General features: G+C 62.9%; 33 protein-coding genes and 1 pseudogene. 17 read left to right on the top strand and 17 right to left on the bottom strand.

Annotated features, from left to right (window positions below; all coding sequences use genetic code 11):
* From Q8K05_RS08390 to Q8K05_RS08345, 10 genes and pseudogenes are all read left to right on the top strand, one after another.
* A pseudogene (locus tag Q8K05_RS08390) lies at positions 1–305 on the top strand (hydrogenase formation protein HypD); the annotation flags it as partial.
* Positions 302–1,363: a hydrogenase expression/formation protein HypE gene (gene hypE, locus Q8K05_RS08385; RefSeq protein WP_305246175.1), complete on the top strand. Its 1,062-nt coding sequence runs from the start codon at positions 302–304 to the stop codon at positions 1,361–1,363. The pseudogene Q8K05_RS08390 and the gene hypE, both read left to right, overlap by 4 nt.
* 311 nt (positions 1,364–1,674) lie before the next feature.
* A complete protein-coding gene (glgC, locus tag Q8K05_RS08380; RefSeq protein WP_370868805.1) occupies positions 1,675–2,997 on the top strand; it encodes a glucose-1-phosphate adenylyltransferase in 1,323 nt (440 codons plus the stop codon).
* A complete protein-coding gene (locus tag Q8K05_RS08375; RefSeq protein WP_237763206.1) occupies positions 2,984–4,744 on the top strand; it encodes a glycoside hydrolase family 57 protein in 1,761 nt (586 codons plus the stop codon). Before glgC ends, Q8K05_RS08375 begins: the two co-directional genes overlap by 14 nt.
* A 49-nt stretch (positions 4,745–4,793) precedes the next feature.
* Positions 4,794–6,155, top strand: coding sequence for a 4-alpha-glucanotransferase (gene malQ / locus Q8K05_RS08370; RefSeq protein ID WP_059751797.1), 1,362 nt, complete (start codon positions 4,794–4,796; stop codon positions 6,153–6,155).
* Positions 6,152–8,371 carry a 1,4-alpha-glucan branching protein GlgB gene (glgB, locus tag Q8K05_RS08365; protein ID WP_059751799.1) on the top strand — a complete coding sequence of 740 codons (2,220 nt, stop codon included), beginning with the start codon at positions 6,152–6,154 and terminating at the stop codon, positions 8,369–8,371. Before malQ ends, glgB begins: the two co-directional genes overlap by 4 nt.
* A 32-nt stretch (positions 8,372–8,403) precedes the next feature.
* Positions 8,404–9,861, top strand: coding sequence for a glycogen synthase GlgA (glgA, locus tag Q8K05_RS08360; protein ID WP_059751800.1), 1,458 nt, complete (start codon positions 8,404–8,406; stop codon positions 9,859–9,861).
* Between the two features lie 12 nt (positions 9,862–9,873).
* Positions 9,874–12,366 (top strand): glycogen/starch/alpha-glucan phosphorylase, encoded by a 2,493-nt coding sequence (locus tag Q8K05_RS08355; RefSeq protein WP_305246174.1) that lies wholly within the window; start codon positions 9,874–9,876, stop codon positions 12,364–12,366.
* Between the two features lie 186 nt (positions 12,367–12,552).
* A complete protein-coding gene (locus Q8K05_RS08350) occupies positions 12,553–12,861 on the top strand; it encodes a DUF2934 domain-containing protein (protein WP_059751804.1) in 309 nt (102 codons plus the stop codon).
* Between the two features lie 122 nt (positions 12,862–12,983).
* Positions 12,984–13,709 (top strand): DUF2459 domain-containing protein, encoded by a 726-nt coding sequence (locus Q8K05_RS08345; protein ID WP_157648526.1) that lies wholly within the window; start codon positions 12,984–12,986, stop codon positions 13,707–13,709.
* Between the two features lie 30 nt (positions 13,710–13,739).
* Here Q8K05_RS08345 and Q8K05_RS08340 read toward each other — a convergent pair whose 3' ends face one another.
* The 3 genes from Q8K05_RS08340 to Q8K05_RS08330 form a co-directional block, all read right to left on the bottom strand.
* Positions 13,740–14,396, bottom strand: coding sequence for a hypothetical protein (locus Q8K05_RS08340; RefSeq protein WP_305246173.1), 657 nt, complete (start codon positions 14,394–14,396; stop codon positions 13,740–13,742).
* Positions 14,397–14,555: 159 nt separating this feature from the next.
* Positions 14,556–14,882, bottom strand: coding sequence for a hypothetical protein (locus Q8K05_RS08335; protein ID WP_305246172.1), 327 nt, complete (start codon positions 14,880–14,882; stop codon positions 14,556–14,558).
* 288 nt (positions 14,883–15,170) lie between these two features.
* On the bottom strand, positions 15,171–16,862 hold the full coding sequence (locus Q8K05_RS08330) for an AMP-binding protein (RefSeq protein ID WP_305246171.1): 1,692 nt from the start codon (positions 16,860–16,862) through the stop codon (positions 15,171–15,173).
* A gap of 287 nt (positions 16,863–17,149) precedes the next feature.
* Here Q8K05_RS08330 and Q8K05_RS08325 point away from each other — a divergent pair, with 287 nt between their 5' ends.
* Entirely contained in the window at positions 17,150–20,029 is a 2,880-nt protein-coding gene (locus tag Q8K05_RS08325; protein ID WP_305246170.1) for an AMP-binding protein, read from the top strand.
* 420 nt (positions 20,030–20,449) lie between these two features.
* On the opposite strand, the gene Q8K05_RS08320 is transcribed toward Q8K05_RS08325, so the two are convergent.
* The 10 genes from Q8K05_RS08320 to Q8K05_RS08275 all read right to left on the bottom strand — a co-directional run bounded on the left by Q8K05_RS08320 (position 20,450) and on the right by Q8K05_RS08275 (position 30,081).
* Positions 20,450–21,436 carry a D-glycerate dehydrogenase gene (locus tag Q8K05_RS08320; protein ID WP_305246169.1) on the bottom strand — a complete coding sequence of 329 codons (987 nt, stop codon included), beginning with the start codon at positions 21,434–21,436 and terminating at the stop codon, positions 20,450–20,452.
* 17 nt (positions 21,437–21,453) lie between these two features.
* Positions 21,454–22,866, bottom strand: coding sequence for a sodium:proton antiporter (locus Q8K05_RS08315; RefSeq protein WP_305246168.1), 1,413 nt, complete (start codon positions 22,864–22,866; stop codon positions 21,454–21,456).
* 45 nt (positions 22,867–22,911) lie between these two features.
* Positions 22,912–24,108, bottom strand: coding sequence for a nicotinate phosphoribosyltransferase (gene pncB, locus Q8K05_RS08310; RefSeq protein WP_305246167.1), 1,197 nt, complete (start codon positions 24,106–24,108; stop codon positions 22,912–22,914).
* A gap of 71 nt (positions 24,109–24,179) precedes the next feature.
* Positions 24,180–24,533 carry an FKBP-type peptidyl-prolyl cis-trans isomerase gene (locus Q8K05_RS08305; RefSeq protein WP_305246166.1) on the bottom strand — a complete coding sequence of 118 codons (354 nt, stop codon included), beginning with the start codon at positions 24,531–24,533 and terminating at the stop codon, positions 24,180–24,182.
* Positions 24,534–24,603: 70 nt separating this feature from the next.
* Complete coding sequence (locus tag Q8K05_RS08300; RefSeq protein ID WP_305246165.1) at positions 24,604–25,245, bottom strand: ABC transporter ATP-binding protein; 642 nt, start codon at positions 25,243–25,245, stop codon at positions 24,604–24,606.
* Positions 25,238–25,996 (bottom strand): ABC transporter ATP-binding protein, encoded by a 759-nt coding sequence (locus tag Q8K05_RS08295; RefSeq protein ID WP_305246164.1) that lies wholly within the window; start codon positions 25,994–25,996, stop codon positions 25,238–25,240. Before Q8K05_RS08295 ends, Q8K05_RS08300 begins: the two co-directional genes overlap by 8 nt.
* A complete protein-coding gene (locus tag Q8K05_RS08290) occupies positions 25,996–27,894 on the bottom strand; it encodes an ABC transporter permease (RefSeq protein WP_305246163.1) in 1,899 nt (632 codons plus the stop codon). Before Q8K05_RS08290 ends, Q8K05_RS08295 begins: the two co-directional genes overlap by 1 nt.
* A gap of 24 nt (positions 27,895–27,918) precedes the next feature.
* Complete coding sequence (locus Q8K05_RS08285) at positions 27,919–28,659, bottom strand: nitroreductase (protein WP_305246162.1); 741 nt, start codon at positions 28,657–28,659, stop codon at positions 27,919–27,921.
* On the bottom strand, positions 28,656–29,099 hold the full coding sequence (locus tag Q8K05_RS08280) for a thioesterase family protein (RefSeq protein ID WP_305246161.1): 444 nt from the start codon (positions 29,097–29,099) through the stop codon (positions 28,656–28,658). The genes Q8K05_RS08285 and Q8K05_RS08280 overlap by 4 nt, the downstream gene beginning before the upstream one ends.
* Before the next feature lie 31 nt (positions 29,100–29,130).
* A complete protein-coding gene (locus Q8K05_RS08275) occupies positions 29,131–30,081 on the bottom strand; it encodes a histone deacetylase (RefSeq protein WP_305246160.1) in 951 nt (316 codons plus the stop codon).
* Positions 30,082–30,337: 256 nt separating this feature from the next.
* On the opposite strand from Q8K05_RS08275, the gene Q8K05_RS08270 reads away from it, so the two are divergent.
* On the top strand, positions 30,338–30,883 hold the full coding sequence (locus Q8K05_RS08270) for a phasin family protein (RefSeq protein ID WP_305246178.1): 546 nt from the start codon (positions 30,338–30,340) through the stop codon (positions 30,881–30,883).
* A 277-nt stretch (positions 30,884–31,160) separates the two neighbouring features.
* Here the strand turns inward: Q8K05_RS08270 and Q8K05_RS08265 are convergent, their stop codons facing one another.
* A complete protein-coding gene (locus Q8K05_RS08265) occupies positions 31,161–32,075 on the bottom strand; it encodes a patatin-like phospholipase family protein (RefSeq protein WP_305246159.1) in 915 nt (304 codons plus the stop codon).
* A 132-nt stretch (positions 32,076–32,207) separates the two neighbouring features.
* Here Q8K05_RS08265 and Q8K05_RS08260 point away from each other — a divergent pair, with 132 nt between their 5' ends.
* The 5 genes from Q8K05_RS08260 (at position 32,208) to rpoD (ending at position 41,060) form a co-directional block, all read left to right on the top strand.
* Positions 32,208–33,275: an extracellular solute-binding protein gene (locus Q8K05_RS08260; protein WP_370868804.1), complete on the top strand. Its 1,068-nt coding sequence runs from the start codon at positions 32,208–32,210 to the stop codon at positions 33,273–33,275.
* A 149-nt stretch (positions 33,276–33,424) separates the two neighbouring features.
* Positions 33,425–34,192, top strand: a complete 768-nt coding sequence (locus tag Q8K05_RS08255) for a 3-hydroxyacyl-CoA dehydrogenase (RefSeq protein WP_305246158.1) — start codon at positions 33,425–33,427, stop codon at positions 34,190–34,192.
* Between the two features lie 201 nt (positions 34,193–34,393).
* Complete coding sequence (locus Q8K05_RS08250) at positions 34,394–36,262, top strand: gamma-glutamyltransferase family protein (protein WP_305246157.1); 1,869 nt, start codon at positions 34,394–34,396, stop codon at positions 36,260–36,262.
* Between the two features lie 115 nt (positions 36,263–36,377).
* Positions 36,378–38,405 carry a DNA primase gene (dnaG, locus tag Q8K05_RS08245; RefSeq protein WP_305246156.1) on the top strand — a complete coding sequence of 676 codons (2,028 nt, stop codon included), beginning with the start codon at positions 36,378–36,380 and terminating at the stop codon, positions 38,403–38,405.
* 438 nt (positions 38,406–38,843) lie between these two features.
* Positions 38,844–41,060 carry an RNA polymerase sigma factor RpoD gene (gene rpoD / locus Q8K05_RS08240; RefSeq protein ID WP_370868803.1) on the top strand — a complete coding sequence of 739 codons (2,217 nt, stop codon included), beginning with the start codon at positions 38,844–38,846 and terminating at the stop codon, positions 41,058–41,060.
* 211 nt (positions 41,061–41,271) lie between these two features.
* Here rpoD and Q8K05_RS08235 read toward each other — a convergent pair whose 3' ends face one another.
* The 3 genes from Q8K05_RS08235 to Q8K05_RS08225 form a co-directional block, all read right to left on the bottom strand.
* Complete coding sequence (locus Q8K05_RS08235) at positions 41,272–42,231, bottom strand: tripartite tricarboxylate transporter substrate binding protein (RefSeq protein WP_305246155.1); 960 nt, start codon at positions 42,229–42,231, stop codon at positions 41,272–41,274.
* Positions 42,232–42,272: 41 nt separating this feature from the next.
* Positions 42,273–42,575 carry a hypothetical protein gene (locus tag Q8K05_RS08230; protein ID WP_305246154.1) on the bottom strand — a complete coding sequence of 101 codons (303 nt, stop codon included), beginning with the start codon at positions 42,573–42,575 and terminating at the stop codon, positions 42,273–42,275.
* On the bottom strand, positions 42,576–43,160 hold a 585-nt coding region (locus Q8K05_RS08225), incomplete at its 5' end, for an acyclic terpene utilization AtuA family protein (RefSeq protein ID WP_305246153.1). It lies immediately after the preceding gene.

Here is a 43,160-nt window from a genome sequence, read left to right as displayed (position 1 = left end):
GCGACAGTTTTGAGTGGCGCGGGCTCGGTGAGGTGCCGTCCAGCGCCCTGAAGATTCGCTCCGAATTCTCGGCGTTCGATGCCGAGCAGCGCTTCGATCTGACGTATCGCAGCGTGCCCGACCACAAGCAATGCGAGTGCGGCGCCATCCTGCGCGGCGTCAAGCGGCCGACCGACTGCAAGCTGTTCGGCACGGTCTGCACGCCCGAGCACCCGATGGGGTCCTGCATGGTCTCGAGCGAGGGCGCGTGCGCGGCGCACTACACCTATGGACGCTTTCGCGACATAGCGGTGGTGACGGCATGAGCAGTGTGAAGAAAGACTACCTCCGTCCGCTCGACTGGCGGCACGGCCGCGTCGACATGAACCATGGCGCCGGTGGCCGGGTGTCGGCGCAACTGATCGAGACGTTGTTCCTGCGCGCGTTCGACAACGAAGCGCTGCGCCAGGGCAACGACGGTGCGCTGCTGCCGGCACCGCCACCCGGGCACCGGCTGGTCATGGCCACCGACGCGCATGTGATCTCGCCGCTGTTCTTCCCCGGCGGCGACATCGGCTGCCTGGCGGTGCATGGCACGGTCAACGACGTGGCGATGATGGGCGCCATGCCGCTGTACCTGAGCGCCAGCTTCATTCTGGAAGAAGGCTTCCCGCTGGCGGACCTCCAGCGCATTGTCGAATCGATGGCGGCGGCGGCGCGCGAAGCGGGGGTGGCCATCGTCGCCGGCGACACCAAGGTGGTGGAGCGCGGCAAGGGCGACGGCGTGTTCATCAGCACCACCGGGCTGGGCGCGTTGCCGCCGGAGCGCGTCATCGGTGGCGCCAGGGCGCGAGCGGGCGATGTGCTGCTGCTGTCGGGCAGCATTGGCGAGCATGGCGTGGCGGTGCTGTCGCAACGCGAGTCGCTTGATTTCGACACCACCATCCGCTCCGACAGCGCCGCGCTGCACACCCTGGTGGCCGCCATGCTGGCGGCCGCACCCGAGGGGGCGGTGCGCGTGCTGCGCGACCCGACACGCGGCGGCCTGGCCACCACGCTCAACGAGATCGCGCGCCAGTCCGCGGTGGGCATGCTGCTGCAGGAAGCCGCGATACCGGTGCGGCCCCAGGTCGCCGCCGTCTGCGAGCTGCTCGGGCTGGACCCGCTGTACATCGCCAACGAGGGCAAGCTGGTGGCGGTCGTGGCCCCCGAGTCAGCCGAGGTGGTACTGGCGGCAATGCGCGCGCATCCGCTGGGGCATTCGGCAGCGCGCATCGGCCAGGTCAACGCCGACCCGCATCGCTTCGTGCAGATGGCCACGGCCTTCGGCGGGCGCCGGGTGGTGGACTGGCTGAGCGGCGAGCCGCTGCCGCGCATCTGCTGAGCCCGCACTCCGCGCCAACGCCCCGCCAATCGTCTACGAGTTGACATGGCGCAATAACCCAGTCGCGCCAGCAGCTATGTTGAACGGGTGCATTGATGCGCTCGTGACATGGTCGCTGCACCTCCCCTTTCCCCTTTCAATTACAGGAGATTCGACATGCAGCAGCATGCAATGACCGAGACCGCCTACGCCTGCCTCGAGGTGGGTTGGGGCGAATCCCTCCCGCTCGTTCAGTGCGCCTGTGACGCACCGGGGGCCGGGTTGTCATTTCAATCTGCCGCACGCCATCGGAATTCAGCCAGGAGCGGAATATGACGATTTCGAAAGACCAGCAGACCAAGCTTTATCGTCACTACACCGAACCCAAGATGGTGACCGAATTGACGCGAAAAACGGTGGCGCTGGTTCTGGCCGGCGGACAGGGTTCGCGACTCAAGGACTTGACGGCCTGGCGCGCCAAGCCCGCAGTACCGATCGGCGGCAAGTACCGGATTATCGATTTTGCCTTGTCCAACTGCGTCAATTCCGGGATCCGCCGCATCGGCGTGTTAACCCAATATAAATCCCATTCGCTGATCCGCCATCTGCAGCGCGCCTGGAGTTTCATGCGCACAGAAATCGGGGAGTTTGTGGAAATCCTGCCGGCGCAGCAGCGCACCCACAAAAAAGAATGGTACCAGGGCACGGCGGACGCGCTGTACCAAAATATCGATATCGTCCAGCGCCACCATCCGGAATACGTCATCGTGCTCGGCGGCGACCATGTTTACACCATGGATTACTCCGAAATGCTGTTGTATCACGTGCAAACCGGCGCGGAGTTTACTGTAGGCAGTGTCGAAGTGCCGCTGGCGGAAGCCAGTGCCTTCGGGGTGATGTCGGTGGATGCAGATATGCGCATTACCCGCTTTACCGAAAAACCCGCCAACCCGGAGCCGGTTCCCGGCAAGCCCGGCATGGCGCTGGTGTCGATGGGCATTTACATTTTTTCCAAGGATTTTCTGTACAAAGCCCTGGTGGACGATGCAGGCAAAATGCAGTCCTCGCACGATTTTGGCAAAGACATTATTCCCGAGAACATTGCCGACGCGCGCGCGATGGCGTTTCCTTTCCGCACCGATAAAGGCGAGCCGGGTTACTGGCGCGATGTCGGCACGGTGTATTCCTACTGGCAAACCAATATGGAACTGTGTGCGATTGATCCAGAACTCAATCTGTATAACCACGACTGGCCCATCTGGACCTACCAGCCGCAATATCCGCCAGCCAAGTTCATTTTTGACGATGACGACCGCCGCGGCGAGGCGATCGATTCGCTGATTGCGGGTGGCTGCATCCTGTCGGGCGCGCGGGTCAAACGCTCGGTGCTGTTTTTCGCCACCACGGTGGAAAGCTGCAGCCTGATCAAGGACAGCGTAATCTTGCCCAAGGTGAATATTGGCCGCAACTGCCGGATCACTCGGGCCATTATCGACAAGAGCTGTGTAATCCCGGATGGCACCGTCATCGGCGAAGACCTGGTCGAGGACGCTAAGCGTTTCCATGTGACCCAGGAGGGCATTGTATTGGTGACCATGGCCATGCTCGGGCAGATTTTGTATCCGAGATTGCATAGCAGCCATGACTACAACTGAATCACATCACGCCGATCAACCCAGAGTCAAAAAGCTCAATGTCGTGTTGTGCTGGCACATGCACCAGCCGTATTACCGTGAAGGGCTCGCGGGCGCCTATCACCTGCCGTGGGTTTACTTGCACGGCATCAAGGATTACAGCGACATGGCCGCGCATCTGGAACGCTGCCCGGCAATGCGCGCAGTCGTGAATTTTGCGCCGGTGCTGCTGGAGCAACTCGATGATTACGCTCAGCAGCTCGACGCCATGCTCAAAACCGGGGTGCCAACTCAGGATCACATGTTGAATTTTCTGGCCGGTATCGAGCCGATTCCAACGGATGCCGCCGCGCGGCTGGCGCTGATCCAGGCCTGCCAGCGTTGCCACGCGCCGCGCATGATCCACCCGCATCCTGCTTTTCATCGCTTGTTGCGCATGATAGGCGCGACCGATGAGGCGGGCATCGGCATCCATGGCATGCAATGGCACCTGAGCTATCTGAGCGAGCAGTATTTTCTGGATTTGCTCACCTGGTATCACCTCGCCTGGCTTGGCCATTCCTTGAAACAAACGCCGTTGGCGCAGCGACTGCTGACACAGGAACAGGATTATTCGGCAGTGGATCGGCGCGAACTGCTAAGCCTGATGCAGGGGTGTCTGGCAGGACTGATTCCTCGTTACCGTGTGCTGGCTGATCGTGGACAGATCGAATTGTCGGTGACGCCTTATGGCCATCCCATCGTGCCTTTGCTCAACGATTTCAGGAATATGCGCGATGCGCAGCCGGACGCGCCCGCGCCGACGGCTGACGGTTATCCCGGGGGCGCGGAGCGTTCGCGCTGGCATTTGCAGGAAGGGATCGCCGTATTCGAACACTATTTTGGCCGCAAGCCGCAAGGCGTATGGCTGTCCGAAGGCGGCGTCAGCCGCGATGCGCTGACGCAACTCGATGAATTCGAAATCCGCTGGACCGCGTCGGGCGAAGGCGTATGGCGCCATAGTTTTGCGCAATCCGGCAGCACCGATGCGGAGCTCGCCAGCAAGCACAGTCTGTTTTCTCCAGCACAGGTCGACGGCACTCAGACCCGATTGTTTTTCCGCGACGATGGTCTGTCCGACCTGATCGGTTTCAAATACAGTGACTGGCATTCTGACGATGCCGTGGGCGATTTCATTCAGCATCTGGAAAACATTGCCGCGCTGTGGGGCGACAAGGCGGACAAGAAAGTCGTCTCGGTCATTCTGGATGGCGAAAACGCCTGGGAGTATTACCCGGACAACGGCCATTTCTTTCTCGACGCGCTGTATTGCGCATTGTCAAAGCACACCGCCTTGCGCATGACGACCTTTGCCGAACAAGCCAAGAATGCGCCCGCCATTCCCCTGAAACATCTGTCGGCAGGCAGTTGGGTGTACGGCAGTTTTTCCACCTGGATCGGTTCCGACGACAAGAATCGCGGCTGGGATTACCTGGTCGCGGCCAAGCGGGCCTATGACCGTGTGGTCGCGGCAGGCAGCCTGAATTCCGAGCAACTCGCGCTGGCCACGCGGCAGCTTGGGGTGTGCGAAGGCTCGGACTGGTTCTGGTGGTTTGGCGACTACAACCCGTCCGGCAGCGTCAGCGACTTTGAGCAACTGTTTCGCACCCAGTTACGTATGCTGTATCGCTTGATCGGTGTTGTGCCGCCGCCGCAACTCGAGGTCGAGCTGTCGCACGGGGGTGGCCGGGCCGCGAATGCCGGCACCATGCGCAGGAACGTCGGATGAGCGCGCAACGCTCCGCGTTTATTGGTCGGGTCAATAGGGCGTGCGGCTGATGAGCCTGTTCAACTCCGGTCAGCGCCGTGCGGGCATTTTGCTGCACCCGACTTCGCTGCCGTCTGGCACGCTGACGGACGCGCTGCCATGGCTGGATTTTTTGCAGGCGAGCGGCTGCACGCTGTGGCAGATGCTGCCGCTGGGTGTGCCCATCACCGGCTTGTCGCCCTATCAGTGCGCGTCGGCGTTTGCGGTCAACCCGGCGCTGTTTCCCAAGACGCGTGCCGATATGCGCAGCTTTCCCCGCTGGCGTCGCGCGCAGCAACGCTGGCTGGATGATTACGCGCGTTTCATGGTGATCAAGCGCTTGCAAAATGGCGCGTGCTGGGTCGATTGGCCTGAGTCTTTACGTCAGCGCGAGCCGCAGGCACTGTCGGCATTTGACCGGCTTCATGAAGAAGCGCTGGTCGCAGTGATGACCGAGCAATATCACGCCTATTCGCACTGGCAGGGTATACGGCAGGCGGCGCATGCGCGCGGCATCGCCTTGTTTGGCGACATGCCGATTTTTGTTGCGCACGACAGCGCCGATGTATGGGCGCATCCTCAGCGTTTTTTGCTGGATGACGCGGGCAGGCCGACCGTGGTGGCGGGCGTGCCGCCGGATTATTTTTCAGCAGCCGGGCAGCGCTGGGGCAACCCGCACTACAACTGGGCGGTGATGCGGGACGAGGGCTTTAGCTGGTGGCTTGATCGACTGCGCTACCATTTTAAATGGTTTGATCTGGTGCGCATCGATCATTTCCGCGGCCTCGCCGCAGCATGGACTATCCCGGCAGCAGACGACACGGCGGTCAACGGCAGTTGGCAGCCCGTGCCGGGTGCCGAGTTACTGAAAAAACTCAAAGACGAAATGGGTGAAATCCCCCTGGTCGCAGAAGACCTCGGGGTAATTACCCCGGATGTGACGGCGCTGCGCCGCGATTTTCATTTGCCCGGCATGGCGGTGCTGCAATTTGCGTTTGACGGGCATGCCGACAATCCGCACAAACCTGAAAACGTCGGTGAGGATATCGTGTATTACACCGGCACCCACGACAACGACACGACGCTGGGCTGGTTTGCCAGCCTGCCGGAGGAGGTGCAGCACCCGATTCAGCAGCAATTGAACGCGGCTGACGCCGACCAGGTGCTCGACGCCATGCAGGCAAGCGTTCTGGCGAGCCGCGCAACGCTGGCGATCTTGCCGATGCAGGATGTGCTGCGTCTGGGTAGCGAAGCCCGGATGAATACACCGGGGACGTCTGAGGGCAACTGGCGCTGGCGTTTTCAATGGGACATGCTGGTGCCTGAACTGGCATCCTGTTTGCATGAACAATTAGAGAAAACCGCTCGATGCGAGACAAGAAATCCGTCATGAATGTACCCGAATCCACCCCCGCCAAAAAGCCGGTCAGTCGTTTGCCTGCCATCAGTGCGCCCATCATGCGCGTCCAGACTGGCACGCACCACGATCCGTTCGAAGTGCTGGGCTGGCATGTTGAAACGGATGGGTCAAGCATCCTGCGCGCGTTCTTGCCTATGGCCGAAGCGGTGGAAGCCGAAGGCCTGCGCATGAGTCGCGTCGTCGGCACCGATTGCTTCGAACTCAAGCTGGGCACGGGCGTGGCGCATGATCCACACCCGCTGTTGCGCTGGCAGGACAAGCAGGTGGGCGCGTGGCACAGCACGCTCAGCCCCTACAGCTTTGAGCCGCAATTGGGCGAACTGGATATTTATCTGCTGGGTGAAGGCCGCCATATGCAGGCCTGGCAGGTATTGGGGGCGCGGCTTAAAATCATAGACGGCATCGCAGGCTGCCTGTTTGCAGTATGGGCGCCGGCGGTGCAGCGGGTCAGCGTGATTGGTGATTTCAACGTCTGGGACGGCCGCCGCCACCCGATGCGCTGTCGCGGCGACGGGGGCATCTGGGAGCTATTCATCCCCGGCCTTGCGGCAGGCGAAGCGTACAAATACGAAATCCTCAGCGCGCAGGGTCAACTGGTCAAAAAGACCGATCCTTACGCGCGCCAGATGTTTCCGCGCCCCGAGACCACCAGCGCGATTCCCGCCGAGCTTGGCCGGGTGTGGCAGGACGGCGACTGGATGACGGCCCGCGCCGGATTCGACTGGCAGCACCAACCGATCAGCATTTACGAATTGCACGCCGGGTCGTGGCGGCGTCACGCCGATGGCAGCTTTTATTCCTGGGACGAACTGGCCGCCAAGCTGATTCCCTATGTGCTGGAACTTGGCTACACCCATATCGAGTTGCTGCCGATTACCGAGCATCCGCTGGACGCGTCGTGGGGCTATCAGGTGTCGGGCTATTACGCGCCGACCGCGCGCTACGGCTCGCCGGAAGCGTTCCGCCGTTTTGTCGATTCCTGTCACCAGCACCAGCTCGGCGTGATTCTCGACTGGGTGCCGGCGCATTTCCCCAAAGACGATTTTGCGCTGGCGCGGTTTACCGGCGAGGCGCTATACGAACACGACGACCCGCGTCGCGGCGAGCATCAGGATTGGGGCACGCTGATTTTCAACTATGGCCGCAACGAGGTTAAAAACTTTCTGATTGCCAACGCGCTGTACTGGCTGGAAGAGTTTCACATCGATGGCCTGCGGGTCGATGCGGTGGCGTCGATGCTGTATCTGGATTATTCGCGGCGCGAGGGCGAGTGGCTGCCAAATCAATACGGCGGGCGCGAAAACATTGAAGCGATTGCTTTCCTGCGCGAGCTGAATGTTGAGGTACACGGTCGCCACCCTGGCGTGCTGACCTTTGCCGAAGAGTCCACGGCCTGGCCCGCGGTGTCGCGCGCGGTGGAGTTGGGGGGCTTGGGTTTTTCGATGAAGTGGAATATGGGCTGGATGAACGACAGCCTGGCGTATTTCGAACAAGACGCGGTGTATCGAAAATATCAACACAACCAGTTGACCTTCAGCCAGATGTACGCGTGGAGCGAAAACTTCGTGCTGCCGTTGTCGCACGACGAAGTGGTGCACATGAAAAAAAGCCTGCTCGATAAAATGCCGGGCGACGTGTGGCAGCGCTTCGCCAACCTGCGGCTGTTCTACGCCTGGCAATATGGTCACCCCGGCAAGAAGCTGATGTTCATGGGCAGCGAATTCGGGCAGTGGAACGAATGGTCTGAAAAGGGCGAACTCGACTGGGCGCTGCTGGAATTCCCTGCACACGACAGCCTGCGGCGGCTATTGGGGGACCTCAACCGCTTGTATCGAACCGAGCCCGCATTGCACGATTTTGATTTCGATCCGCGCGGCTTTCGCTGGATCGATTGTCACGACGCCGATCAGTCGGTGCTGAGCTTTGTGCGGCAAGGCAAGTCGCCCGCTGCGCAAATGATCGTACTGCTGAATTTCACCCCGGTGACACGGTTCGGCTATCGCGTCGGCGTGCCTTCCGGACATTTGTGGCACGAGGTGCTGAATACCGATTCCGAGTTTTATGGCGGCAGCAATATCGGTAATAGCGGTGCAGTTCTGCCCCAGGCGATTCCGTGGATGGGATTCGAACATTCGTTTGAAGTGACGCTGCCGCCGCTAGCGGCGGTATTTTTCAAAGTGTCGCCCTGATAAGCAAAAAATCAACAACGAAGCACGAAGCGATGAAAGTTTTATTTGTGGCGAGTGAAGCCTACCCTCTGATTAAAACAGGCGGCCTGGGCGATGTGGTACACAGCCTTCCGCATGCCTTGCACGGGCGGGGGCTGGATATTCGCCTGGTGCTGCCGGGTTATCGTGCGCTGCTGCATCAACTTGATCAGGTGCGCATTCTCGGCTGGCTGGATGTGCGCGGCGCGGAGGGCATCCATAGCGCGCGCATTCTGGAAACGCGGCATCCCGATTTTGCGTTTCCGCTATGGGTGGTGGATTGCCCGCCCTTGTTTGATCGCGTCGGCAATCCGTATGTATGCGCGCCCGGGCAGGACTGGCTGGACAACGCTGAACGCTTTACCGTATTTTCGCGGGTGGCGGCATTGCTGGGGCAGGATGCACTGAACCTTGGCTGGCAGCCCGAAGTAGTGCATCTGCATGACTGGCAAACCGGGCTGACTGCGGCATTTTTACACGAGCAAAGCAATCGCCCGAAAACGGTATTCACCATTCACAACCTGGCCTACGGCGGCTATTTTTCACATGGCGATTTTGTCCGGCTGCAACTGCCCAGCCATTGGTGGACGTCCGAAGGTGTGGAGTTTCATGGCGGCTTTTCCATGTTGAAAGCCGGCATCGTTTATGCCGATGCGGTGACGACCGTCAGCCCGACTTACGCCCGGGAAATCTGCACCCCGGAGTTTGGCCACGGCCTCGAGGGTTTGCTGCAATCGCGCCAGTCCAAGCTGCAGGGCATTTTGAATGGCATCGATACCCGTGTGTGGAATCCGGCTACGGATACGCACTTGCCTGCGCATTATTCTGCAAGCCGAATCAATCCTGGAAAAAAGCACAACAAGCGGGCGCTGCTGGAGCGTTTTCTGGGCACAACCAGCGATAGCCAGCTGACCGCGCCGGTGCTGGGGCTGGTAGGACGGCTGGTCGAACAAAAGGGGGTGGACTGGGTGCTTGCCGCGATGACGATCCTGCTCGTCGAGACCGACGCGCGTTTCGTGCTGCTGGGCAGCGGCCAGGTGGCGTACGAACAGAAGCTGACCCGGCTGGCCAAAAAGCATCCGGATCGCGTGTTCGTCAAGATCGGCTACGACGAGGCGCTGGCGCACCAGATCGAGGCCGGCGCTGACCTGTTCCTGATGCCGTCGCGCTTTGAGCCGTGCGGGCTGAACCAGATGTACAGCCTGCGCTACGGCACGCCGCCCGTGGTTTACAAAACCGGCGGACTCGCCGACACCGTAGTCGATGCGAACGAGACGACGCTCGCCGATGGCAGCGCGACCGGTTTCGTGTTCGATACGCCCGATGTCGCCGCGTTTCTCACCGCCATTCGCCGCGCACTGGAACTCATGCGCCAGCCCGCCCGGTGGCGGTGCTTGCAACAGACGGGGATGCGGCAGACATTTGATTGGAACGAAAGCGCTGCGCATTATCTGGCGCTATACCAGACTTAGGAGGATTGCACCATGTGGGCCAACAAATCGAATGATCCCAACTTGCCACTGAGCCTGAACAGGCTCGATTGCAACGGCGAATCGATAGGTAAAGATTTCCATCATTATCTCTCCTGCCATTTAGGGCGATTTCAGGATGGACCGCCGGTGTATTTTTATCACGCGCTGGCTTACGCGCTGCGCAACCGCATCATGCCGGACTGGAGCAGGACAGCAGCTGGGGTAGGCAGCGTACCGGGCGTGCGCCGCGCGTACTACTTATCGCTGGAATTCCTGATGGGGCGCGCACTCGGCAACACCCTGCTGAACCTGGGGATCACGAACGAGACCGAGCAAGCGATGCTCGACTACAGTTTGAAGCTGGAAGAAATCTGTGAGCATGAGACTGACGCGGGTCTGGGCAATGGCGGTCTGGGGCGGCTGGCTGCGTGTTTCATGGACAGTTGCGCCACGCTGCAATTGCCCGTGATGGGATACGGCATACGTTACGAATACGGCATGTTCCGTCAGCACATTGAAGATGGCCATCAAATAGAAGATCCCGATCACTGGTTGCGCGACGGCAACCCGTGGGAGGTTGAGCGCAGTGAATATACCCAGCGCGTGCACTTCGGTGGCAGGAGCGACGCCTATCATGATGCGCAAGGGGTCTTGAGAATGCATTGGGTGGACACCTGCGATGTGCTGGCAGTGCCTTACGACATGCCGATTGTGGGGTATCGCAATCACACCGTGAATACGCTGCGCTTGTGGAGAGCGACCGCGACGGATGAATTTGACCTGAGCGAATTCAACGCCGGCAGCTACACTGAATCGGTGCGAGACAAGAACAATGCCGAGCACATCACCATGGTGCTGTACCCCAATGACATCAGCGAAAACGGCAAGGAGTTGCGCTTGCGCCAGCAGTATTTCCTGGCCTCGGCCAGCCTCAAGGATGTGTTGCGGCGCTGGCAGTCGCTGGGGCATGTCGAGTTCGCCCAGTTCGCCCAGGACAACGTATTTCAGATGAACGACACGCATCCAACCATCGCCGTGGCGGAGTTGATGCGTATCCTGCTGGACGAAAAAGGCGTGTCCTGGGGGCTGGCCTGGGACATCACCACCCGCTGCATGGCCTACACCAACCATACCTTGTTGCCGGAAGCGCTGGAGAAATGGCCGGTCAGCCTGTTCGAACGCTTGCTGCCGCGTCTGCTGGAGATTATTTACGAAATCAACGCGCATTTCCTGCGCGAGGTGTCGCTGAAATGGCCGGGCGATGTCGACCGCCAGCGCCGCATGTCGATCATCGAGGAGGGTGAGGTGCGCCATGTGCGCATGGCCTGGCTCGCCATCGTCGGCAGTTTTTCGATCAATGGCGTGGCGGCGCTACATTCGCAACTGCTGAAGGAAGGGCTGTTCCGCGACTTTGTCGATCTGTGGCCGGGCAAATTCAACAATAAAACCAACGGTGTCACCCCGCGCCGCTGGCTAGCGCACGCCAACCCCGGCATGAGTGCGCTGATCAGCTCAAGAATCGGCGAGGACTGGGTGGCCGATCTGACGCAACTGGAAAAGCTCAAGCCGCTGGCAGATCTGGGAAACAAGGCATTTCACGCCGACTGGCACGCGACCAAGCACGCCAACAAGGAACGCCTCGCTGCGCTGGTCAGGGCCGAGTGTGGGGTGACGTTCGACCCGGCGGCGCTGTTCGACGTGCAGGTCAAGCGCATCCACGAATACAAGCGGCAACTGCTCAACGTGCTGCACGTGATTCACCTGTACAACCGCATCAAGCACGGGCATCTGGACGGCTGGGCCGACCGCTGCGTGCTGATCGGCGGCAAGGCTGCGCCGGGCTACGCGATGGCCAAACGCATCATCAAACTCGTCAACAGCGTGGCCGACGTGGTGAATAACGACCCCGATGTCGATGGCCGCCTGAAAGTCGCGTTTCTGCCCAACTACCGGGTGTCGAGCATGGAAATTATTGCGCCTGCGACCGACCTCTCCGAGCAGATTTCCACCGCGGGCAAGGAGGCGTCCGGCACCGGAAACATGAAGTTCATGATGAATGGCGCCGCGACGATCGGCACCTACGACGGCGCAAATATCGAAATTCTGGAAGCGGTGGGCGAAGACAATTTCTTTTTGTTCGGCCTGCGTGCGAACGACGTTGAAGCGCTGCGCGGCCACTATCAACCCCAGACCTATATCGACGCCGACAGCGACCTGCGCGAAGTGATTGACCTGCTGGCTGCGGGCCACTTCAATCCCTGTGAACCGGGCATATTCGACATGATTCTGGACGCCGTCCGGAGTCCGCACGACCCGTGGATGACGCTGGCTGATTTTCGGGCTTATGTGGATGCACAACAGCAAGTGGCGCGCGCGTGGCAGGATCAGGCCAGCTGGACGCGCATGAGCATCCTCAATACCGCCTCCAGCGGATTTTTCTCGACTGACCGCACCATGCAGGAATACAACCGCGATATCTGGAAGCTTCAGCCCTTACCGCATTAACTGGCTGAGCGGCGAGCCGCTGCCGCGCATCTGCTGAGCCCGCACGCCGCGCCAACGCCCCGCCAATCGTCTACGAGTTGACGTGGCGCAATGACCCGGCCGCGCCAGCAGCTATGTTGAACGGGTGCATTCATGCGCTCGTGACACGGTCGCTGCACCTCCCCTTTCAATCACAGGAGAGTCGAAATGCAGCAGCAACATGCAATGACCGAGACCGCAAATTGCAGAGCGCAGAGGAGGAACATCCCTCCAAAGCAGGAACCTGATGAGCCCGTCCGCACAGTCCAGCCGGCGCCGGCCGCTGAGCGTGAACAAGCCATTCGCGAGACCGCCTACGCCTGCTACGAGGCGCGCGGCTGTGTCGATGGAGATGAGCTGGATGACTGGCTGAAGGCCGAGGCCGGCTACCCGAGGCTGCATGCGCTGGACGGTATCGTGTCCTACCTGACCCGTCCGGGCGATGCCCGGCGTGATCGGCAAGAGTGCCCGCATTGACCTGTCCTCCCTTCCGACCGCTGGATCAGCCGGCATCACCCCGTGTGGCCATGAGGCCGCACGGCCGCCCGAAGGGCGAATTCCCGCCTGGCGGGACGGCGCGCAGTGCCAAGGGTGCACCCATGAGCACCGGCATGCGCTCCAGCTGCCTTTCGCGACAAACGCTCATGGCTGGCAGCGTCGGCCGCCTCGCCGCCCTTCTGCTGCTGCTCGCCCTCGTCGTGCTGGCGCCGGGCTGCGCGGCGCAGTTGAGTCCCGGCGCAGCGCCGGCGGTCGATGCGCAGGCGACGATGCATCGCGTCCTCGTCGTGCGTCACGGCTGGCACAGCGGCATCGTCGTGCGCGCCGCTGAGGTGCCCGAGCACGCCTGGCCGGCGCGGCGCGAGTTCGTCGGCGCCGAGCATCTCGAGGTGGGCTGGGGCGACCGCGCGTATTACCAGGCAGCCGATCCGTCGGTGTGGCTCGGGCTGCGCGCGCTGCTGTGGCCGACTGCGGGCGTGCTGCACATGGTGGCCTTCAGCGGCCCGGTTGAGCACTACTTCGCGTCCGCCGAGATCGTCGCCCTGCAGATCACGCCGCAGGGTTTCGCGCGGCTGGTCGCCGCCATTTCGGCCAGCCACGAACTGGACGCCACCGGCCGACCGATCCCGCTCGGGCCGGGGCTTTACGGCACGAGTCGCTTCTACGCCTCGCGCGAAGCATTCCATCTGTTCGCAACCTGCAATGTCTGGATCGCCGCCATGCTGCGCGAGGCGGGCGTGCCGGTCAGTCCCACGCTGTCGCAGACCGCGGGCGCGCTGTTCGCGCAACTGCGCCGCCATGGCCAGGTGATCCGGCCGGCGCCGTGAGACACAGGCCCGGTTATCCCTCCCACGCGTTCAGCGCGCCTGTGACGCACCGGGGGCCGGGTTGCGCAAGCGCAGCATGCGAACCGCCCAAGCGGCAGCCACGGCGGCCAGCACATGCTTCACGCTGTGGCCGCTGATCCAGCCGCCGGCCGCGAAGACCTCTTGATCCAGGCGTTCCGCCACCAGCGCGGTGGCGTAGAGGGCCAGCACCACCAACAGGTCGCGGCCGCGCGTGTAGCGCGGCGCAAACAGCCACATCAGCAACGGAATCAGCAGCGCCGGGTAGAAGTGCACCAGGCCGTACAGTCGCAGATCGCCGACGCCGGCGCGCTCGCTCAAGATCCAGTAGACGACGCTGAACGGGCCGGCCGCCGCCAGCCAGGAAAACAGCCGCAGGCCGACGCGCGGGCCCAGACGCTCGACCAGCACGGCGCTGAGCAAAGACATGAAGACCAGGCTCATCGGCAACCTGTCCCAGAACAAGGTGCCGTGGCTGGGCGCGAGGTGGTAGTAAGCCGAGCCGAAATCCACCCCCACGAGGCTCACGAAGAACACCGCATAGGGCCAGCGTTCGCGTGCATCGGCGAACGACGAGCCCGGTCGCGACAACCGACCCAGGCCGACGGCACCGACGATCAGGAACCCCAGGCTGGAAACGACGTTCAGCGCATGCGGCACACCGAGCACGGCGCGCTGGTCGGCGAAGTGGTGATAGTGCTCGGGCTGAGGGGATCGGCGGCAGCGCCGCCACAGCCAGCAGCGCAGCGGTGGTCAGCAGCGCAACGGCAAGCAGCCGTCTGCGGTGAGCGCCCGGCGAAATGGCCCGCATCTCCCTGGCCTCCTGGATCACCGATGCGCCCCTGCCCGAACGCGGCCGGGGCCGTGGGCCGGATCAGTGCAGCGCCGCATCGTGGTCGGCGCTTGCCGCCGCCGCGCGGGGCCGAGGTCTCCGGGGGCTCGCGAGGCGGATCTCAGACGGTTGCCGGTGCGACTGCGCCACATCACGCTCAACGGCCAGACGAAGGCCGCCGCGACGCCCCCGGCACCGATGACCATGGCGGCCAGGTTGAGCCAATCGACCCAGTACCCCATGTCGGCCATCGACGAGCGCGTCCAACCCGGCATGAGCACGAAGGCGAGCGCGGCCACCGCCACGCCGACGATCACCGCCAACTTGAGCGACGCGTGCCAGCCGCGCGGCTCCGGGCGGCCGCGATCATCACCAGCATGGCGGCCAGCAGCCGCGCAAGTACACCCTTCATCGCCTGCCTCCTTGTGGTCAAAATACCCCGGTCCGGGCGGGCCATGCTCATTGGTGCACCCCTGGCACTGCGCGCCGTCCCTCCGAGAGGGAATTCGCCCTTCGGGCGGCCGTGCGGCCTCATGCACGGTCTGTGCTGCGGGTACGCCGCGCCGAGGATACCCCAGGCATGGCGACCGCAGCCCGGCAGCGCTGCGGTTTCACGCCGTCTGCCAGATCACCTTGCGGCCCGAGGACTCCCAGCGCTCGTACTGCACGGCATAGACCTCATCGATGCGCTTGCGCTTGACCTTGAACGTGGGGGTGATGATGTCGTTGTCGACCGTCCACGGCGTGGTCACGACGACCAGGCAGGCCAGTTGCTCGTGCAGGTCCAGCGCCGCGTTGATGCTGCGCAGGTGCTCAGCCAGCGAGCGCTCCAGCTCGGCCCGCGCCGCGGGGTTGCCGGCGCGTGCGGCGGCCTCGGCATTGAGCATCACGATGCCCAGCGGTTGGCCCAGGTTGGCGCCGGTGACGACACAGGCTTCCACCGAGGCGTGCATCCCCAGCCTGTCCTCGATCGGCGCCGGCGCGACGTAGTTGCCCTTGCTGGTCTTGAACAGGTCCTTCAGGCGGCCGGTGATGCGCAGGTTGCCCTGCGCGTCCACCTGGCCCATGTCGCCGGTGCGCAGCCAGCCGTCTGCGGTGAAGGTCTCGCGGCTCAGCTCCGGCTCCTTGTAGTAGCCGAGCATCAGCGCGGCGTTGCGCATCTGGATTTCGCCGGTCTGGGCATCGATGCGCGACTCGACGCCGTCGTAGGTCGGGCCCACCGTGCCCTGCTGGTTGTGGCCCGGCAGCGTGAGGTGCGAGATGGCCAGGTTTTCGGTCATGCCGTAGCCTTCGTTGATCGGCAGGCCGAGCTTGCGGTACCAGTCCAGCAGGGCCACCGGCATCGGCGCCGCACCGCCCACCGCGATGCTGCACTGGTCCAGGCCCAGCGCCTTGAGTACCTTGCGCCGCACCAGGCCGCCGATGATCGGGATCGACAGCAGGCGTTCGAGCTTGGCCGGCGGCAGCTTGTGGTGCACGCCGTTCTGGAACTTGACCCACAGGCGCGGCACCGAGAAGAATATGGTCGGGCGCGCGCGCTGCAGGTCGGCCGTGAAGGTCTCCAGCGATTCGGCAAAGTACACGCGCATGCCGGTGTGCAGCCAGCCATGCTCGACCAGCACGCGCTCGACCACGTGGGCCAGCGGCAGGTACGACAGCATGCGGTCCTCGGCCGTCATCGGGATGCGCTTGAGGCCGGTGTCCAGTGCCCAGGCGAAGTTGCCGAAGCTGTGCATCACGCCCTTGGGCCGGCCGGTGGTGCCCGAGGTGTAGATCAGCGTGGCCAGTTCGTCGGCGCCGCGCGTCACTTCGCCCTTGAGCGGCGGGTTGCGCGCGCAGATCACATCCCAGCCCTCGCAGCCCTGGATCACGTCCGGCGGCGACAGCGGGCAGCTGATGCACGGCAGGCCAGCCGGCACGCCGGGCTTCATGCCCGCCCAGCCGTCGAGCTTGCCGACGAAGCAGGCCCGCGCTTCGCTGTGGGTCAGTATCTGCTCGATGGTGCCGGACGCCAACGTCGGGTACAGCGGCACCGAGACATGGCCGGCCATCCAGATGGCCAGGTCGCTCATCAGCCACCAGGCGCAGTTCTTGGACAGGATCGCCACCTTCGAGCCCGGCTCCCAGCCCTGGGCCTTCAGGTGGGCGGCCATGCGGCGCACCTGGTCGGCCACCTGGGCCCAGGTGAAGTCCCGGACCACGCCACCGCCCATCGGCTGGCTCAGCGCGATGCGATCAGGCGCGGTCCTCTCCCAATGGTACAGGCGTTGCAGGGCCAGCGATTCGGGTTTGGCAGCATTCATGGCACGTCCTTTCGAAAGTCTGACAGGGACCAGAACAGCGGCCACGCCGGTGAACCCGTAGGCCTCTGCGCATCATATCCCCCTGCGCGCCAGGACCACGGTCCCAACAGGGGAACCGCGTATCAAGCGCCAGAGTCGGCCGCCAGCCGCCGGTGCGCAGGTCGCTGGCGGCCAGCGCGTCGCAGCGGCCATGGCGTTGGTGTTAAATTGCAGAATAACTCACGAGAGTGAGTGGCCGTCCGGCCTGAAATGGCGCGTACCGGGCGCCGAATGGAGCACCACTGGCGATGAGCGAACCTCGACCGCGGCAAGACGATCTGCGCTCCATTGAGCACACGGGGTTGTCCCCTGCGCCGGACCTGGAATCGCTGCTGCCGCGCTTGCTGGCGACGGTGCGCTGTGTGTCTGACGAGCTGCGGCCGCAGGCGCGGCTCGCCGCCACGCTGGGCCTGGACCACTCGCTCGAGCGCGACTACGGTCTGGACAGTCTGGCCCGCGTCGAACTGATCGCGCGCGTCGACCGCGATCTCGGCCTCGCGCTGGGCGAGGCCGCGCTCACCGAAGCCGAGACGCCGCGCGACCTGCTGCGCTTCATCACGCGTACCGGTGGGCGTGCAGCCGACACGGCGGGTCCCGTCGAACCGCGCAGCACGCAACAACCCCCGGTTGCGGACACGGCGCCGGAGCCGTATCCGCCGGATGCCGTGCAGACGCTGGTGGCGGTGTTCGAATGGCACCTGCAACGGCATCCGGATCGGGTGCTGATCACGCTGTACGAGAACGGCGACCAGCCCGTTGACCTGAGCTACGCCGACCTGCACCGTGATGCCCTCGCGCTGGCCGCGGGCTTGCGCGCGCTCGGGCTGGACCGGGGCGACAGGGTGGCCATCATGCTGCCGACCGGGCGCGAGTTCTTTGCCGCGTTCTTCGGCGCGCTGGTCGCGGGCGCGGTGCCGGTGCCGCTGTACCCGCCGGCGCGACCCTCGCAGCTTGAAGACCACCTCAAGCGCATCACCGGCATCATGCGCAATGCGCAGACACGCGTGCTGGTGACGGTCGAACGCGCCAAGCCACTGGCCCACTTGCTGCGGGCGCAGGTCGAAACCCTGCAGACGGTCAGCACGGTGGCTGATCTGTCGCTGGCCGATTCACCGGCAGTGCCTGCAGAACTTGCCGCATCGGACGTCGCGTTCCTGCAATACACCTCGGGCAGCACCGGCGACCCCAAGGGCGTGATCCTGACCCACGCCAACCTGCTGGCCAACCTGCGCGCGATGTGGCGCGCCTCCAAGGTCAGCAGCACCGACACCTTCGTCTCCTGGCTGCCGCTGTACCACGACATGGGCCTGATCGGCGCCTGCCTGGGCGCGCTGTACCTGGGCTTTCATCTGGTGCTGATGTCGCCGCTGGCGTTTCTCGCCCGGCCGGCGCGCTGGCTGGAGACGATTCACCGGCACCGCGGCACGGTCTCGGCGGCGCCCAACTTTGCCTATGAGTTGTGCCTGGCCAAGCTCAGCGACGCCGATCTCGCCAGGCTGGACTTGTCGAGCTGGCGGCTGGCATTCAATGGCGCCGAACCGGTGAGCCCCGACACGCTGGAGCGCTTCGCGGCGCGCTTCGCGCCCTGCGGCCTCAAACGCGAGGCGCTGACGCCGGTGTACGGCCTGGCCGAGAGCTCGGTCGGCCTGGCCTTTCCGCCAGTGGGCCGCGGCCCGTGGATCGACCGCGTCGATCGGGCCACGCTCGCCCGCGATGGCGTGGCGGCAGCGGCGCGACCCGACGATGCGCAGCCACTGCGCATCGTCTCCTGCGGCTTGCCGCTGCCCGGCCACGAGATGCGCGTGATCGACGCTGGCGGGCGCGAGTTGCCCGAGCGCGCGCAGGGGCGGGTGCAGTTCCGCGGCCCGTCCAGCACGCAGGGCTACCTGAACAACCCGGCGGCCAATCAAGGCCTGTTCGACGGTGCCTGGCTCAACACCGGCGACCTCGGCTACATGGCGGCCGGCGAGTTGTTTCTGACCGGGCGCGAGAAGGACATCATCATCCGCGGCGGCTTCAACATTCACCCGCAGGAACTCGAAACCGCCGTGGCCGATATCGCCGGCATCCGCAAGGGGGGCGTGGCGGTGTTCGCGGCGAGCGACCCACGCAGCGGCACCGAACGGTTGGTGGTGCTCGCTGAGACCAAGGTCACCGAGCCCGAGCAGCGCCGGCAGCTCATCCAGGCCATCACCGCGCTGTCGGCCACGCTGCTGGGCGCACCGGCCGACGACGTGGTGCTGGCGCCGCCACGCTCGGTGCTGAAGACGTCCAGCGGCAAGACCCGCCGCGCCGCCTGCCGCGAACTCTACGAGCAGGGCCGGCTCGGCGTGACGCAACGTGCGCCATGGCGGCAATGGGCCGCGCTGGCGGCCACGGCCGCGGCGGCGCGGGCCCGCCGCGCGTGGCGCTCGGGTGGCCGCCTGGCCTGGGGCCTGTGGGCCTGGGCCGTGTTCTGCGCACTCGCCACCGTGGCTTTGTGTGCGGTGCTGGTGGTACCGGGCTTGGCCCGGCGCCGGCGCGCGGCGCGCGCGCTCACGCTCGGGGCGATCCGCCTCACCGGCTTGCCCGTGCGGATGGAGGGGCTGGACCGTTTGCCCCCGGGCCGGCCGCTCATTGTGGTGGCCAACCACGCCAGCTATGTCGATTCCATCCTGCTGGGTGCGGTGCTGCCGGCGGAGTTCTCCTTCGCCGCCAAGCGCGAGCTGGCCAACGTACCGCTGATCGGGCGGGCGCTGCGGCGGCTGGGCATCGCTTTCGTCGAGCGCTTCGATGCGACGCAAGGGATCGAAGACACGCGCGCGCTCGAGGCGCGTGTGCGTGCGGGGGAATCGATGGTGTTCTTCCCCGAAGGCACGCTCCGGCGTGCCAGCGGCCTGCAGCCCTTCAAGCTCGGTGCCTTCGTGATCGCCGCCGAGACGGGAACGCCGCTGGTGCCGGTGACGCTGAACGGTACCCGCTCGCTGCTGCGCGACCAGGCCTGGCTGCCGCAGCGCGGCGATGTTCGCGTGACGATCGGTGAGCCGATCCCACCGGCGGGCCCGGGCTGGGACCACGCGCTCGAACTGCGCGATGCGGCGCGCAAAGCGATGACAGCCAGTCTGGCGGAGACCACACTTGATGCCTGAACTCCACCAGAACCAGTCATGACCGAAGGGCAGACGCCGCTCTGGCTGGGACTGTTGCTGCGCAGCGAAGGGTACACGCTCTGCGCGGCATGGCCCACCTCGATGGGCACATAGCGCTGGGCCCTGTTCCCATACTTCTGCGTCGTGCGCTGGTAGTCGGCGGCAATCACCAGCACCGCGGGCGCCTCTTGTACCGAGCGCTGCCCGAGTGGGCCGTCATGGTGTGGGCTGGGTACCCTTCAGGCGCGCTGGCGCAAGCTGAACCCGATAGCCGACGTCCTGCCCCATCGATGAGTTTGGGAAGCCCGCCGACAGTGCAAGAAAGAGGCCGGCTCGTATGTGCCATCCCACTTTGGACTGCCAACAGGGGTAACTACGTTGGACATTGGTTTGACACAGGATAATCAACCGGCAAACATCCTACCGGTTCGCCAGCACCTCGGGGTTCAGCGGCGTGAGGGGCTTGTTTTGCGTGAGGAACTGGATCAGGTTGTCGGCCGCCAGGTTGGCCATGGCCAGGCGCGTCGGAATCGTGGCGCTGGCGATATGGGGGGTCAGCACCACATTGGGCACGGCCAGCAGACCAGGATGAACCATGGGTTCGCCTTCAAACACGTCCAGCCCGGCGGCCGCAATCCGCTTGTCCTTCAGCGCTGCGGCCAGCGCGGCATCGTCCACAATGCCGCCACGCGCAATATTGACCAGCGTGGCGGTGGGTTTCATCAGCGCCAGTTCGGCCGCGCCAATCGTGTGATGGGACGCTGGCGAATAAGGCAGCACCAGCACCAGATGGTCGGCCGTCCTGAGCAACTCTTCCTTGCCGACATAGCGCGCCTGGCATTCGGCCTCCAGCGCTGCATCCAGGCGGGATCGGTTGTGGTAAATCACCTTCATGCCGAACCCGAGCGCGCCCCGTTTGGCAATGCCCTGGCCGATGCGGCCCATGCCCAAAATGCCCAGCGTCGCGCCGTGAATGTCAGAGCCCGCAAACATGTCGTAACTCCACTTGGTCCATTGACCAGCGCGCAGATAGTGTTCGCTCTCGGTAATGCGGCGGGCGGTGGCCATCATCAAGGCAAAGCCGAAATCAGCGGTGGTTTCGGTCAGCACGTCGGGCGCATTGGTGGCCAGCACACCGGCTGCCGTCATGGCGTCAATGTCAAAATTGTTGTAGCCCACGGCCATGTTGGCGCAGATTTTCAAGCCGGGGCAGACAGCGAGCACCCCGGCATCAATGCGGTCACCCCCCGTGGTGAATGCGCCCGCTTTGTCACGCAGCCGCTCAGCCAGCTCGGCCTTGGACCAGGTCTCGTCGGCCTGGTTGGACTCGACCTCGAAATATTGTTCGAGGCGGGCCAGCACCTCGGGGAAAACAGCGCGGGCGATCAGGATTTTGGGCTTGCTCATGGATAGGTCTGCTTTGTTTATTGGAACCAGATGAAAGTCATGATGATGAAGAGCGGGATCAACACCGCACCCGACCACAGCATGTAGCCAAAAAAGCTTGGCATTTTCACGTCGCGGTCTTCGGCAATGGCCTTGACCATCAGGTTGGGGGCATTGCCGATATAGGTGTTGGCCCCCATGAACACGGCGCCGGCTGAAATGGCCGCCAGCGTGGACGCAAAAGTGGTCATCATGGCCTGCGGGTCGCCGCCAGCGGTGTTGAAGAACACCAGGTAGGTGGGCGCATTGTCAAGGAACGAGCTGAGCGCGCCGGCGGCCCAGAAATACATGGCCGGATCGGGCGAGCCGTCGGGCCGGGTCACGCTCGATACCACCGCGCCGAACGGCCCGCTGGCGCCGGCCTTGAGCATCGCAATGACCGGAATGATGGTGAGAAAAATACCCGCAAACAACTTGGCCACCTCGGCCATCGGCCCCCAGGAAAACTGGTTGTCGGCATGGACCTTGGCAGCCGTTATTTTTAGCGACAGCAAGGTGATGGCGACCAGCCCGGCATCGCGCACCAGGCCCGGCAGGCCGACATCAGTGCCGGCAATGCTGAACACCACGGGCGACTTCCAGAAACCGCTGAGCAGCACCAGCCCGGCAATAGCGCCCAGCAGCCAGAAGTTGGCGGCGCCGTCAAAACCGATGCGCCCGGTGTCGGGTGTCGGGTCCAGCGGCGCGACTTCTTCGCGCTGGCGGTAGAACCACATGTCAAGCGCATAAAAAATACCCAGCAAAGAGCCCACCAGAAACAGCGTCTCCGGAAAGATATGGCGCACGGTCCAGAAAAAATCCACCCCCTTCAAGAATCCCAGGAACAGCGGCGGATCGCCCAGCGGCGTCAGCGAGCCGCCGGCGTTCGACACGATAAAGATAAAGAACACCACCACATGGGCCTTGTGCGCCCGGTTGTCGTTGGCCCGGATCAGCGGGCGGATCAGCAGCATTGATGCGCCGGTGGTGCCCATGAAACTGGCCAGTACCGCGCCGGTGGCCAGGATGGCTGTATTCAGCCCCGGGCCGCCATGCAGGTTGCCACGGATGTGAATGCCGCCCGCCACGGTAAACAGTGCAGTGAGCAGAAAAATGAACGGAATGTATTCGGCCAGCAGCGCATGCATGAAGCTGATGCCGGCCAGGCCGGGGCCATAAATCATGGCGAAAGGCAGCAGGAAAGCCAGCGACCATGCGGCCGACACCTTGCCAAAATGATGGTGCCAGAAGAATGGCGCCAGCAGGGGCAAAAGGGCAATCGACAACAGCAAGCCCGCAAAGGGAACGCCCCACAGCATCGAGAGTTCACTACCCTGCAACTCAGCCGCAAACGACAGGCCAGGGCAGAGTGACAGCAGCATCAATCCCGCTGTCCAACGGAAAGCTTTCATTCATTTCTCCAGTGTGACGCGGCCCACCATTATCGAACGGGTAAATCAGTGGGCTGAAGGGACGTCAAAAACCTGACGCAGGTAGGCCATGTATTTCTCGTCATCGCACATGTTCTTGGACGGCGTGTCGGACAGTTTGGCTACCGGCTGGCCGTTGCAGCGCACCATCTTGATCACGATCTGCAGCGGCTCGTAACCCAGGTCGTTGGTCAGGTTGGTGCCGATGCCAAAGGCCAGGTGGCAACGCGCCTTGAATTGCTGGTAAAGCTCGATGGTGCGGGGAATCGTGAGCGCGTCGCTGAAGATCAGCGTCTTGGTTTTCGGATCGACGCGGTTTTTTGCGTAATGCGCCAGCATGCGCTCACCCCACTGAAACGGGTCGCCGCTGTCATGACGGGCGCCGTCAAACAGCTTGCAAAAGTACAGGTCAAAATCGCGCAGGAAGGCGCTCATGCCGTACACGTCAGACAGCGCAATGCCCAGGTCGCCCCGGTACTCTTTGGCCCACGACTCGAAACCAAACACCTGGCTGTCGCGCAGCCTTGGCCCCAGCGCCTGGCAGGCCTGCAGGTACTCGTGCGCCATGGTGCCCAGCGGCGTCAGGCCCAGCGTCATGGCAAACAGCACGTTGCTGGTGCCCGCAAATTGCCCTGTGCTCCCTGTGCCCAGGCGCTTCGCCAGCGTGTGCAGCACCTCCTCGTGCCAAACCTTGCCAAAACGCCGGCGCGTGCCATAGTCGGCGATCCTGAGTTCTCCGAGGCCTCTGACATGCAGCTGCCGGATCTTGGTATCCAGACGTTGGCGGCCTTCGGTGATGTCGGGCTGCTTTTGCGTGCTGCGAAAGTAGACCTCGTTGATGATGGCCAGGATAGGGATTTCAAACAGGATGGTGTGCAGCCATGGCCCTTTGATCGAGACCTCGATCTCTCCCGAGGGCAGGGCCGTGACGCTGACATATTTTTCATTGAGCCGGAACAGGCCCAGAAAATCCACAAAATCACTCTTGATGAAGCGCATGGCCTTCAGGTAGGCCAGCTCGTCATCCTGAAACTGGAGGCGGCACAGCCCACGGATTTCTTCGCGAATCTCGTTGACATAGGGCGCCAGATCCGAAATTCCGGGGGCGCCCGCGTTGCGGCACTTGAACTGGTACTCCACTTCCGCACCCGGAAACTGGTGCAACACCACCTGCATCATGGTGAATTTGTACAGGTCGGTGTCGAGCAGGCTGGTGATGATCATGGAGAAGGCCAAAAGCCCCTTGGTGCGGTGGTGCGTCAAGTGATGGCCCCGCCAAGGGAGCCCGCTTCAACTCAGGTGCCCAGAAAATCCACTTCAAACAGCAAGGTGGCGTTTGGCGGAATCACACCACCAGCGCCGCGTGCGCCGTAGCCGAGTTCGGCCGGAATGACCAGGCGGCGCGTACCGCCCACCGACATGCCCTGCACGCCCTCGTCCCAGCCGCGAATGACCTGGCCCGCGCCGAGTGAAAACTGGAACGGCTGGCCACGGTCTTTGCTGGAGTCGAACTTGGCGCCCTGCACGCCGTCGTTGTAGAGCCAGCCGGTGTAATGCACCTTGACCTGTTGGCCGGCCTTGGCTATGGCGCCTGTGCCCAGAACGGTGTCTTCGTATTGCAGTCCTGATGGCGTGGTGGTGAGGGTCATGGCAATGTCCTTATGAAAAAATCAAAAAATAAAACAAAAAAGAACTGGCTCGACGGGTGAGAGGTCTTTTTCATGAACCCCTGACTTTACCCGCAACCAGCAGCAGCACACGGTCGGCACGGGCTGCGAACAAACGGTTTTGCTCGGCCACCAGCAGGGCCATGCCGCCCTGCTTGAGCGCCAGCAACGCATCGCGGATCGATTCGACCAGCACCGGCGCAATCCCTTCGCAGGGTTCATCGAGCAGCAAAATGCGCGGGCCTGTCATCAGCGTGCGGGCAATCGCCAGCATTTGCTGCTCGCCACCGCTCATCTGCGCGGCCGGCCGCTTGAGCAACTTCTTGAGGAGCGGGAACAAATCGAGCACCCGGGCCTCCCGCGCCCGGGCATCGCGCCCGGCGGCAACGTGCAGGTTTTCGCGCACCGTCAGGCCGGTAAACAGCCGCCGGTCTTCGGCCACGTAACCCAGACCGGCCTGGGCCCGCCGGTGCGTCTCCCAGCGCTCAATGGCCACGGGGCCGGAGGTCGACTGATAGCGTATGCCGCCTTCGGTGCGCACTTCCAGGCCCATCAAGGCCTTGAGCAGCGTGGACTTTCCCGCGCCGTTGAGCCCCTGCAGCACGACCAGCTCACCGGGCCTGACCTGCAGCGACACCTCGAACAAGGCCTGCGCCGGGCCATAAAAGGCGCTGAGCTTGTCGACTTCAAGCATGCTCGGCCCCTTCGACCAACCCGTCACCCAGGTACAGCCGGCGCACCGTGCCGTCACGCGCGATCTCATCGAATGATCCCTGCGCGGCGAGCCGGCCTTCGATCAGTACCAGCACGCGGTCGGCGACGCCCGCCACCGCGTCCATGTTGTGCTCGGTGTAGAGCACGGCCATGCCCTGCCCTGCAAGATTTTTCACCAGTTGCATCAGGCTGACGCGCTCGGGCTCGGCCAGGCCGGCAGCCGGCTCATCGAGCAGCAACAGCTGCGGGCGGGCGGCCAGCGCCACGGCCAGCTCCAGCCGTTTTTTGGCGCCGTAGGGCAGGCTCAGCGCATCCTGCCCGGCCAGTGCTTGCAAGCCGGTTTGTTCGAGCAGCGCAAAGGCCAGCTCGCGTGACTGCCCGTCGAGTATATTTAAAGCAGAAATGGCCTGCAGCCCAAGCCTGGCTTGCGCAGCCAGCTGCACATTTTGTAGCACTGTCAGGGCCTCAAAGACCTGTGCCACCTGGAACGTGCGCGCCACGCCGTGCCGCAAGCGGGCGGCCGGGGCCAGCTTGTCCAGCACCTGACCATGCCAGGCGATGTGACCGGCCGTGGGGACATACTGGCCGGCAATGCAGGCAAACGTGGTCGACTTGCCGGCGCCGTTGGGCCCGATCAAGGCCACGCACTCGCCGGCCGAGACGTCAAAACTCACGCCATCGACCGCCCGGATGCCGCCGAAGTGCTTGACCAGTTGTTGTACCTGCAGCATCAGCGCGCGCCCTCGACTACACGGTCGGCGCGCAGCCGGCGCCGACCCAGGCGGGCCAGCAAACCGCCCAGACTCAGCAGGCCCGACGGCGATGCCACCATGATCAGCATGATGAACACGCCCAGCAGGCCGCGCCAGTAAGTGACTTCGCGGCCCAGTTCAGCGCCGGCGTAACTCAGCACCACGCTGCCCACCACGGCGCCCCAGAGCTGATGCACGCCGCCCAGCAACACCACCAGCAAGGCGTCTACCGACGTGGCGACCGCTGCGAGCGACGGAAACACCGCCCCCTTGTGCGCGGCAAAAAGGCCGCCCGCCAAGCCGGCCAGCACGGCGCTTTCCACAAAGATGCGGTATTTGAGCCAGCCTACGCTCAATCCCGACGCGGCGGCGCGCAAGGGCGCATCACGCCCGGCCTGCAGCGCGGCACCCATGACCGAGCGGCCCAAACGCCGCAGCGCCGCCACCGACAACAGCGCCAAGGCCACCAGCAGCGCATAAAAGAGCGGCCGGCCCTCGTCGCTGACCAGCACCAGTCCAATCAGGCCGTTGTCCCCGCCCGTGAGGTCGACCCACTGGGTGGCGGTGGCCCAGATCACCTGCGCCAGCGCCAGCGACAACATGGCCAGGTACACGCCGCTGCTCCTCACCACCGCGGCGCCAAACACGGCCGCCACCGCCAGCGCCGCGCCGCACCCGGCCGCCAGCGCCACCGGCAGCGACGCGCCCCACAGGCTGTGCGACAGCGCGGCCCCATAGCCACCCAGCGCAAAAAAAGCGGCATGGCCAAAACTCACCAGGCCGCCCAGCGCCATCATGGCCTGCAGGCTGATGCCGAAGATCATCAAAATCAGCGCGTCGGCAGCCAGCGTTTGCCAGTACGGCCCGCCCCACCAGGCCAGGCTGGCCAGCAGCACCAAGCCCAGGGCAAGTGCAGACCGCCAGAAACGCCCCAGCGCGAGACCCCGAAACTTCTGCGCCGCCTCGCGCACGCCGCCGCCCAGCTCATGCGCGGCGGCCGACAAACCATGGAGTCCCTGCGGGCGAAACACCAACACCACCGCCATGGTCAAAAATACAATCACCAGCGTGGCCTGCGGAAACACGCTGATGCCAAACGCATGGACCAGGCCAATCAGCAGGGCCGCCACGAACGCGCCGCCAATGCTGCCCAGCCCGCCCATCACCACCACCACAAAGGTTTCCACAATCACGTTGCTGTCCATCTGCAGATGCGCAGGCTCGCGCGGCAATTGCAGGGCACCGCCCAGCCCGGCCAGCGCGCAGCCCAGCACCACGGCGCCCAGCATCAGCGGCCTGGGGTTGACGCCCAGCGCCGCCAGCATGGCGCGGTCTTGCGTGGCGGCGCGCAGGCGCTGGCCAAACAGCGAGCGCCGCAGCAACAGGTGCAGCCCGCCCCAGACCAGCGGCCCCAGCGCAATCATCACCAGCTGGTAGACAGGAAAGAACTCGTCGCCGATTTGGACCGCGCCCTTGAGCCCCGGAAAACGCGGCGCAAACACCTCGCCCGGCCCAAAAAACCACTGCATCGCGTCATGCATCGCCAGGCTCAGGCCAAAGGTGGCCACCAACTGGTACAGCTCGGGCGCGCCCGCCATACGTCTTAGCAACAAGAATTCGACTACAGCGCCTGCCAGTCCGGCGCAAGCAGCTCCCAAAAGCATAGCAGCCAAGTAGAGTGGCGCACTCTCCCCCCAGGCCGGAAACCAGTTCGTGACCCAGTGCGCCGTGAACAGCGCGCCCAGCATGAAAAAACTGCCATGGGCAAAATTGACGATGCGCGTCACGCCAAAAATCAGCGTCAGCCCCGCCGCCATCAGGAACAGCGTGGTGGCATACGACAGTCCGCCAAGCAGCTGGACCACGGAAAACGTCATGCGCTCAATCCCCGGCTAGCGCGCTCAGTCCAGCCAGGTCGTGAACTCTTCAGCCGGCACGCGCGGCGTGCGAAAGGTGTTGACCCGCGCCGTTTCATCGGCATAGCCCAGCGCCATGCCGCAGACCAGCATCTCGTCCTCGCCCGCGCCGATGTGCGGCAGGATGATGTTGGAAAAACCGTTCCATGCTGCCTGCGGGCAGGTATGCAGGCCATGACCGCGCGCCGCGACCATGATGTTCTGCAGAAACATGCCGTAATCGAGCAGCGAGCCGCGCCCCATCACGCGGTCCAGCGTGAACATCAGGCCCACCGGCGCATCGAAAAACCGGAAGTTGCGCTGGTGCTGCGCATGCATCTTGTCCTTGTCGCCCTTGGTGATGCCGAGCAGGCCGTACAGGCCCCAGCCGTTTTCGCGGCGCCGGTCAATATAGGGCGACACCCATTTTTCGGGGTAGTAGTCGTATTCTTCTTTGTATTCAGCCGCCAGCGCCGGGTTGTCGCGCACGGCGTCATGCGCCTGGCAAACCTTGTCGACCAGCGTGTCCCGGCTGGCGCCCTGCAGCACATAGACTTTCCATGGCTGGGTGTTAGTGCCCGAGGGGGCGCGGCTGGCGAGTTCCAGCAGGCGGGCGATGGTGGGCCGAGGCACGGGCGTGGGCAGAAATTCGCGCATCGACTGGCGGCTCTCTATGGCCCAGTCGACGACATTGGCCGCATCACTGTCAAAGGCGTCAGCGGCAAGTGCGGAAAGGGCGTGGTTCACGTCAGAGTCTCCAGTACAGAAATTAATTGCGGCGGCAAGGGTGCGGGCCGGCGCGTGGCGCGGTCAACATAGACATGGACGAAATGGCCTTTGGCCGCGCACGGCTGCGCTTCATCTTGCGGAAACAACGCCACCTCATAGCGCACGCTGGACGAGCCGACATGCGCCACGCGAATGCCCGCGACCACCGGCTCGGGAAAAGACAGCGGCGCAAAATAGTTGCACTGGGTTTCCACCACCAGGCCAATCACGCCGCCCGCATGAATGTCCAGCGCGCCGCGCTCAATCAACAGGCCATTGACGGCGGTATCGAACCAGCTGTAGTACACAACATTGTTGATGTGCCCGTACACATCGTTGTCGGACCAGCGGGTGCCGATGTCGCGAAACACCTTATAGGCGCTGCGTGGCTCGGCTTGGGGGCGCTTGGATGAAATCATGAGAAGCTATTTTGCCAGCCCGTGGGGACCCTCAAGCACTCCAGCGCCGCCAGTACGCCAGCGCCACCCGGCAGGTGTTCATCTGCACCTGCACGGTGTCATCAATGTTCACGCCGTAGCCGCCCGCCATCGAAAAAGCCAGCGGGATGCGGCGCTGCCAGGCCCAGTCAAAGACGCGGCGGTCGCGCGCTTCCAGGCCGTCGAAGCTCAAGGCAAGCCGTCCCAGGCGGTCGCCTTCAAAAGGGTCGGCGCCCGCCAGAAACAGCACCAGTCCGGGTTCAAAGCGACGCGCCAGCTCATCGAGTGCGTGCTCCAGCGCCTGTAAATAAGGCGCATCCAGGCAGCCGTCGGGCAGCTCCACGTCGAGGTCGCTGGCCTCCTTGCGAAACGGAAAGTTCTTTTGCCCGTGCATTGACAGCGTGAACACCGTAGGGTCGTGCGCAAAGATGCTGGCCGTGCCGTTGCCCTGGTGTACATCCAGATCGATCACGGCAACCTGCAACGGTTTTCGCTCATTTCGATGCGCCCTGGCCCATTCCGCCTGCATCAGCCGGGCCGCAATGGCGGCGTCATTGAACACACAGAAACCGCCGCCCTTGTGGGCATAGGCATGGTGCGTGCCCCCCGCCATGTTGGCCGCAATGCCCCCAGGCTGCGACGCGCCTCCCAGCCCAAGGGCCAGCCGGGCTGCGGCCACCGTCGCGCCGGCCGAACGGCGGGCGCGTTCAGCCATGCCCGGACTCCACGGAAATCCGATGTCGCGCTGGGCTGGCGCTGGCAGCGTGCCGTGCGTGATGGCGTCTATATAAGCGGGCGTGTGCACCAGCGCCAGTTCGCCGTCGCTGGCGGCCGGCGCCTGGTGCATCCGCACCTCGGACAATTCATTCACCACGCGGTCCCGGAGCAGTTTGTACTTGCCCATGGGAAAGCGGTGCCCGGGTGGCAGCGGCAAAACAAAGTTGTCAGCATAAAAAGCGTGCAAGGGGACGCAACCTGAAAAGAGATCACCCAAAAATCGGCCCTGGACCGATTGTGGACTGAACGGCAAAGCCAGCGTGTTCAGAACTGGCAACCCTCCAAGAGGTGCAATCCAAACTAGGGCGCCGTGTCTAAAGTAGTGCAGGCGCGCAAAAAATTGCTTGCAATGGCCCGGGTCTTCCCTATACTTGAGTCATGTTGCAGTGCAGCAATTCAGCGCAAAGCAACTATTTATTGTTAACACCCTATTGGAGATATTAATTATGCTGACCGCTGAACAAATCATGGCCTCCCACAAAGCCAACATCGAAACCCTGTTTGGTCTGACCCAAAAAGCCTTTGAAGGCGTTGAAAAATTGGTCGAACTGAACGTGCAAGCCACCAAAGCAGCCCTGGCCGAAACCGCCAACAACGCACAAGCCGCGATGGGCGTGAAAGACGCGCAAGAACTGCTGGCACTGCAAGCCAGCCTGGTCCAGCCGCTGGCTGAAAAAACCGCAGCTTACAGCCGTCACCTGTATGAGATCACTTCGGCTGCCGGTGCTGAGCTGGGCAAGACCTTTGAAGGCCAGGCTGCTGAAACCCAAAAGAAAATTGAAGGCCTGGTTGACAGCGCTTCCAAGAACGCACCTGCCGGGTCGGAAGCCGCAGTGGCCGTGATGAAAAGCGCCGTGGCTGCCGCCAACAACGCGTTCGAATCCGTGCAAAAAGCTGTCAAGCAAGCCAGCGACATGGCCGAAACCAACTTCAACACGGTGTCCGCTTCCGCAGTGAACGCCTCCAAGACCGTCGCTAAAAAGCGTTAATCAAAAACAACGAGCGCCTTGCGCTGCGGCGTTGCCGGCTGGACCGCAACGCCTTGACAGCGCAAACGCCAGCGTGTTTGGAGCCTTCCAGCAAAACCCTGTTTGACTGAACAGGAGTTCAAACCAGTTGTCTCCTCGGGTCCTTCCAGAAATTCAGTTTCACGGACCCGCTTGAAGCCCGATCGCAGGATCGGGCTTTTTTTTGGCAAAATAACACTCTAGCCTAATAACGACGGGCGCTATCCGCTATTAAAAATGAAGCGCCTGGCGAACACAGCTAAGGAGCCAGCGCGACCCCGGTTTGCAGCTTGGCCTTGAGCGCGGGCAGCGCCGCGAGCATGGCCGTCCGGCCAGCGTCGATGGCGCGCTGACGGGACGAAAAATCAGCGCTCTTGAGCCCAGCGAGTGAAGGCCGGACCACCACATCGGCCTCTTTCAGCTCGTACTGATTGATGCTTTTACCCATGATGGCAAAGGTCTGCAGCAAAATCTGCAGCGTATCGCCCGCCGGGTTGCCTTCGGGCGGGCTGGAAATGTCCACCGCAATCACCAGCTCAGCGCCCATCTGCCGGGCAAAACGCACCGGCACCGGCGACACCAGCCCGCCATCGACATACTCGCGGCCATTGATCTTGACGGGCACAAACACCGCCGGCACGGCGCTGGACGCACGCACCGCAGCGCCGGTGTCGCCGCGCTGGAACAGCACCGCCTGGCCGCTGTTCAGGTCTGTCGCCACAATGCCCAGCGGAATCGCCATGTTCTCCATCAGGCGGCCAGCCACCAGCTGGTTGACATAGCGGGCCAAGGCATCGCCGCGAAACATGCCCCGGCCAAAAATGGGCAGCATCCAGTCGGTAATCGCAACTTCTTCCATCGTGAGCGCCGTCTGCTGCAGCTGGGCGCTGGTCTTGCCGCTGGCGTAAATCGCGGCCACCAGGCTGCCCGCCGAGGTTCCAACGACCACCTGGGGCCTGAAGCCCGCTTCTTCGAGCACGGCTATGACGCCGACATGGGCAAATCCGCGCGCCGCACCGCCGCCCAGCGCCAAGCCGATTCTCAGAGGCTTCCTGGCAGGCACGTCGATTTTTTCGATGGCTACCGGCGGCAGCTTGACGACCGGCGTACTGGAACAGCCGGCCAGCAGGACCGCGGGCAAGACCAGCAACATCCCCAGGCGCAGCAAACGCATGCGCAGACCACCGCCCCACGCCAAGTTTTCAGGCGCCCCGTGACGCGAAAATTTGTTCACCTTAAAGCTATTGCGAACTATTCGCATTTGTATTAAACTCATATTTTCCAACCCTCAGGAATCGCGATCACCATGTTCAAAAAAGCTCCTTCACTTACCCGCCTTGCGCTGGCCAGCGCCACCCTTATCGGCGCCATGGGTTGCGCCGGTCTTGCCAGCGCCCAGGAACAGACGGTCAACCTGTATTCTGCACGCCACTACCAGACCGACGAAGCCTTGTACGCAGACTTCACCAAGTCCACCGGCATCAAGGTTAACCGCGTGGATTCCGATGACGCGGGTATCCTGGCACGCCTCAAAGCCGAAGGCGCGGCGTCTCCCGCCGACGTGATTTTGCTCGTCGATGCGGCCCGCCTCGGCAAAGGTGATGCCGATGGGCTGTTCAAACCGATCAAGTCGGCCGTGCTCGAAGCGGCCATTCCGGCCAAGCTGCGCGCCAAAGAAACCGCCGAAGGCACGACCTGGTTTGGCTTTTCGACGCGCGCCCGTATCGTGGTGTACGACAAGCTGAAGGTCAAAAAAGCCGATGTCGATACTTACGAGGAACTGGCCGACCCGAAAAACAAGGGACTGCTGTGCACCCGCTCCGGCGCCCATCCTTACAACCTCTCGCTGTTTGGCGCCGTGACCGAGCACTTGGGCGAAGCCAAGACCGAGCAGTGGCTCAAGGGCATGGTCGCCAACATGGCGCGCGCGCCCAAGGGCGGCGACACCGACCAGATCAAGGGCGTGGCCAGCGGTGAATGCGGCATTGCGATCACCAACAGCTACTACCTGGCGCGCCTCATGCGTTCCGACAAACCTGAGGACAAGGCCGTGGTGGAGCGCATTGGCGTGGTGTTCCCCAACCAGGACACCTGGGGCACCCACGTGAACATTGCAGGCGCCGCCGTTGCCAAGAACGCCAGGAACACCGCCAACGCCATCAAGTTCATGGAATACCTGGCCAGCCCGGACGCGCAAAACTACTTTGCGAACGGCAATAACGAGTGGCCCGCCGTGCCCAACCTGAAGGTCACCAACCCGGCCCTGCAGGCCATGACGGGCGGCAGCTTCAAATCGGAAACCATTCCCATCAGCGCCGTGGCCAACAACCAGCTGAAAGTTCAGCAGATGCTCGATCGCGTGGGTTTCAAGTAATCCCGCCAACTTGGCATCAAGCCCGGCCATTGAAAAATGGCCGGGCTTTTTTCATGGGCCATAATTGATGCCAAGATTGACGTTAACGTAAACGTCAAACGGTTTCGTTTTTCAGTTTTCTCAACCCCTCACTCTCAAGGAACAACCCCATGGACATCGCAGGCAAAGTATTTATCGTCACCGGCGGCGCATCAGGTCTGGGTGAAGGCACGGCGCGCATGCTGGTCGCCCATGGCGCCCAAGTGGTGATTGCCGACATGCAGGCCGAAAAAGGCGAAGCCATTGCCAAGGAACTGGGCGAAGGCAAGGCCGCTTTCGTCAAGTGCGACGTGAGCCAGGAAACCGACGGCCAGGCCGTGGTGGCCAAAGCCGTGTCCATGGGCAAGCTGATGGGCCTGGTCAATTGCGCGGGCATTGCACCCGCTGAAAAAACCGTGGGCAAAAGCGGCGCGCACACGCTGGCCACGTTCACAAAAACCATCACCGTCAACCTGGTGGGCAGCTTCAACATGATCCGCCTGGCGGCCGAGGCCATGAGCAAGAATGAGCCTGAAGCCACCGGCGAGCGCGGCGTGCTGATTTCCACCGCTTCGGTGGCGGCCTACGACGGCCAGATGGGCCAGGCCGCCTACAGCGCATCCAAGGGCGGCATTGTCGGCATGACGCTGCCGATTGCCCGCGATCTGGCGCGCAACGGCATCCGCAACATGACGATCGCCCCCGGCATTTTTGGCACGCCCATGATGTTTGGCATGCCCCAGGACGTGCAGGACTCGCTGGCCGCCAGCGTGCCCTTCCCTTCGCGCCTGGGTACGCCGCAGGACTACGCCAAGCTGGCCAAACACATCATTGAAAACGACATGCTCAACGGCGAAGTGATCCGCCTTGACGGCGCGATTCGCCTGGCACCGCGCTAAAAACTGCAGGGCCTGTCAGGGTCGTCAGAACCAAGCCCCGACCGTTACAGCCGGGGCTTTTTTACTCTCTTTTTAATAGCTACTAACGCTTTAGCTTATTAGGCTAAAGCCATAAAAGACTGATAAAAATTGTTGCACTACCGCGTTCATGTGATACTGGAAGCTGGCCCGTCCGCGCCCCCCTTTTCAGGAAGAGATCGCATGAACCGCACGCTCCCCCGCATCGCCGCATCCACCGCCGTCGTGGCCTGGCTGGCGGGCTGCGCTGGCCTTTTCGCGCCTTCAGGCCCGGTCAAACCCTTCAGCTACAGCGCCCCGGCGCAGCCTGAAGGCTCGTCGGGCTACAGCCCCAAACCGGGCTGGGCCACGACCCGGTTTGCCGTCGCGGCGGCCAACCCGCTGGCGACCGACGCGGGCTACCAGGTACTGAAAGCCGGCGGCTCCGCCATGGATGCCGCTGTTGCTGTGCAGATGGTGCTTGCGCTCGTGGAACCTCAATCCAGCGGCATTGGCGGCGGTGCGTTCTTGCTGCATGCCCGTGGCCGCACGGTGGAAGCCTTTGATGGCCGCGAAACCGCACCCGCTGCGGTCAATGAACAACTTTTCATCGGCGCTGACGGCAAGCCGATGCCGTTTTATGACGCCGTTGTCGGCGGCCGTTCGGTCGGCGCGCCCGGCACCGTGCGCATGCTGGAAATGGCGCACCGGCAGCACGGCAAGCTGCCGTGGGCCCAGCTCTTTGTGCCCGCTATTGCGCTGGCCGAAGGCGGCTTCAAGGTCAGCGCGCGGCTCAACACGCTGCTCAAGGATGAGAAGTACCTCAAGAATGACCCGGTTGCCGCCGCCTATTTCTACAAGCCCGACGGCACGCCCGTGGACGCCGGCAGCACACTGCGCAACCCGGCCCTGGCCGACGTGCTGCGCCAGATCGCCAGCCAGGGCGCCCGTGCGCTGCTGACAGGCCCGGTCGCGCAGGCCATCGTCACCAAAGTGCAGGGCCACCCCACCAACCCGGGCCAGCTCGCACTGAGCGACCTCGCGCAGTACCAGGCCAAAAAGCGTGATCCGCTCTGCACCGACTACAGCGCCAGGGGCAAGGACTATCGCCTGTGCGGCATGCCGCCGCCCAGCTCGGGCGCGATTGCTGTCGGGCAAATCCTGGGAATCATGAACAACACCCCTGCCGCCACGCTTGCGCTGGTGACGGGCATGGTCGGCGTTCCGGGCACCACGGCCCCGACGCCATCGGCCGACTGGCTGCACCTGTACACCGAGGCGTCGCGGCTGGCCTTTGCCGACCGCGCCCAATACATCGCTGACCCTGACTTTGTGCAGCCGCCCGGCGGCAGCTGGATGCGCTTGCTGGACCCCGGCTACCTTGGCTCGCGCGCAAAGCTGATTGATGTCAACGGCCCCAGCATGAAGACCGCCCAGCCCGGCGTGCCCGGTCTGGTCAAAACGGCTTATGCACCGATGGCCGAGCAGCCCGAATACGGCACCTCGCACATCAGCATCATCGACGCCTTTGGCAACGCGATTGCCATGACCACGACGATTGAAGACGCCTTTGGCGCGCGCCTGATGACCGATGGCGGCACCGGCAAGGCCGGCGGATTTTTGCTGAACAACGAACTGAGCGACTTCAGCTTTGCGCCCAACGGGGCCAACGGCCAGCCGGTGGCCAATCGCGTGCAGCCCGGCAAGCGCCCGCGTTCGTCAATGGCGCCGACACTGGTCTTTGACAAGGCCACCGGCCAGCTCGTCATGAGCGGCGGCAGCCCGGGCGGCGCGATGATCATTCACTACACCGCCAAAACGCTGTACGGCGTGCTCAACTGGGGCCTGAACGCCCAGCAGGCAATCGACCTGCCCAACTTTGGCGCGACGGGCGCCCCCAGCCTGCTGGAAGAAAAACGCTTCGCCCCGGCGACGGTTCAAGCCCTGCGGGCACGCGGCGCCGAAGTACGCGAAGTGCCCCTGACCAGCGGCCTGCAGGCGCTCCAGAAAACGCCCGGGGGTTTCTTCGGCGGCGCCGACCCCCGTCGCGAAGGCCTGGTAATGGGCGACTGATCAGGCCGTCAGGCAGGGCCCACGCCATGGCGCGAGCAACAACCCTGCAGTTTAGGTCAGGCGCCAAAATGGGCGCCAGCGCCTGGCAACCTGGGACGTAGGGGACAATACAACCGTGGCCATTCCCCAATCATTTATCCAGGAGCTGTTAGCGCGCGCCGACGTGGTCGACATCGTCGGCCGCTACGTGCAGCTCAAAAAAGGCGGCGCCAACTTCATGGGCCTGTGCCCGTTTCATGGCGAAAAATCCCCCTCCTTCAGCGTCAGCCCGTCCAAGCAGTTCTACCACTGCTTCGGCTGCGGCAAAAACGGCAATGCCATCAGTTTTCTGATGGACCATGCGGGCATGACCTTTATTGAGGCCGTCAAAGACCTGGCCCAGCAATACGGTCTGCAGGTGCCCGAAGACGACGTCTCCCCGCAGGACCGCGCCAAAGCCGCGCAGATGCGCGAGCAGCAGGCCACGCTCACCAGCGTGCTTGAAAAGGCCGGTCTGGCGTATATCAAAAACCTGCGCACCTCAGAACGCGCCATTGACTACTTCAAGCGCCGCGGCGTTTCCGGTGAAATCGCCAAAACGTTTGGCCTGGGCTACGCCCCCGAGGGCTGGCGCAGCCTGGCCAGCGTTTTTCCGGACTACAACGACCCCTTGCTGGTTGAAAGCGGGCTGGTGATCACCGGCGAGGCTGACGACGAGAATGCGGCCGGTGAAACCAAGCGCTACGACCGGTTTCGCGACCGGGTGATGTTTCCCATCCGTAACGTCAAAGGCGAATGCATAGGCTTTGGCGGCCGCGTGCTGGGCGACGAGAAGCCCAAATACCTGAACTCACCCGAGACCCCGGTGTTCAGCAAGGGCCGCGAGCTCTATGGCTTGTTTGAAGCGCGCACCGCCCTGCGCGAGCACGGTTACGCGCTGGTCACCGAAGGCTACATGGACGTGGTGGCGCTGGCCCAACTCGGCTTTGCCAACGCGGTGGCCACCCTGGGCACGGCCTGCACGGCCGAGCACGTGCAAAAGCTGTTTCGCTTCACCGATTCCGTGGTGTTCAGCTTTGACGGCGACAGCGCCGGACGGCGCGCCGCACGCAAGGCGCTGGACGCCGCCCTGCCCTTTGCGACCGACGTGCGCACCGTCAAGTTTTTGTTTTTGCCGGCCGAACACGACCCGGACAGCTTCATCCGCGCGCATGGCAAGGAAGGCTTTGCCGCCTATGTCAGTAAAGCCGTGCCACTGAGCCGTTTTCTGCTCGAAGCGGCCGGCGAAGGGTGCGACCTGGACACCGCCGAGGGCCGCGCCCACATGGCCAGCAATGCCAGGCCGCTGTGGAGCGCACTGCCCGAAGGCGGGCTCAAGCCACAGTTGCTGGCCGAAATTGCCGATCAGGTGATGATTGACAGCAGGGAGTTGCTGCAGCTCTGGCAACCCCCTTCAAGCGGACGGAAAAGCTATTACAAGAAAAATGGCCATTCGCCACCGCCGCGCCAGGACTTCCGGCCAGAACTTGCCCCCGACCTGGACCAGGGTATGCCCGAGTTTGGGGACTACCCGCCCGCAGGCCTGAACAGGGAGCCGGATTACACGTCATCCGAGCCTTATTTCACGCCATCGCCGTCCTATTCACCATCGCCGGCCGCTTCATCAGGCAAACCAGGCAAATTTGGCCGCCGGACCTTCGGGGCCAGCAGCGCACCGCGCCGTCCAACCGGACGCATCCTGCCGGCCAGCCGTGAAGACCGGGTGCTCAGGCTGCTGCTGACGGAGCCCGAAAGCTGGGACCGGCTCAGCACCGAAGAACACCATTTGCTGCTGGCGCTGCCAGCGCCGCATGGTCCGCTGATCGTGTGGCTGGAGAACCAACTGCATGAGCACGGCCCGCAGCCTTGGGCGGCCCTGCGTGAAGGCCTGCGCGGTCACGCCCACGAACACTACGCGGTGGCCCAGCTGGCGCAGATTCTGGACGGTGTGGTGTCGGACTGGGACGAAATTCGGCGCATCCTGGCGCAACTGCTCGATTTGCAACTCGAAAGAGAAAAAGCCGACCTGGCCGCCCGGGCGGCCACCGACCCCGCCGCCTTCCAGCGTTTGCGCGAGTTGACCGAGCAATCCAGGGCCAAAAAAGCGGCCGGGAAATCACCGTAAAACCTGCCTGAAATACGCATGAAACAGGCGGCTTACGGTATAATCCGATTTTCCGCGGCAAACGCGACAGCAGCACCTCCGGCAACGGCCCCCTTCCCCCAAGGGAACTCACACACGAGATGGCCACCTCCCGCAAGGACTGCACACCAAATGTTCGCCCAAACAGTTTGCCTAAAAAATAACCAGCCCGGTGCTTTTGTACGGACTGGCTTGTTTTTACACCTCTCGTTTTGACGTCTGAATCATTGCCATCCGCGCGTTGACTCCGGTCGGGCGCCAGGCATGTTTTTTGTTGACTGGCCACTGATTGATACCCAAACCCTTTCCGACGCCTGAAGGTCTCGTGGCTGCTGCCCAAGCAGGCCGCCTCAGCGTATCAAGGTTGAAAAACCCGGAAAACCCACCATATCCATCAAAGCCAGTCGCCCACTTGCTCCGGTGAGCAAAGAGCCTCCGAAATCCGCTACCCCTTTGAAGAAAGTTTCAGCCGTGCCGTCCAAGACCAGTACCAAAGCCCAGCTTATCGCCGCCGCCGACGCACTCCTCGCTGCGCCCGCAAAAAAGAAACCAGGCCGTCCGCCCAAAGCCCCGGCGGTTGATGGCGCGCCCGCCACGGCCGGCGCCAAGCGTGGCCGCAAGCCCAAAATCGCCGGCAAGGTCGAGGGCGATGAGGATATGTCGGACATCGAAGCCGAGTTTGCCGAAGAGCCTGTCGTGGAAACGACTGAAAAGGTCAAGCCGCTGCGCATGAAAATCAGCAAGGCCAAGGAACGCGCCTTGATGAAGGAGTTCGGCCTGGACGAGACCGTGCTGTCCGAAGAGGACATCCTCAAGCGCCGCCTGCGTCTGAAAACCCTGATCAAGCTCGGTAAAACCCGCGGCTACCTGACGCACGGCGAGATTTCCGACCACCTGCCCGACAAGCTGGTCGATGCCGAGACGCTCGAAGTCGTGGTCAACATGCTCAACGACATGGACGTCGCCGTCTATGAGCAGGCCCCCGACGCGGAAACCCTGCTGCTGAACAATACCGGCGCAACCGTCGCGACCGAAGAAGAAGCTGAAGAACAAGCCGAAGCCGCGCTGTCCACCGTCGACAGCGAGTTCGGCCGCACCACCGACCCGGTCCGCATGTACATGCGTGAAATGGGCACGGTCGAGCTGCTGACCCGCGAAGGCGAAATCGAAATTGCCAAGCGCATCGAGGGCGGCCTCATGCGCATGATGGAAGCGATCTCTGAAAGCCCCGCGACGATTGCAGAAGTCATACGGCTGGGCGAGGAAATTCGCGAAGGCAAGGTCGTCATTTCCACCGTGGTGGACGGTTTTACCGTGGCCAACGAAGCCGACGATTATGTGGCCGAAGAAGACTTCGACGAGTTCGATGAAGACGACGATGACGACGGCAAGGGCGGCTCCAAGGCCCTGACCAAGAAGCTCGAAGAACTCAAAAAAGAAGCGCTCAGCCGCTTTGACAAAGTCGCCGTCCTGTCCGACAAGGTCCGCAAGATCTACGAGAAGGAAGGCTACGGCACGCCGGCTTACGTCAAGGCCCAGAAGGCCCTGAGCGATGAGCTGATGACGGTGCGTTTTACCGCCAAGACCATTGAAAAGCTGTGCGACCTGCTGCGCGGCCAGGTGCTGGATGTGCGCAAGAAAGAGCGCGAACTGCGCCGCATCATCGTCGAGAAATGCGGCATGCCGCAGGAAACCTTCATCAAGGACTTTCCGCCCAACCTGCTCAACCTGAAATGGGTTGAAAAACAGGTCGCTGCCGGCAAGCCCTGGTCGAACGTCATGGCGCGCAACATTCCGCCGATCCAGGAACTGCAGACCAAGCTGGGCGAGCTTCAGGCGCGCGTGGTGGTGCCGCTGTACCAGCTCAAGGACATCAACAAGCGCATGAACGAAGGCGAGTCCAACTCGCGTGACGCCAAGAAGGAAATGATCGAGGCCAATTTGCGCCTGGTGATTTCGATTGCCAAGAAGTACACCAACCGTGGCCTGCAGTTCCTCGATCTGATCCAGGAAGGCAACATCGGCCTGATGAAGGCGGTGGACAAGTTCGAATACCGTCGCGGCTACAAGTTCTCGACCTATGCCACGTGGTGGATCCGCCAGGCGATTACACGCTCGATCGCCGACCAGGCACGCACCATCCGCATCCCGGTGCACATGATCGAAACCATCAACAAGATGAACCGATTGAGCCGCCAGCATTTGCAGGAGTTCGGCTTCGAGCCCGACGCCAGCGTTCTGGCCGAAAAAATGGAAATTCCTGAGGAGAAAATCCGCAAGATCATGAAGATCGCCAAAGAGCCGATCTCCATGGAAACACCGATTGGCGACGATGACGATTCCCACCTGGGTGACTTCATCGAGGACGGCGCCAACACCGCACCGCTGGAAGCCGCGATGCAGGCCGGCCTGCGCGATGTCGTCAAAGATATCCTGGACAGCCTGACGCCGCGCGAAGCCAAGGTGCTGCGCATGCGCTTCGGCATCGAGATGTCCACCGACCACACGCTGGAAGAAGTCGGCAAGCAGTTTGACGTGACACGCGAGCGGATTCGCCAGATAGAAGCCAAGGCCCTGCGCAAGCTCAAGCATCCTAGCCGCAGTGACAAGCTGCGCAGCTTTATCGACACGCTGTAAAGCCGGTTAGCCCGAAACTCAGCGGCCAGTGCCTTTTTCAGAAGGCACTGGCCGCTTTTTCATGGGTGAAGGCCGCAATTTACTTTGAAAATCCAGCAGGTGCCGGTTTGCACGCGCAAGCCAAGGCGAACCCGATCACATCTACCGGCACCCGCGCTGACCGCGCTCACGCAGCACAAGCCGGCAAGGTCTGGCGGCCTGATTCGACTATTTATTGCGGCTCGATCTTGGCGTCGCGGATGGCCTTGGCCCACTTGGCCGTTTCCAGGCTGCTGCGTTGGGCCAGGGCTTCAGGCGTTCCGGGCTCGACCAGGAAACCAATCGACGCAAACTTTTCCTGAAGGTCCTTGCTCTGTGCCGCGGCATTGATGGCCTGGTTGAGCTTGCCAACGATCTCGGGTGGCGTTCCCGCTGGCGCAAACATGGCGAAGTAGGCGATCAGCTCATAGTCTTTGAGTCCCAAGGCCTCGTTGACCGTCGGCAGCTCCGGAATCGCGGGCGAGCGCTTGGTCGATGTCACCGCCAGGCCGCGGATCTTGCCCGCCTTGACCTGAGGCAGGGTCACGGCGAAATCGGCGCTGAACATCATGACTTGCCCCCCGATGAGGTCGGTCATGGCAGCCGGACCGCTCTTGTAAGGCACATTGGTCATCTGGATGCCCGCCATATTGGCCATCATCTCAGAGGAAACCAGTTGCGAGGTACTGGCACTGGCAAAGGTGACATGGCCTGGCTTGGTCTTGCCCAAATTGACCAGCTCGCGCAGGGTCTTGGCAGGCACATCGTTGTTGACGGCCACGATGAGCGGCACCGAGCCCATGTATCCCAAAGGCGCGAAGGCCGTATCCTGATCGTAGGGGAGCTTTTTCATCAAGCTCTTGAGTGCAGCGTTGGTGCTATTGGTTCCGATCAGGATCGTGTAGCCGTCGGGTGCAGACTTGGCGACAGCATCGGCCCCCAGCATGCCGTTGACGCCAGCCTTGTTCTCCACCACGATGATCTGCCCCAGCGTTTCCGACATCTTGGCCGCGAAAGCGCGCCCAATCTGGTCCGTGGCGCTGCCCGCAGCAAAAGGCACGATGGCCTTGATGGGCTTGTTCGGCCAGGTCTGGCCGAACACGGCGAAAGAAAAACTGGCCATAGCCACGAAAAAAATCGATTTGCACTTCATGTTTACGTCTCCTGTTAAAAACTATTTTGAATACGCCGAGCTTATTCGATGGACATGCCGAGAATGGCGGAGCTCAGACACTTGCCATGCGCATCCAGCGCAAGAGATCGGGTGACCCCCCCACCCAGTGCGTCGTGCAAAACGAAGTTCAAAGCGCCAAGGTGCGGCACCACGTAGCGATCAACCTCGCCTTTGACGATGTCTGCGTAAAGCTCACGCACACGCTCCGCCGTCACGGAGCGCTCAATCGCAGGGAAGTCCTTGAGATCGTAGGCAATGACAGAAATGGTCGATCGGTTTCCCTTGTCTCCGGTACGGGAATGGGCAATTTCTCGCAGCAGCATTTAAAGCTCCATCGTTGTGACAGTTGTCTGAACAAGGTCGCGCGGGACCAACGTGGAAACCGCTGCGATCACCTCGCGGACCGACTTCGTGACACCTCCGCCACTGGCTGGCCCGTTGAGGTACATGGCCTCCACCTCATTGGCCACCCGTTCGGCCTCTTTTCTGGTTCCAACGCGCATGGCCACGCGTGCCCGGACTTCATAGGGCTCATAGCCGCAGGCCAAGGTTTGACCATGAATGGAATTCACCCCGATGAGCTCATAGCGGCTATCAAGCGCATGGATGCCTGAACTCTCCAGGCGCTGCCGCAGCACGTCCAGGGCCAGCCGACCTCGCGCCTCAGCACCAAGACCCGCGTAGGAAATTTGCCCTTCTCCGATAAAGCCTTCACGGTGTCCCACGGTCACCTTCAACGTAGCAGGGCGCTGGTGACCATTGGCACCGTCGATCCGTACCCGATCGGGCCCCACCTGGGTCAGCGTGACACCTGAAAAGTCCGCGACAACATCCGGCTGCAGGTATCTGGCGGGGTTTTCGATCTCATACAAGAGCTGCGCTGCGCATGTGGCGGTCGTGACGCAACC

Origin of the sequence: Polaromonas sp., from assembly GCF_030682935.1 — a bacterium.
Lineage (GTDB): Bacteria > Pseudomonadota > Gammaproteobacteria > Burkholderiales > Burkholderiaceae_C > Polaromonas.
This window is presented reverse-complemented; position numbering and strand designations above follow the sequence as displayed.

Coding starts and splice junctions, on each gene's coding strand:
- Q8K05_RS08345 (WP_157648526.1), top strand. CDS start 12,984: ATGAGCACCGGCATGCGCTCCAGCTGCCTTTCGCGACAAACGCTCATG.
- Q8K05_RS08300 (WP_305246165.1), bottom strand. CDS start 25,245: ATGCTTGAAGTCGACAAGCTCAGCGCCTTTTATGGCCCGGCGCAGGCC.
- Q8K05_RS08350 (WP_059751804.1), top strand. CDS start 12,553: ATGCAGCAGCAACATGCAATGACCGAGACCGCAAATTGCAGAGCGCAG.
- Q8K05_RS08295 (WP_305246164.1), bottom strand. CDS start 25,996: ATGCTGCAGGTACAACAACTGGTCAAGCACTTCGGCGGCATCCGGGCG.
- Q8K05_RS08255 (WP_305246158.1), top strand. CDS start 33,425: ATGGACATCGCAGGCAAAGTATTTATCGTCACCGGCGGCGCATCAGGT.
- Q8K05_RS08230 (WP_305246154.1), bottom strand. CDS start 42,575: ATGCTGCTGCGAGAAATTGCCCATTCCCGTACCGGAGACAAGGGAAAC.
- Q8K05_RS08330 (WP_305246171.1), bottom strand. CDS start 16,862: ATGAATGCTGCCAAACCCGAATCGCTGGCCCTGCAACGCCTGTACCAT.
- pncB (WP_305246167.1), bottom strand. CDS start 24,108: ATGATCATCACCAGCCTGCTCGACACCGACCTGTACAAATTCACCATG.
- Q8K05_RS08320 (WP_305246169.1), bottom strand. CDS start 21,436: ATGAGCAAGCCCAAAATCCTGATCGCCCGCGCTGTTTTCCCCGAGGTG.
- glgB (WP_059751799.1), top strand. CDS start 6,152: ATGAATGTACCCGAATCCACCCCCGCCAAAAAGCCGGTCAGTCGTTTG.
- Q8K05_RS08305 (WP_305246166.1), bottom strand. CDS start 24,533: ATGACCCTCACCACCACGCCATCAGGACTGCAATACGAAGACACCGTT.
- Q8K05_RS08250 (WP_305246157.1), top strand. CDS start 34,394: ATGAACCGCACGCTCCCCCGCATCGCCGCATCCACCGCCGTCGTGGCC.
- malQ (WP_059751797.1), top strand. CDS start 4,794: ATGAGCCTGTTCAACTCCGGTCAGCGCCGTGCGGGCATTTTGCTGCAC.
- Q8K05_RS08235 (WP_305246155.1), bottom strand. CDS start 42,231: ATGAAGTGCAAATCGATTTTTTTCGTGGCTATGGCCAGTTTTTCTTTC.
- Q8K05_RS08355 (WP_305246174.1), top strand. CDS start 9,874: ATGTGGGCCAACAAATCGAATGATCCCAACTTGCCACTGAGCCTGAAC.
- Q8K05_RS08290 (WP_305246163.1), bottom strand. CDS start 27,894: ATGACGTTTTCCGTGGTCCAGCTGCTTGGCGGACTGTCGTATGCCACC.
- Q8K05_RS08325 (WP_305246170.1), top strand. CDS start 17,150: ATGAGCGAACCTCGACCGCGGCAAGACGATCTGCGCTCCATTGAGCAC.
- glgC (WP_370868805.1), top strand. CDS start 1,675: ATGACGATTTCGAAAGACCAGCAGACCAAGCTTTATCGTCACTACACC.
- Q8K05_RS08375 (WP_237763206.1), top strand. CDS start 2,984: ATGACTACAACTGAATCACATCACGCCGATCAACCCAGAGTCAAAAAG.
- hypE (WP_305246175.1), top strand. CDS start 302: ATGAGCAGTGTGAAGAAAGACTACCTCCGTCCGCTCGACTGGCGGCAC.
- Q8K05_RS08260 (WP_370868804.1), top strand. CDS start 32,208: ATGTTCAAAAAAGCTCCTTCACTTACCCGCCTTGCGCTGGCCAGCGCC.
- Q8K05_RS08265 (WP_305246159.1), bottom strand. CDS start 32,075: ATGCGTTTGCTGCGCCTGGGGATGTTGCTGGTCTTGCCCGCGGTCCTG.
- Q8K05_RS08315 (WP_305246168.1), bottom strand. CDS start 22,866: ATGAAAGCTTTCCGTTGGACAGCGGGATTGATGCTGCTGTCACTCTGC.
- glgA (WP_059751800.1), top strand. CDS start 8,404: ATGAAAGTTTTATTTGTGGCGAGTGAAGCCTACCCTCTGATTAAAACA.
- Q8K05_RS08280 (WP_305246161.1), bottom strand. CDS start 29,099: ATGATTTCATCCAAGCGCCCCCAAGCCGAGCCACGCAGCGCCTATAAG.